Annotated in this window: 44 protein-coding genes and 13 pseudogenes (1 of these 57 running past the window's edge); 27 read left to right on the top strand and 30 right to left on the bottom strand. The window is 68.9% G+C overall.

Annotated elements, in window-relative coordinates:
- The 5 genes and pseudogenes from OG819_RS46115 to OG819_RS46095 form a co-directional block, all read left to right on the top strand.
- On the top strand, nt 1-1,632 hold the 3' portion of the coding sequence (locus OG819_RS46115; protein ID WP_266655393.1) for a hypothetical protein. The gene continues 846 nt to the left of window position 1, outside the view; 1,632 of the gene's 2,478 nt are visible here — the last part of the coding sequence; the start codon falls outside the window, past its left edge; its stop codon occupies nt 1,630-1,632.
- Nucleotides 1,633-1,819: 187 nt separating this feature from the next.
- Nucleotides 1,820-3,019 (top strand): beta-galactosidase, encoded by a 1,200-nt coding sequence (locus OG819_RS46110; protein ID WP_323139443.1) that lies wholly within the window; start codon nt 1,820-1,822, stop codon nt 3,017-3,019.
- Nucleotides 3,020-3,166: 147 nt separating this feature from the next.
- A pseudogene (locus OG819_RS46105) lies at nt 3,167-3,400 on the top strand (beta-galactosidase trimerization domain-containing protein); the annotation flags it as partial.
- A pseudogene (locus tag OG819_RS46100) lies at nt 3,288-3,524 on the top strand (hypothetical protein); the annotation flags it as partial. The pseudogenes OG819_RS46105 and OG819_RS46100, both read left to right, overlap by 113 nt.
- A 29-nt stretch (nt 3,525-3,553) precedes the next feature.
- Nucleotides 3,554-3,838 (top strand): annotated as a pseudogene (locus tag OG819_RS46095) (Beta-galactosidase C-terminal domain); the annotation flags it as partial.
- Nucleotides 3,839-3,913: 75 nt separating this feature from the next.
- Here the strand turns inward: OG819_RS46095 and OG819_RS46090 are convergent.
- A pseudogene (locus OG819_RS46090) lies at nt 3,914-4,260 on the bottom strand (transposase); the annotation flags it as partial.
- A gap of 65 nt (nt 4,261-4,325) precedes the next feature.
- On the opposite strand from OG819_RS46090, the gene OG819_RS46085 reads away from it, so the two are divergent.
- Both OG819_RS46085 and OG819_RS46080 read left to right on the top strand, forming a co-directional pair.
- Nucleotides 4,326-4,451: a hypothetical protein gene (locus tag OG819_RS46085; protein WP_266655391.1), complete on the top strand. Its 126-nt coding sequence runs from the start codon at nt 4,326-4,328 to the stop codon at nt 4,449-4,451.
- 56 nt (nt 4,452-4,507) lie between these two features.
- A pseudogene (locus OG819_RS46080) lies at nt 4,508-4,621 on the top strand (transposase); the annotation flags it as partial.
- A 259-nt stretch (nt 4,622-4,880) separates the two neighbouring features.
- On the opposite strand, the gene OG819_RS46075 reads toward OG819_RS46080, so the two are convergent.
- Nucleotides 4,881-5,354, bottom strand: a complete 474-nt coding sequence (locus OG819_RS46075) for a nuclear transport factor 2 family protein (RefSeq protein WP_266655389.1) — start codon at nt 5,352-5,354, stop codon at nt 4,881-4,883.
- Between the two features lie 534 nt (nt 5,355-5,888).
- Here OG819_RS46075 and OG819_RS46070 point away from each other — a divergent pair.
- Nucleotides 5,889-6,143, top strand: a pseudogene (locus tag OG819_RS46070) (transposase); the annotation flags it as partial.
- On the opposite strand, the gene OG819_RS46065 reads toward OG819_RS46070, so the two are convergent.
- Nucleotides 6,117-6,437, bottom strand: a complete 321-nt coding sequence (locus OG819_RS46065) for a DUF5959 family protein (protein ID WP_266655387.1) — start codon at nt 6,435-6,437, stop codon at nt 6,117-6,119. The pseudogene OG819_RS46070 and the gene OG819_RS46065 overlap by 27 nt on opposite strands.
- A 142-nt stretch (nt 6,438-6,579) precedes the next feature.
- Between OG819_RS46065 and OG819_RS46060 the strand changes: the two genes are divergently transcribed.
- Nucleotides 6,580-7,941, top strand: coding sequence for an IS256 family transposase (locus OG819_RS46060; protein ID WP_266647762.1), 1,362 nt, complete (start codon nt 6,580-6,582; stop codon nt 7,939-7,941).
- Nucleotides 7,942-8,033: 92 nt separating this feature from the next.
- Here the strand turns inward: OG819_RS46060 and OG819_RS46055 are convergent.
- The 4 genes and pseudogenes from OG819_RS46055 to OG819_RS46040 form a co-directional block, all read right to left on the bottom strand.
- Nucleotides 8,034-9,499, bottom strand: a pseudogene (locus OG819_RS46055) (ISL3 family transposase).
- A 2-nt stretch (nt 9,500-9,501) separates the two neighbouring features.
- Nucleotides 9,502-9,804 (bottom strand): annotated as a pseudogene (locus tag OG819_RS46050) (transposase family protein); the annotation flags it as partial.
- Nucleotides 9,805-9,841: 37 nt separating this feature from the next.
- Nucleotides 9,842-11,209, bottom strand: a complete 1,368-nt coding sequence (locus tag OG819_RS46045) for an IS701 family transposase (protein ID WP_266647750.1) — start codon at nt 11,207-11,209, stop codon at nt 9,842-9,844.
- A 99-nt stretch (nt 11,210-11,308) separates the two neighbouring features.
- A pseudogene (locus tag OG819_RS46040) lies at nt 11,309-11,760 on the bottom strand (transposase family protein); the annotation flags it as partial.
- Between the two features lie 372 nt (nt 11,761-12,132).
- Here OG819_RS46040 and OG819_RS46035 point away from each other — a divergent pair.
- The 4 genes and pseudogenes from OG819_RS46035 to OG819_RS46020 form a co-directional block, all read left to right on the top strand.
- Nucleotides 12,133-12,354, top strand: a pseudogene (locus tag OG819_RS46035) (IS5/IS1182 family transposase); the annotation flags it as partial.
- A gap of 233 nt (nt 12,355-12,587) precedes the next feature.
- Nucleotides 12,588-13,241 (top strand): NAD(P)H-dependent oxidoreductase, encoded by a 654-nt coding sequence (locus OG819_RS46030; RefSeq protein ID WP_266655385.1) that lies wholly within the window; start codon nt 12,588-12,590, stop codon nt 13,239-13,241.
- Between the two features lie 200 nt (nt 13,242-13,441).
- Entirely contained in the window at nt 13,442-14,041 is a 600-nt protein-coding gene (locus OG819_RS46025) for an NAD(P)-binding domain-containing protein (RefSeq protein WP_266655383.1), read from the top strand.
- A gap of 166 nt (nt 14,042-14,207) precedes the next feature.
- The gene (locus OG819_RS46020; RefSeq protein WP_266655381.1) at nt 14,208-14,579 is read left to right on the top strand and encodes a DoxX family protein; all 372 of its coding nucleotides are present in this window, start codon (nt 14,208-14,210) and stop codon (nt 14,577-14,579) included.
- Between the two features lie 67 nt (nt 14,580-14,646).
- On the opposite strand, the pseudogene OG819_RS46015 reads toward OG819_RS46020, so the two are convergent.
- Nucleotides 14,647-14,817, bottom strand: a pseudogene (locus tag OG819_RS46015) (IS5/IS1182 family transposase); the annotation flags it as partial.
- A 248-nt stretch (nt 14,818-15,065) separates the two neighbouring features.
- Nucleotides 15,066-15,749 (bottom strand): GntR family transcriptional regulator, encoded by a 684-nt coding sequence (locus OG819_RS46010; RefSeq protein ID WP_266426679.1) that lies wholly within the window; start codon nt 15,747-15,749, stop codon nt 15,066-15,068.
- Nucleotides 15,750-15,866: 117 nt separating this feature from the next.
- Here OG819_RS46010 and OG819_RS46005 point away from each other — a divergent pair, with 117 nt between their 5' ends.
- From OG819_RS46005 to OG819_RS45985, 5 genes and pseudogenes are all read left to right on the top strand, one after another.
- Complete coding sequence (locus OG819_RS46005) at nt 15,867-16,730, top strand: fumarylacetoacetate hydrolase family protein (RefSeq protein ID WP_266426676.1); 864 nt, start codon at nt 15,867-15,869, stop codon at nt 16,728-16,730.
- A 43-nt stretch (nt 16,731-16,773) separates the two neighbouring features.
- Complete coding sequence (locus OG819_RS46000) at nt 16,774-17,736, top strand: VOC family protein (protein WP_266655378.1); 963 nt, start codon at nt 16,774-16,776, stop codon at nt 17,734-17,736.
- 197 nt (nt 17,737-17,933) lie between these two features.
- On the top strand, nt 17,934-19,463 hold the full coding sequence (locus tag OG819_RS45995) for an amidohydrolase family protein (RefSeq protein WP_266655376.1): 1,530 nt from the start codon (nt 17,934-17,936) through the stop codon (nt 19,461-19,463).
- Nucleotides 19,464-19,596: 133 nt separating this feature from the next.
- Nucleotides 19,597-20,302: pseudogene (locus tag OG819_RS45990) on the top strand (transposase).
- A gap of 302 nt (nt 20,303-20,604) precedes the next feature.
- Nucleotides 20,605-21,051 (top strand): lipocalin-like domain-containing protein, encoded by a 447-nt coding sequence (locus tag OG819_RS45985; RefSeq protein WP_266655374.1) that lies wholly within the window; start codon nt 20,605-20,607, stop codon nt 21,049-21,051.
- Nucleotides 21,052-21,718: 667 nt separating this feature from the next.
- Here OG819_RS45985 and OG819_RS45980 read toward each other — a convergent pair.
- Both OG819_RS45980 and OG819_RS45975 read right to left on the bottom strand, forming a co-directional pair.
- Nucleotides 21,719-22,132 (bottom strand): YciI family protein, encoded by a 414-nt coding sequence (locus tag OG819_RS45980; protein WP_266655372.1) that lies wholly within the window; start codon nt 22,130-22,132, stop codon nt 21,719-21,721.
- Between the two features lie 325 nt (nt 22,133-22,457).
- Nucleotides 22,458-23,264 carry a GntR family transcriptional regulator gene (locus tag OG819_RS45975; RefSeq protein WP_266655370.1) on the bottom strand — a complete coding sequence of 269 codons (807 nt, stop codon included), beginning with the start codon at nt 23,262-23,264 and terminating at the stop codon, nt 22,458-22,460.
- A 183-nt stretch (nt 23,265-23,447) separates the two neighbouring features.
- Here OG819_RS45975 and OG819_RS45970 point away from each other — a divergent pair, with 183 nt between their 5' ends.
- A complete protein-coding gene (locus OG819_RS45970) occupies nt 23,448-23,939 on the top strand; it encodes a MaoC family dehydratase (RefSeq protein ID WP_266655366.1) in 492 nt (163 codons plus the stop codon).
- Between the two features lie 99 nt (nt 23,940-24,038).
- A complete protein-coding gene (locus tag OG819_RS45965) occupies nt 24,039-25,025 on the top strand; it encodes an FCD domain-containing protein (RefSeq protein ID WP_266655364.1) in 987 nt (328 codons plus the stop codon).
- A 51-nt stretch (nt 25,026-25,076) separates the two neighbouring features.
- Here the strand turns inward: OG819_RS45965 and eno are convergent, their stop codons facing one another.
- The 8 genes and pseudogenes from eno to OG819_RS45925 all read right to left on the bottom strand — a co-directional run.
- On the bottom strand, nt 25,077-26,381 hold the full coding sequence (eno, locus tag OG819_RS45960; RefSeq protein ID WP_266655362.1) for a phosphopyruvate hydratase: 1,305 nt from the start codon (nt 26,379-26,381) through the stop codon (nt 25,077-25,079).
- A complete protein-coding gene (locus OG819_RS45955) occupies nt 26,378-27,427 on the bottom strand; it encodes a phosphotransferase (protein ID WP_266655360.1) in 1,050 nt (349 codons plus the stop codon). Before OG819_RS45955 ends, eno begins: the two co-directional genes overlap by 4 nt.
- Nucleotides 27,424-28,434, bottom strand: a complete 1,011-nt coding sequence (locus OG819_RS45950) for a C-terminal binding protein (protein WP_266655358.1) — start codon at nt 28,432-28,434, stop codon at nt 27,424-27,426. Before OG819_RS45950 ends, OG819_RS45955 begins: the two co-directional genes overlap by 4 nt.
- Nucleotides 28,431-29,288, bottom strand: coding sequence for a fumarylacetoacetate hydrolase family protein (locus OG819_RS45945; protein ID WP_266655356.1), 858 nt, complete (start codon nt 29,286-29,288; stop codon nt 28,431-28,433). Before OG819_RS45945 ends, OG819_RS45950 begins: the two co-directional genes overlap by 4 nt.
- Before the next feature lie 83 nt (nt 29,289-29,371).
- On the bottom strand, nt 29,372-29,902 hold the full coding sequence (locus tag OG819_RS45940) for a VOC family protein (protein WP_266655354.1): 531 nt from the start codon (nt 29,900-29,902) through the stop codon (nt 29,372-29,374).
- A 310-nt stretch (nt 29,903-30,212) separates the two neighbouring features.
- Entirely contained in the window at nt 30,213-31,238 is a 1,026-nt protein-coding gene (locus tag OG819_RS45935) for a homogentisate 1,2-dioxygenase (protein WP_266655352.1), read from the bottom strand.
- Nucleotides 31,239-31,254: 16 nt separating this feature from the next.
- Nucleotides 31,255-32,091: a polysaccharide deacetylase family protein gene (locus OG819_RS45930; RefSeq protein WP_266655350.1), complete on the bottom strand. Its 837-nt coding sequence runs from the start codon at nt 32,089-32,091 to the stop codon at nt 31,255-31,257.
- A 1,186-nt stretch (nt 32,092-33,277) separates the two neighbouring features.
- Nucleotides 33,278-33,847 (bottom strand): annotated as a pseudogene (locus OG819_RS45925) (transposase); the annotation flags it as partial.
- Between the two features lie 342 nt (nt 33,848-34,189).
- Here OG819_RS45925 and OG819_RS45920 point away from each other — a divergent pair.
- Nucleotides 34,190-34,543: a hypothetical protein gene (locus OG819_RS45920; protein ID WP_266655348.1), complete on the top strand. Its 354-nt coding sequence runs from the start codon at nt 34,190-34,192 to the stop codon at nt 34,541-34,543.
- A 722-nt stretch (nt 34,544-35,265) separates the two neighbouring features.
- Here OG819_RS45920 and OG819_RS45915 read toward each other — a convergent pair.
- Nucleotides 35,266-35,457 carry a hypothetical protein gene (locus tag OG819_RS45915; RefSeq protein WP_266655346.1) on the bottom strand — a complete coding sequence of 64 codons (192 nt, stop codon included), beginning with the start codon at nt 35,455-35,457 and terminating at the stop codon, nt 35,266-35,268.
- A 779-nt stretch (nt 35,458-36,236) separates the two neighbouring features.
- Entirely contained in the window at nt 36,237-37,478 is a 1,242-nt protein-coding gene (locus OG819_RS45910; protein WP_266655344.1) for an IS701 family transposase, read from the bottom strand.
- Nucleotides 37,479-37,933: 455 nt separating this feature from the next.
- On the opposite strand from OG819_RS45910, the gene OG819_RS45905 reads away from it, so the two are divergent.
- Together OG819_RS45905 and OG819_RS45900 are read left to right on the top strand one after the other, a co-directional pair.
- Nucleotides 37,934-38,224, top strand: coding sequence for a helix-turn-helix domain-containing protein (locus OG819_RS45905; RefSeq protein ID WP_266655342.1), 291 nt, complete (start codon nt 37,934-37,936; stop codon nt 38,222-38,224).
- Nucleotides 38,225-38,268: 44 nt separating this feature from the next.
- Entirely contained in the window at nt 38,269-39,504 is a 1,236-nt protein-coding gene (locus tag OG819_RS45900; protein ID WP_266655340.1) for a site-specific integrase, read from the top strand.
- 285 nt (nt 39,505-39,789) lie between these two features.
- On the opposite strand, the gene OG819_RS45895 is transcribed toward OG819_RS45900, so the two are convergent.
- The gene (locus OG819_RS45895; protein WP_266655338.1) at nt 39,790-40,950 is read right to left on the bottom strand and encodes a CorA family divalent cation transporter; all 1,161 of its coding nucleotides are present in this window, start codon (nt 40,948-40,950) and stop codon (nt 39,790-39,792) included.
- A gap of 166 nt (nt 40,951-41,116) precedes the next feature.
- Here OG819_RS45895 and OG819_RS45890 point away from each other — a divergent pair, with 166 nt between their 5' ends.
- Nucleotides 41,117-42,289, top strand: a complete 1,173-nt coding sequence (locus OG819_RS45890; protein ID WP_266655336.1) for a winged helix DNA-binding domain-containing protein — start codon at nt 41,117-41,119, stop codon at nt 42,287-42,289.
- Nucleotides 42,290-42,307: 18 nt separating this feature from the next.
- On the opposite strand, the gene OG819_RS45885 is transcribed toward OG819_RS45890, so the two are convergent.
- From OG819_RS45885 to OG819_RS45870, 4 genes are all read right to left on the bottom strand, one after another.
- Nucleotides 42,308-42,955: a LysE family translocator gene (locus OG819_RS45885; RefSeq protein ID WP_266655334.1), complete on the bottom strand. Its 648-nt coding sequence runs from the start codon at nt 42,953-42,955 to the stop codon at nt 42,308-42,310.
- A gap of 288 nt (nt 42,956-43,243) precedes the next feature.
- A complete protein-coding gene (locus tag OG819_RS45880; protein ID WP_266655332.1) occupies nt 43,244-44,035 on the bottom strand; it encodes a serine protease in 792 nt (263 codons plus the stop codon).
- Between the two features lie 373 nt (nt 44,036-44,408).
- Complete coding sequence (locus OG819_RS45875) at nt 44,409-47,228, bottom strand: AAA family ATPase (protein WP_266655330.1); 2,820 nt, start codon at nt 47,226-47,228, stop codon at nt 44,409-44,411.
- A 264-nt stretch (nt 47,229-47,492) separates the two neighbouring features.
- Entirely contained in the window at nt 47,493-48,215 is a 723-nt protein-coding gene (locus OG819_RS45870) for a LuxR C-terminal-related transcriptional regulator (RefSeq protein ID WP_266655329.1), read from the bottom strand.
- A gap of 451 nt (nt 48,216-48,666) precedes the next feature.
- On the opposite strand from OG819_RS45870, the gene OG819_RS45865 reads away from it, so the two are divergent.
- Together OG819_RS45865 and OG819_RS45860 are read left to right on the top strand one after the other, a co-directional pair.
- A complete protein-coding gene (locus OG819_RS45865; protein ID WP_266655327.1) occupies nt 48,667-50,346 on the top strand; it encodes an AMP-binding protein in 1,680 nt (559 codons plus the stop codon).
- The gene (locus tag OG819_RS45860; RefSeq protein WP_266655325.1) at nt 50,343-51,950 is read left to right on the top strand and encodes an AMP-binding protein; all 1,608 of its coding nucleotides are present in this window, start codon (nt 50,343-50,345) and stop codon (nt 51,948-51,950) included. Before OG819_RS45865 ends, OG819_RS45860 begins: the two co-directional genes overlap by 4 nt.
- 19 nt (nt 51,951-51,969) lie before the next feature.
- On the opposite strand, the gene OG819_RS45855 is transcribed toward OG819_RS45860, so the two are convergent.
- Nucleotides 51,970-52,794 (bottom strand): hypothetical protein, encoded by an 825-nt coding sequence (locus OG819_RS45855; RefSeq protein WP_266634797.1) that lies wholly within the window; start codon nt 52,792-52,794, stop codon nt 51,970-51,972.
- Between the two features lie 263 nt (nt 52,795-53,057).
- Between OG819_RS45855 and gcl the strand changes: the two genes are divergently transcribed.
- Nucleotides 53,058-54,842: a glyoxylate carboligase gene (gene gcl, locus OG819_RS45850; RefSeq protein ID WP_266630341.1), complete on the top strand. Its 1,785-nt coding sequence runs from the start codon at nt 53,058-53,060 to the stop codon at nt 54,840-54,842.
- A 244-nt stretch (nt 54,843-55,086) separates the two neighbouring features.
- Here gcl and OG819_RS45845 read toward each other — a convergent pair whose 3' ends face one another.
- The 3 genes from OG819_RS45845 to OG819_RS45835 all read right to left on the bottom strand — a co-directional run bounded on the left by OG819_RS45845 (nt 55,087) and on the right by OG819_RS45835 (nt 57,663).
- Nucleotides 55,087-55,323, bottom strand: coding sequence for a hypothetical protein (locus tag OG819_RS45845; protein WP_266429076.1), 237 nt, complete (start codon nt 55,321-55,323; stop codon nt 55,087-55,089).
- A 506-nt stretch (nt 55,324-55,829) separates the two neighbouring features.
- Nucleotides 55,830-56,747: a 2-hydroxy-3-oxopropionate reductase gene (locus tag OG819_RS45840; protein ID WP_266655323.1), complete on the bottom strand. Its 918-nt coding sequence runs from the start codon at nt 56,745-56,747 to the stop codon at nt 55,830-55,832.
- A gap of 58 nt (nt 56,748-56,805) precedes the next feature.
- Nucleotides 56,806-57,663 (bottom strand): TIM barrel protein, encoded by an 858-nt coding sequence (locus tag OG819_RS45835; protein WP_266630346.1) that lies wholly within the window; start codon nt 57,661-57,663, stop codon nt 56,806-56,808.
- Nucleotides 57,664-57,671: the final 8 nt, after the last annotated feature.

The following is a 57,671-nucleotide window of genomic DNA, read 5'->3' as shown; positions in this document are numbered from 1 at the left end:
AATGTGCGGGCCGAACTGGCCCCGCGGTTGCGGACGATGGCCGTCCAGCGGAAACTGGGCGCCCTCAGCCGCGGCGCCGTCGAGACGGTCCTGTTGAAGTCGGTGAACGGTGGCGTCGTCAAACTCGGCGTGCGTATCGACCGGTTGCAGGTGTCGGACGCCCCCGCGACCACCGAGTTCTACAGCGGTGGCCAGCGCGTCCAGGCGTCGTCGGTCGCCCATACCCGGTTCGCCGCCTGGCAGGGCTCCATCCAGGTACAGGGCGACCTCCTGCCCTCGGGCAGTCCGGTGAACGCCTCCGCGGTCGGACGGGTGGAGGGCGGGTTCGGCAAGGAGAGCCTGGACAGCCGTGGCGAGAACGCGGCCACGGGTCTCCTGCACCGCAGGAAGCTGGCACCGACAGCGCACGCGGGCGTGGCAACCGTCACCGTCCGTGTGAACCGGCCCTGGGACGGGGGGCGACCGGGTCAGACGGTGACCGGCACGGGTGAGGCGCGCGTGGAGTTCACCACCCTGCGGGCGCCCGAGGACCGCGCGGCCACGCCGCTCGTTTCGCGCGCGGGCATCGTGACGGCACCCGCGCCCGCAGATGCGGCCGGCGGTGGCGCCGCCGCCCCGGGCACCGCGGACGGCCCGCCCGCGAGGGATGCGGACGGCGAGCCGCTGCCCGCCCGTGGCTTCAGCCGGGATTCGATCGTCCGGTCGGTCTCGGGTAGCGCGGACCTGCGGTCGGAGGTCTCCACCCACCTGCGCGACACCCTCGGCTCGAAGGCGGCAGCCGCCCTGCAGAACCGGGTCGACCGGGCCCTCGACGACGCCCTGTTGGCGCGCACCCTGCCCGCGATGACCCGCGGGGAAACGGTCGAACTGCTCCGCTCCGGCGACCTGCGGGTCACTGCCACGGCCGAAACAGAGGAATTGACGTACCGTCACGTCGAGAGCAAGGGGAGTAACGCCAACGTCCTCAACGAAGTCAACCAGAGCAGGCTGCGGCGTCCTGGAGCGTTCCGTGAACTGGGGGCCCGTTTCTTCGTCGGTCCGGTCTTCAACCTGTCCCCGGTCAGGACGACTCTGCTGTTCGGCGGTGGCGCCGGCGGCAGGGAACGTTTCGGTCTGGGCGTCACGCAGAACGCGAAGGTGTCCGCCAACGCGAAATTCCCGCGGACGTACGCAGCCTTCGACGGCCGGATGCGAGTCACTCTGCACGTGACCCACGACTCCGTTACCCACGAGCTGCCTTCGGCGTCACCCGGCGCGCAGGTCCTCCTGCCGCTCGCGGAGACCCGACCGGGCCCGCCGCACGCGCCCGAGCCGAACACCTCTCTCGCCGAGCAGCCGCCACAGGATGCCTCGGAGGCGCGGAACGAGGACGCCTCGCAGTCGAACGGAGCGGAGACGAACCGGGCGCTGAGCGACGGACCGCGGACCGACGGACCGACGGAGGACGTGCCGGAGACGACCAACCTCCCGCAGACCAAGCCGGAACAGCCTCCGGTCGTTCCGCCTCGGTCCTCGGGGAGTTGGCCGTCTCGGGCGACAGAGACGCACGAGGAAGCCACCGACGACGACGTCACGGCCTGGGGAACCATCACCGACAGCGATCTCCAGGCCTGGCGCACAGGCCCGCTGTAGGAGGAGGACGCTGTGGGTTGATCCGGGGTCTGCTTCGCCCCGCTGGTCGTCGGATCGGCGGGGCGAAGTGCTGCGAAGTGGCTGGTCCGGGTGCGGGCTCGTGGGGCGCCGGTGAGGTGGGCATCGATGCGGGCGAGGTTGATCGCTGCCCGGGTGAGCTGGTGCTGGAGGCTGGTTTCGGCGTGACCTGACTCCACGCCTGGCCTACGGAGCCGACTACAACCCCGAGCAGTGGCCGCGGGAGGTGTGGGACGAGGACATCCGGCTGATGCGCGAGGCCGGCGTCACCGTCGTATCCGTGGCGATCTTCTCCTGGGCGCGCCTTCAGCCAACCGCCGACACCTGGGACTTCAGCTGGCTGGACGAGGTCATGGACCTTCTCCATCGGGCAGGCATCGGTGTCGACTTGGCGACCGCGACCGCCTCCCCGCCGCCGTGGCTGACCACCGCCCACCCCGAGATCCTCCCGGTGACGGCGAACGGCGAAACGGTGTGGCCCGGCGCCCGCCAGCACTGGCGCCCCACCTCGCCCGTCTTCCGCCAGCACGCGCTGCGCCTGGTGCGGGCGATGGCCGACCGCTACAAGGACCACCCGGCACTCGTGGCCTGGCACATCTCCAATGGGCTCGGCTGTCACAACATCTACGAGTTCTCCGACGATGCCGCCCGTGCCTTCCGTATCTGGCTTCGCGCCCGCTACGGCTCCCTTGAGGCGCTCAACCACGCCTGGGGCACGGCGTTCTGGTCGCAGCGCTACAGCGACTGGGAGCAGCTTCTGCCGCTGCGGTTTGCCGCCTCGCACCCCAACCCGACGCAACAGCTCGACTTCAAACGATTCTCCTCGGACATGCTGAAGGACTACCTCCGCGCCGAGCGCGACATCCTCCGGGAGATCACGCCCAACGTGCCGATCACCACCAACTTCATGGTGATGAACGAAACGAAGTGCATGGACTATGTGGACTGGGCCGAGGAGATCGACTTCGTCTCCAACGACCACTACGTGCAACCCGGTCCGCAGGACCGCGACGAGCTGTCTTTCTCCGCGAACCTGGTCAGTGGCATCTCCGGTGGGCACCCCTGGTTCCTGATGGAGCACTCCACCAGCGCCGTCAACTGGCAGCCGGTCAAGGTGGCCAAGAGGCCCGGCGACCTGGCCCGTGACTCACTGCTGCACGTAGCCCACGGCGCCGACGCGGTGTGCTTCTTCCAGTGGCGGCAATCGGCGGCCGGTGCCGAAAAGTACCACTCGGCGATGGTCCCGCACGCTGGTGAGGACAGCGAGCTGTTCCGCGCGGTGGCCGCCCTCGGTGCCATCCTGCGCACCCTCGCGCCGGTCGCCGGCAGCGACCGGGAGACCGCGAGCGTCGCCATCGTCTACGATTGAGCGTCCAGGTGGGGGAGCGAGCAAGGCTCCCACCCCACGGCCCTGCTGAAGTACCGCCAGGAGGCTCTCGACTGGTATTCGGTGCTTCTCGCCCTCGGAGTACGCGCCAACCTCGTCACCACTCGCGCTGAACTCGCCGGCTAGCAGGTGGTCGTGGCCCCGGTGCTGCACGTCGTACCGGCCGAGCTGGCCAAGGAGCTGAACCGCTACGCCCAGCAGGGCCACCTCATCACCACCTACTTCTCGGGTGTGGTCGACGAGAACGACCATGTCTGGCTGGGCGGTTACCCCAGCGCGCTGCGCGAGCTGCTCGGCATCCGTGTCGAGGAGTTCGGGCCGCTGTTGGCCGACCACAGTGTCCGCCTGGACGACGGCACCACAGGCGCCCTCTGGACCGACCGGGATCACCGTCACGGACGCCGACACACAGGTCCTGGCCCACTACGAGACCGGCGACCAGGTCGGCCGCCCCGCCATCACCCGCCTTACAACCGGCGCCGGTTCGGCCTCGTACGTCTCCACGCGACTCGGCGTCGACGGCCTGATCTCGCTGCTGCCCCGCTGCTGGAGCTGGCCGGAGTGCACAGCGAGCTGCCCGAGGCGCTGCGCGGGCGCGTCGAGCTCGTGGTGCGCCGCGGCGAGGGCGGCCGGTTCATCTTCCTGTTCAACCGCACCGACGAGCCGGTGCCGGTTCCCGCGGCGGGCGGTCAACTCCTGGTGCGCACCGGCGACGCCCATGGCACCGACGGCGCGGTCGTACTCGGACCGCGGGAGGTCGCCGTCCTACGGCAGCCCGTCGGCCGAGAGCCTGCCGGGTGAATTTCGACCGGAAAGCGCCCCAGCCAGGGCGCGACCGCCCGGACCTGGTCCAAGGTCACCCAAGCGCATGGTTCACCTCTTGGGGCCTTGGCCGGTCGAATCGAGGCTTATCAGCTCCATGCAGATGCACTTGAGGGCGGCGGCCTCGTCGGGGAAGTTTCCGCGGGCGCGGACGGCCCTGCGTGTTCGCGCGTTGACGCTCTCGATCAGGTTCGTGCTGCGGATGATTTTGCGGATCTCGACGTCGAAGGAAAGGAAGGGACGATCTCAGCCCAGGCCTCGGACCACAGCTTGACGATCGCCGGATACTTCCGGCCCCATGTCTCCTGGAACTCCAGGAACAGCTCCGTCGCCGCGTCCTCGCTGGGAGCCGTGTAGACGGGCTTGAGGGCTTTGGCAACCTTGTCCTAGTCCTGGCGGCTGCGTAACGGAAGCTGCTCCACCTGACCAGGGCCTCGCTCGGGCCGTCTTTGGTGCGCGACTACTCTTGAAGCTGGTCCCGGCGCTGAAGGCGATCTACACGGCTCCGACAGAAGCAGCCGCCGAGCAGGCCATCGACCTGCTCGCGGCATCTGACCTGGGCGAACGCTACCCGGCGATCGTGCGGACCTAGCGGTCGGCCCGGCCTGAATTCACGCCCTGTCCCTGGCGTTCCCGCCAGGGACAGGGAGGGTGGTCTACTCCACGAACATGCTCTAGTCGATCAACTCGCGGCTCCGCAAGGCCACCCGTAGCCGCGGCCACTTCCCTTCGGAGCAGGCCGCGTTGAAGGTTCTCTACCTCGCCATCCGCGAGCAGATCAGCCGCAAAGCGTGCGACGCCAAGCACGTTGCCGCACACTGGAATGAGGCATTAAACGCGTTTTCACTCTTCTGCGAGGACCGGCTCAGCATCCAATGAAAACCCCCGACTTGCACAAGATCCCTGCCGCGCCCGAATCCTCAGAATTCCTGGCCGGTCGTCCGCGGATTCCGAATGCGGCCCGAGTGACGTCAATCGCAGCTCTGTGGTCCTCGGAGTGGAGCGGCAGCGCTGAGAGATCTCAGTGCTGTGCCGCAGTTTGCTTCAGGTGTCGACTTGCGTCTCCCACGTGAGTTATGCGTACTCGGCGCTCCACGAAACGCCACCGCCCGTCACGGCGTTGGAAGCTGTCCTCGTACCGACCACACCCGATGGGTTGCAGCGGCAGGTCGGGCAACGCCTGAAACACGGTCACGTACGAACGTGAACTGGCCGTTCCCGTCTCTTCGGTGACTTCAATGGCGACGTTAGTCGTGACATGGTGGGTGTGCGGCGTGCCATCCGCGTAAACGATCACGGTGTCTTCGAAAAACTTCTTGATCGCGTCACGACCGCTCACTGGCCCGCGACTGCCTATGAAAGTGGCGTCGGCGAGAAGGTTCCCCAATCCTGAGAAATCGCCGTCGTCAACGAGTTGAGCGTACTGCGCAATAAGGTTCTCGACAGCACGATAACTTGTGGCCGGATCGGGGAGTATAAGGTTGCGTGCAGACACATTTTCCTCCAAGTGAGACGGTCGCCTTTGAGCACGCTGCGCTCGTTGGCATCGAGGACGCGGGCGCAGAAGCTGCGACTGACAGCTTGCCTTGTTCATGAACGCTGAAGCACCTGAGCTGGAAATAATGGCCACATCCAGCCGCCCCGGCTCGGACAGAGAGCCCGCCGTCCTAGACCGCCCTGCCGCGGCAGTTCTTGCCAACTCCATGGCGAGTGACAGTTCTTTGACCGCAGCTAATGCTCCGAAGTGTCCATGACTGGCCTCTTCGCGACCAATTCGGCCGAGCGAGCAGCGGATCATCCCACAACCGGAACACAAACGGCTGCCTTGACTGCACCATCTCACGGGACATGATCCATGGGCGCCCGTTCAGGCCTCTCAACGGGCCCAGAAGGGCCCGCTCCGCGGATGCATGCTGAGGCCGCCAACCGGAGCCCGTTAAATGGGGTCGGGGCCTGAGAGGCCCGGCGTCCGAGTTTCTGCGCCAGGGCGTCTTGGCCCGGTAGTGCGTTCCCCCGCCGCTACCGGGCCGACAGAGACAAATACCGCCGCCTTGCCTGGGACCTGGGAGTCAAGCCGGTCATCGCCCGACGTGGCACCGAGCACGGCTCCGGACTCGGTGCCGAACGCTGGGCGGTGGAGCGGGCCTTTGCGCACCTGCACTGGTTCCGCCGCCTGCGGATCCGCTGGGAGGTCCGCGACGACCTCCACGCAGCCTTCCTTGTCCTGGCCTGCGCACTCATCTGCTGGCGCCGGCTCTCAACGGCTCAGCGTCGCCACTCGTAGGCGCCGGGGGAGGTCTGCATAACTCCGGATCTCGGGGTTGCGCCCGTCATCCATCCAGACAGCATCCCGCCCGGCTGCAAGCTCTCCCAAGACCTGTGACCAGCTGTTCAAGTCCTCCGGAGCCAGACACACATCGAGACGTCCCTGGGCGAATCCGCTGGTGACGACGATCTCCGCATCGAGGTGGTCGTGCAAGGTCAACACCCCAGGCAGCGTCCGGCCCAGAACGCGAACCTCAAGACTGCTCTCCCCGTCGGCCAGACGGATGAGATCCACACTGCTGTCCTCGGCCATGCTCGCTCCCTGTCTCGCATCGACTCTCGTCATCATGCCCGCGCATCAGCACTCGGTCGCGGGCCTGTAAATCGTTCGGGTCTCTTCCGTAGTCGGGGGAGTGTCATGAATTAGGTGGGAACTTCACCGGAAGGGACACCTGATGACGATCCAGAAGACTCACTCTCTCGAGACGGTGGGCGGCGTGTCGCTTGCCACTGACGGGGCGGCCGCGGACGGTGCGGGCATGAGGAGAACGCAGGAGTCCGTGGACGGGCTGGGCCTGGACCTGCTGGACGCGCTGACGCTGCTGGCCCAGGACAGGGTCCGCGGTGGTGGGCTGAGGCTGGTCGGTGAGGACGGTCTGCTGCCCGCGATCACGCAGCACCTGATGCAGGCCGCCCTGGAGGCCGAGCTGGATGAGCATCTGGCCGCCGAGGCCGAGCGCGGCGGCGGGCGGGGCTCGCGTTCGGGCGGCAACGGCCGTAACGGGTATCGCACGAAGAAGGTGATGAGTGAGGTCGGGCCGATCACGCTGCAGATCCCCCGTGACCGGCTGGGCACTTTCCGGCCCCGCATCCTGCCCAAGGGTGCCCGTCGCACCGGTGCTCTGGACGAGATGGTGCTCTCGCTGACCGCCCGCGGCATGACCTCCGGGGAGATCGTCGCGCACCTTGAGGAGGTGTACGGGATGAAGACGTCCAAGGAGACGATCTCCACGATCACCGACAAGGCCCTGGACTCGATGAACGAGTGGCGCACCCGCCCGCTCGACGCGGTCTACCCGGTCGTCTTCGTCGACGCCATCCACGTCAAGATCAGGGACGGGCAGGTCGCCAACAGGCCGATCTACGTGGCCATCGCGGTCACCGCCGACGGCTACCGCGATATCCTCGGCCTGTGGGCCGGCGACGGTGGCGAGGGCGCCAAGTTCTGGCAGCAAGTCCTCACCGACCTGCGTAATCGCGGGGTCAGAGACGTCCTCATGCTCGTCTGTGACGGGCTGTCCGCTCTGCCGGACGCGGTCGCGAACGTGTGGCCCCAAACCGTTGTGCAGCGCTGCGTCGTTCACCTGATCCGGCAGAGCCTGCGCTACGCCTCCCGGCGGGACTGGCCCGAGGTCGCCGCCGACCTCAAGCCCGTCTACACCGCCGTCAACGAGGCCCAGGCCCGCGAGCGGCTCGACGAGTTCGACGCCAAGTGGGGCCACAAATACGGCTCGATCGCCACCGTCTGGCAGCGCGCCTGGAGCGAGTTCGTACCCTTCCTGGCCTTCCCCGACTCCATCCGCGAGGTCGTCTACACGACCAACAGCATCGAGTCCCTCAACGCCCGCTACCGCCGCGCGGCCACCGCCTGCGGACACTTCCCCAACGAACAGGCAGCACTCAAGAGGATCTACCTGGCCACCCTCGCCCTCGACCCCTCCGGCCGGGGACGCAAACGCTGGAACAACAAGTGGAAGGCAGCATTGAACGAGTTCGACCAGCTCTTCGACGGCCGCCTTACCGCCGGACGGGTATAAGCCAGTCGGACCAACCAAAAACCACTAGGCCAAAGGGCCTAAAAACACCTAAATCATGATAGACCCGTAGTCGGTGGTGACGGTGAGTGTGCTCAGCCCAGGAGGATGCGGTGACAGAGGAGGCGGAAGCTTGCCCGGCCGTACATCTGGCGCTTGATCAGCTTGGTTTTGTTGTTCACGCCTTCCGTGCCGCCGTTGTGGTGCGGCAGGGTGAAGGCGGCGTCGACTGCGGCGTGGTCTTTCTCGAGTCCCCGGGTGAATGCATGCAGGTGGGGCACACCTCGGCGTGGGCCGAGGCGATCCAGGTGCTCGGCAGGGCGGCATTGCCGCCGACGGGATCCAGCAGCACGGCGAAGTGGTGGATGAGGTCGGCCAGAGCAGTCATCTCGTGGCAGGCAGCGCGGGCGGCCTCGATACGTTCTCGCTGGTGGACCTTGCGGCGGTCGGGGCGGGTGAGCAGGTAGCGGGCCAGGCGCCGGGGCGAGAGGGCGGGCCGGTCGGCCTCGACGCGACCCTGGTTGATGTAGCGGACCAGCAGGTTCGAGCTGCCGCTGTGGCGCAGTTCCCTGATCGCCTGAAGGAGATGGGTGACGGGGACGGCCGGGTTCTCCAGCCGGCGTCGGCGCAGGTGATCGCGGTAGGGATCCACGAGGGCGGGCCGGTACTTGGGTGCGCGGATGAGGCGCTCGGGCTCGGCGACGCGGTCGTAGCGCTTGACGGGGTTGAGAGCCAGGTTGAGGCGGCACGCGCACTCCAGGAGTCCGACTCCGCGCTCGCGCAGGGCGTGGACCTGCTGCCGGCGCTTGCGGGTGGTGGCGGCCTGTCTCCCCTCGGCCGGGGGCGGCCCTGCTTTCGCCCAGCAGGTGCTGTGCGCGGCGACCTCCTTGCGGCCGGCCTCGGCGAGGTCGTGCCACAGGTGCCAGCGGTCGCTGATCTGGACCGCGTCGGGCAGGGCTCGGCGGACCGCCTCGGCGTAGGTGGCCGATCCGTCCCGGCATACGGCCTCGATGCCCGGATGTTCGCGCAGCCAGGCTTCCAGAGTGACGGCCTCGCGACCGGGCAGTACCTCGATTCGTTCACCGGTCTCAGCGTTGATGATGATCGTGGCGTAGCTCTGCCGGCGCCGCAGGGCGAAGTCGTCGACCCCGGTCACCCGCGGGATCTGCACTGCCGGCACGGGCACCCGCCGCAGCAGGCGCAGGGCGGAGGCGTACGACACGGGCATGGCCAGCGATCGGGCGAGTCGGGCGGACGCCCGGCCGCATAACTCCTTGGCCAGCCCGCGGAGCTGACTGGTCAGACGTGTGGTGCGGCGCTGATGGCGCTTCAAAAGCCCGGGGACCTGCTCTCGGAGTGTCTGCCGCCTGCAGCCCAGGACCGGACAGACCAGCCGTCGTCTCCTCACCCGGACCACGACCTGCCGGCCGTCGACCGGCACATCCCGCACCGGCCGGCCGTGATACTGGTGGACCCTCCCCGTCACCACCTTGCACACCGGACAGGGGACGGGAACATCCCGCGTCCTAGCCGAAACCCGGACTATCTCGCCACTGAGCATTTTCAGCGTTGCTTCTCCAGGGTGAGGACGGCTTTGGTGATGACGCTCATGCGGTTGGGGCTGACGCGGGATCTGCGGAAGATCTGCCAGGACTTCAGCCGTGCCATGCCTCGTTCGACGGGTGCCCGGGCCGCGGACAGGGCCCGGTTCACGGTCCGCTCGGTGAGGGTGAGTTCGCCGCCTGGCGGGCGGCGCTTGGCGGTGGTGACCCAGTCGCCCGCACCGATGGAGGCGATGTCGGCGAGGATCGGGACGCCTTGGCGCGCGCATATCCGGAGGATCTTGTGGGTGCGGGCGGCCGTCAGACACGGCAGCTGTAGTTCGTGACTCGTGAGGTTCCTGTCATGCGATGGCCACTGCTGTGACGTTGTTCCAGCGGCGGTGGCAGGCCGTCGCGCGATGCTGGTGTCGGCGACGCCAGTTCGACCAGCGCAGGGCGTGTGCCGGATCGGTGTCCTGGCGGGGCCTTGGCAGGGCGAAGACCCGCAATAGCGCGAGGAGTTCGCGCGGGCTGACGGGCACCATGGCCAACTCGTCGTCGGAGTTGGCGGGGTGGGCGCGTTGCCGCTCGTGGAGGGCGCCGACGGCCAGAAGTGCGTAGGCGATCATTGACATGAGGCTCCAGCGGTGCCAGGACGTCCAGCAGGTGACCTGGCCGGTGTCGAGGTGGGCCAGGCCCTTGGCTCCCTGGAAGTCCTCCTCGACCCGCCACCTGCGGCAGACCGCGCTGACCAGCACCGATATCGGCTGCGGGTCGGGGTGCCAGGTCCGGTAGAAGGAAAGGGTGCCGGTGCGGCGGTGGCGTCGGACCAGGACCTGGCTGTGCCCGGCGGCCTGTCCGGGCGGCGCATCGTCGGGGTTCACGTCGATCATCGCCCAGTCGTAGAGCCGCTCGGCCTTGGTGCCATGGCCGGTCCTCAGCCGCATCCAGGCCCGCTTCGGCACCCGCTCCAGCAGCGCGGTGACCTTCTTCTTCCCGGCGCCCGGGGTGGTGACCCGGTGGCTGGTGGGTACCGCGATCGCGTAGCCGTAGCCCAGCGCACGGATCCGCGCACGCAACTCCCGTCCACCGTAGACCTCGTCGGCGGCCACCCACGCGGTGTGCACCCCCGAGGCGTGGGCGTCCTCCAGCATGTCGCCGGCCAGTTGCGGCTTGGTGGCGAACACCCTCTCGTCGGGCACCCCGACCAGCTCACGGCGCTCGTCGTCCGCCGCCCATGCCTCGCCCAGGTACAGCCGACGGTCGACCAGCGCGTGCCCCTCGGCACTCACGTAGGAGAGGTGTACCGCGACCTGGCACAGCCCGATCCCGCCCAGCGCCCCGGAGTACTGCCGGGCCGCGCCGACCGCGTCGAGGGACGACTTCTCATCGCCCGTCTCGTCCACCACCAACATCACCTCCCTCTCGCCGAGTTGCTCCACCGTCCAGGCCGCGACCGACCGGCGGACTGCCTCGGTGTCGAAGCGGGCCCTCGACAAGAAGTGCTGCAGGACATGCGGACCGCTGTGGCCGATCGCCTCGGCCAACGACCAGCAGTTCGCCGATTCCTTGACCATCAGCAGCCCAGAGACCATGTTCCGGCAGGTCAGCCGGGTCTCCCGGCGCGGGAAGCAGCTCGCGAACCGGCCCATCAACCCCTCGAACAACCCGTCCCACCCGGCGTGTACTACCGTGGCCTGCGCGGCCACCGCTTCTTGATTCTTCGTCACACAAGATCACGATGCCGGTGGCCGTACCCCTGCCGCAGGCACCCCACCCACCACGCTGGCCAGCGGCGATGCCTCACGCCTCACGAACTACAGCTGCCGTGTCAGATCGTGGGTCCGGCCCGGAGTGCCGGCGACAGCCACAGAATCTCGCCGGCCGGGTCCGTGACGACCTGCACGTTCACCGCGTGCCGCTTGTGTTTCGAGGAGTAGTCGGCCCTGCCGTCGCCGACGCGGTCGCGCTCTGTGAGTGTGCCGTCCAGAAGGACGAAGTCCGGGTCGTGCGCGCGCAGCGTCGTCAGAAGGCCGGGCGCCTGTTCGGCGAGCAGACCGGTGACCGCGGTGACGTAGGCGTGGGCGGTGCCGACGGATATCCCGAAGGCCGCGGCGATACGGGCGAGGGTGTCGTGGCGACGCAGGTACACGAGTACGACGAGCGCACGGCGGTGCGGCGGGAGTTTGCACCGCCGGTCACCCTCACGGGTGACGATGAGCATCGTGACCCACTCGACCAGGGCGTGAGGCAGATCGAGTGCGGCAGGATACGGAACCAACAGGGCTCCTGTGCTGCTGAGTTGAGACGTCGAACACCTCCCTCAACGGCACGGGAGCCCTGTCCGTTGCCCATCCCGACCTCGCACCGCCCCGTCACCCCATCAATGGCCCCGCTGAAAACGCTCAGTGGGATCTGTCCCGACTGGTGGACACCTCGTCTCAGGCGCGCCGGTAGGGCGGGTAGGTCCTGGGGGGATCTCTATATGGTGCTCGCCCACCTTCAAGGCGGACGCCGCTGCCTGAGAGGCTCTGTGCGACTGGGTGCAGGGCGACCGGGCCGCCGTGGTGGTGGGGGGAGAGGCCCGCTGGGCCCCACCTCCCGCGACCGCGCGGGCGGGGGCCGTATCCCGGCCAAATGAGGCCCGTCCGCTGGAGCCGGCTCCCGGGTGACCACTCCGATCAGACGACTCCCGCACCAAGACCTCAACCCAACACAGCGGACGATCAACCGGGCTCTGTCAGCGGCACGAGCACCGGTCGGACGAAGCGTCGCGAGACTGAAGTCCCGGCGAATCTTCCGCCGGGCCCGCTGCAGCCTCAACCGCATGAGCGTCATCGCCGCCGTCGTCCTCACCCTGGAGCGTCAACGCTGAAGAAGCTCACGGAATCGAGTCTCTGCCTGGCACGGGGCGGTTCCGTCACGTACCGCGCCGGGTTCGGTGTGGTCACAGCCACCTTGGTTGACGCGTTAACCATTTTTCCTCTAGGGTTTGGTTCAAGCCTCAACCAATGAGGCGGCCGACCGTGTACTGCAGGCGCATGGCGCCGCGTACCGCAAGCGCATGACCAGATCACCGGTCGGCTTTCGAACCGCTTGGAGACATCAATGGCCACCCTTCTGCACATCGACGCGTCCGTGTTCCCCAGCGGAGCCTCCTCTTCCCGTGCCGTGACGGGGACCTTCCGCACGGTCTGGGAGGAGCAGCACCCGCAGGGCACCGTGATCTACCGCGATCTGGCCGTGAACCCCGTCCCGCACATCAGCGCTGCCGCGCACACCGCCGCTTTCGCCGACCCGGCGGCGCACACCCCGGACCAGGCGGCCGCCTTCGCCGATCGCGTCAAGCTGATCGAGGAACTCGAGCAGGCGGATGCCGTGCTGATCGGCGCTCCGATGTACAACTACTCGATTCCCTCGACGCTCAAGGCCTGGCTCGACAATGTCATTCTGATCGGCCGTACCGCCGCGGTGGAAGACTCGAAGCTCAAGGGCACTCCGGTCACCGTCGTCGCGAGCCGCGGCGGCTCCTACGCGCCGGGCACCCCCCGCGAGGGCTATGAGTACGTGCAGAACTACCTCGCGGCGATCTTCACCGACACCTTCGGCATGGACCTCGGGTTCGTCGTCCCCGAGCTCACCATGGCCCCGCACAACCCGGCCATGAGCACGCTCGTCCCCCTCTACGAGGCCTCCCACGAGCGCGCACTCCAGGACGCGGCCGCCAGGGCCAAGGAAGTGGCGCGGCGCTTCGCGGCCTGACCGCGGCCCAGGCCGTCAGCGGAACGCCCACAACCGCGGTGGACCACTCTCAGGCCGCTTGAACCGACAGCGGGGCCGCACAGCCTTCCCTGCCCTTTCGCAGCCAGGACTGTGCGGCCTTCGTCCGATCGACTGGGTTCAGCCGGTCCGATCGAAGCCGACCCATTTCACCGCCGACACCATACGACTGGAACAGGACCATGGCCACACGCACGCGATACGCAATCATCGGCACCGGTAACATCGGTTCCGCCCTGGCGATCCTCTTTGACAGGGCCGGCATCAGTGTCTCCATCGCCAACACCCGCGGACCGGATTCCATCCCCGAATTCGGAGCCACGGTGCACGCCGTGACACTCGAGGAAGCGCTCGAATCGGACATCATTTTCGTAGCCATTCCCTTCCTTGCGGTGGAAGACCTCGGCAAGAAGCTGCCGAACTGGGATGGCAAGATCGTCATTGATACCACGAACGCCTTCTACGCACCGAACGCCGAGGCAGTCCTCAAGGGCCGCCTGTCGTCGGACTTCGTCGGCGAAGTGCTGCCAGGCGCGGTCATCGTGAAGGCGTTCAACCAGCTTCCGTCGAAGACCCTCGCCGCCGAAGTCCCCAGCGGTCAGGGCAAGCGGGTGATCTTCGTCTCCAGCAATTCCGACGACGCCGGCAACGAGGTCGCACGGCTGGTCGCGGAGCTCGGTCTCGCGGCTGTCGAGCTGGGGAGGATCGACGAAGGCGGTCGCCTGATCCAGGCGCCGAACGCACTTGTCCTCAGGAACCTGGTCGAGCAGCCCTTCGCGTGACCGGCCGAACCGGCCGACTCGCACTCCGCACGCAGACGATCCGTGCTCGCGGTGAAAAAACCCCGCACCGCATAGTTTTCCCGCCACAGCAGAACCCAGCCCGAGGGGGGCACGCTCGTCCCGTACGAGCCTGCCCCCTCAAGGCGATCACTGAAAGGTCATACTCATGTACATCTCCGCCGCTGTTCTCAGCGTGATTCTCGCCTTCGTGGCACTGGCCGCTGGAATGCCCAAGACGCTGCTGAAGGGCAGCGTACCCGCACAGCTGCAGTCGCCCGGTGGGCTGAGTGCCTCGCTGGTCCGTTTCATCGGACTGGCTGAGGTGGCTGCCGCCGTCGGCCTGGTGGTCGGGCTCTTCTGGCAGCCTCTCGGCATTGCCGCAGCGGCCGGGTTCGCTGTTCTGCTCGTGGGAGCCGTGCGTTTCCACGCCAGGGCCGGTGACTACGCCAACCCCGAAACCCGCGGCAACGCCATGGCTCCGATCATCCTCACCGTCGTTGCCATCGCTGCTGCCGTGACCCTGACCCTCGCCATGTGACGCCCTCCGAATGCGCCCTGCCGTATCTGGCCCCCACAGGAAACGGCACGGGCACCCCGCCGCGCGCTCACCGGCCTTGACAGGCGCGTTGGACGTTCCTGCAGGTCACGGGAGAGGAGGCGAGGCCGAGGAAGGCTTCATCGATGTCGTCGCGTCGTTCCCAGCGGATGCGCAGGTGGCGAAAGCCGTGCATCCAGGCGCTCGTACTCTGGACGACATGACGGAAGATGCCCAGGCCCGGCCGTGAGGCTGACCGGTAGGACCTTTCACGCATCTACGCCGGGGTCGCCTGGCCCTCACCCCTGACGACCACACCCGCCCCCGAGGACGACATCGGAACACGGGCGGGCTCGGCGCCGGGAAACGGACGCGAGCCGGCGTCGTGGGCCATGGGGCGGTCGGCCGGACCAGAGGTCACCGCGCGTCCAGCCGCCACGGCCACCTGCCCGGCGCGCCCGCGGTCACGGCACCAGCGGCCCAGGCGGCTCAGCCGCCGGGATTGAGCGCCGTGCCCGTGATGACCGATCGCAACGCCGCCGACGTGCGGTCTATGTGCTGGGTCAGCAATCCCGCCGCTCTGTCGGCGTCCCGGCTCAGCACGGCGTCCAGAAGTTGCTGGTGCTCCCCGGCTATGTCCCGGTCGAGGTCGCGCCCGACAGGACGCGACCACCGACGGTACAGGGTTGCCGCATCCCGGAGGGAGACGGCGGAGCCCAGCAGTCGGTCGTTCCCGCATGCCTCCAGCAGTGACAGGTGGAACTGCTCGTGGAGGGTGAACCATTGGCTGTTCATCTCGCCCCCGGGCAGCACGGCAGGGGTGCCCACCATGTGGTGGTGGGCGGCGACGGCCACGGCTTCCCATTCCACGCCGCCACGTTCGATCGCCCGCCGCAGCACCATCGTCTCGATCTCGATCCGTGCCTCGGTGAGGTCGTTGAGATCGTCCAGCGACACCGTGACCACGCTGAAGCCCTGCTGAGGGGCCGCCAGGACCAAGCCCTGTTCGGACAGGCGTGTGAGTGCTTCGCGTACGACGGACTGACTCACATCGAAACGTTGAGCCAGTTCCACAAGCCGCAGTCGCTGGCCCGGCTGCCACTCCCCTTGGAAGATCTCCTCCCGGACCCTCGCGTACACGATTGCCGCCCGTGTCGGCTTCTCACCCGCCATGACAATGCACTCTACACGAAAACGACAGTGTGGCGGATTATCGATATTCTCTTGCTTTAACGCTAAACCATGGGAAGACTGGCAGCGAGACACCCACGCGACTCCAGGAGAAGCCTCATGCGCATGGCGAACATCAACGGGCGACTGACGATCAAGGCCCCCGACGGACATGTCGACGTCGCGATCGCCAGTGAAGGGCGATTCGGCCCCGACCCGCAGACCGCGCTCGCCGAATGGGACGAGTTCGCCGCCTGGGCCGACGCGTTCCTCGGTGCGGGCGTGGTACCGGAAGCCGCCCGGATCGGGACCGAGACCAACGTCGTGTGGGGGCCGCCGGTCCCGCGTCCTCAGCAGATCTTCGCGATCGGGCTGAACTACCGCGACCACGTGGCCGAGGGCGGTCTGCAGGTGCCGACCGAGCCGGCCGTCTTCACCAAGTTCTCGAGCAGCCTCACCGGGCACGAATGCGTGGTGACGCTGCCGGACGGCCAGGTGGACTGGGAAGCCGAGCTCGTCGTCGTCATCGGCCGGCCCTGCCACCAGGTGGGCCGGGAGGCGGCTTGGTCGTACGTCGCCGGGCTGACCGTCGGACAGGACCTGTCGGAGCGTCAGCTGCAGCTGACCGGCCCCATGCCGCAGTTCTCCCTGGGCAAGTCCTACCCCGGCTTTTCCCCGGTGGGGCCCGAGCTTGTCAGTATCGACGAGTTCGCCGACCCCGGCGACCTGGAACTCTTTTGCATGCTCGAGGGTGGCGAGGTCCTGCAGAAGAGCCGCACCTCCAGCATGGTCTTCGACGTACCCGAGCTCATCGCGCGCCTGTCCGCGGTCTGTCCGCTGCAGCCCGGAGACCTGATCTTCACGGGCACCCCTGCCGGTGTCGGCTGGGCCCGCACCCCCCAGCAGTTCCTCAGGCCTGGTGATGTTCTCGTGACCGGAATCGAAGGCATCGGCACCCTGCGCACACCGGTGTCCACCGTCTGACCCACATCGAAGGACGTTCGTAGAGCCGAAAGGATCCGCGCTGATGCCGCTGCACCGCCTGACCCAGATCGTCATGGGCGTGCCCAACGTCGAGCAGACCGCCGCCTACTACACCGACTTCGGGCTCACCCCCAGGCAGGACCACAGTCCCACTCCGCGGGAACCGCACCCCTCGCAGCACATCCTGTCGACCGTGGACGGCGGAGAGCAACTGCGCATCGTCCACTCCGCCCGCCGCCGACTCGTCGAGCTCGGCGTCGGCGCCGACCACCCTGACGACCTCGACCGTGTGGCGGTCGCCCTGGCCGGGCTGGACGTCCCGGTCCACCGCACGCCCGACAGCGTCGTCGCCACCGACCCGGGCACCGAAGTGCGGGTAAGGGTGGAACTCGCGCCGCGTTGCAAGCAAGTACCCACCCCGCCTCCCGCCTACAACACCCCTGGGGCAGACGCCCGCCTGCACGAGCGAGCCCCGGCCATTTTGCGCGAAAATAAGGTCAGGCCGCGCAAACTTGGGCATGTCCTACTCGGCTCCACCGACCAGGAGAGCTCGCAGAGGTTTTTCCAGCAGGGCATCGGCTTCAAGGTCAGCGACCTTGTCGCCGGACAGGCCGCGTTCATGCGCTGCTCCACCGACCATCACAACCTTCTGGTGCACCAGGCGCCGATCTCCTTCCTGCACCACACCTCATGGCAGGTTGACGACGTCGACGAGATCGGCCGCGGGGCCGCCGCCATGCTCGAAGCCGATCCCAGCAGGCACATCTGGGGCCTGGGCCGGCACTACGTGGGTTCGAACTTCTTCTGGTATCTGAAGGATCCGGCAGGGAACTTCTCCGAGTACTACTCCGATCTGGACTGCATCGTCGATGACGCCCTGTGGAAGCCGGGGGTCTTCGAAGCCGCCAGGTCGCTGTACGCGTGGGGTCCTACCGCACCGCCGTCTTTCCTCGCCCCCGAGGATCTGGCCGCCCTGATGACCGGCGCACACGCCCCGTCCCAGTAACAGCGGCCCCGTGCATCAGCCGGATACGCACGAAGCCCTGCGGCCGACCGCCGCTGAGCGGAACAACACCAACCGGGGCGTGAGCCAAAGCGCCGCCCCGATCCGGCACAGCCCAACAGCGCCACGGGAGACGAGTTCGACGCGCCCCGTGGCGAGGCCGGCTCATGCCCGGCACCCCGTACCGTCCGGAGGAAAACATGGACAACAACCCTACGAGTGAGCCCTCTGCCGACCAGCCGCGGCGGATCGGACGCAGGTCGGTGATCGCCGGCGCGACAGCCGCCGGCGCCATGACCGTTGTGAGCCGGACCCCGGCGCTCGCGGCTGAGCACAGCGCTGCCCGCACCACGGTCACAGATGCCCCCACCTTCTCCAAGGACCGCCCGGTACTGTTCCGGGGAGCGACGGTCATCACCATGGACAAACACCTCGGCGTGTTGCACAACGCCGACGTCCTGGTCAAGAAGAACAAGATCCGGGCCGTCGGTCACCGCCTCTCCGCGCCGGACGACGCGGCCGTCATCGAGGCCCATGGCGCCATCCTGATACCCGGGTTCGTCGACACCCACCGCCACATGTGGCAGTCCACCCTGCGAGGTGTCGGAGCCGACTGGACACTCACCGAATACATCAACTGGATCTACGGCTGGTTCAAGCACTACAGGGCACAGGACGTCTACACGGGCAACTACCTCGGCCAGGTCGAGGCCATCAGTGACGGCGTGACCACTGTCATGGACTGGTGTCACGGCGCTCAGACCCCCGAGTACGCCGACGCCGCGGTCGACGCCCACTTCGACCTTCCCGGCCGCACCCGCTTCGGCTACGGCAACCTCTTCACCAACGATCCTTCCTGGGTGTACGGCGGCGACGTGGACCGCATGCTGAACGCCAGATTCAGCTCACCCGACCAGCTCGTCACCATGCAGCTGGCCCTCGACGCCGTCAACCTGGTACCGAACCTGGCGGCCGCGTTCCGGTACGCCAAGGAGCGCAACCTGGCAGTCAGCAGCCACGTCGGCATCTTCGGCGTCACCGGGGACGACAGCATCCGCTTCCTCGCCGACAACGCCTTCCTCTCCCCCACCTCCACTCTGGTCCACGCGGCCACGCTCTCGGACGACTCCTACCGTCGTATCGCCGACAGCGGCGCTCATCTGTCCGTCTCCGCGGAGAGCGAACTCAACGCGGGTCAGGGCTATCCCCCCACCGGAGCCGCACGCCGCTTCGGTGTCCCCGTCTCGCTCTCCATGGACACGGTGGTGTGGTGGAGCGGCGACATGTTCTCCGCCATGCGCGCCACACTCGACGCCGACCGGGGACTTGCCTTCCTCCGGGCCCATGAGGCCGGCAACGGGATCGAGCGCAACGAACTGCGCGCCGCCGACGTCCTGCGCTACGCCACCCTCGGCGGCGCCGAGGCTCTCGGCATGGCTGACCTCATCGGTTCCATCACTCCCGGGAAGCTGGCGGACCTGGTCCTGCTCCGCACTGACACTCCCGCCATGACTCCGGTCAGCAATCCGATCGGCCACGTGGTCTTCCAAGCCGGCCGCGGCGACGTCGACACCGTCATGGTCAACGGCAAGGTGCTCAAGCACCAAGGCGTGCTGCTCGGCCACTACCTCGATCGGGCCCGACGCCTGGCCCATGAGTCCCTGGCCCACCTCAAGTCCGAGATCGGTGACGCCGAATGGGACAAGGCGATCGGCACCGCTGAATACTAGGGCCTGCGTGATGATGTGATCCGCCTTGCCGATCCCGGTGCCTCGGGAAGGGGAATCCGGTAGGAGGGCGGTCGTGACGCGCGGGCAACTCGCTGACGAACAGTGCAAGTTGTGCAAGTTGATCTAGCCGTTCCTGCCGGTGGGCGGGTACGGGCCGTACCGCGGGCGGCTGCGGGATCACTTCGAGGAGATGGTCCGGCGGTTCGGCACCAGCAGCCGGTGGCGGGAGACGCCCGGCGAGTTCGGCCCGTGGCCGACACGGTTGTGACCGACCCCGGTCGGTAAGAACGGCGGCACATCAGGCGACGGTGCAAGCTCCGCTTGAGCCAGGCCCTGCTCGGCGGATCTCGCGGCCTGCGCGACGCTGGGCTGACGAGCAGGATTCCTCTCGCCGCGGACGCACGTGCCGTCCCTCAGGCCTTGTCCTGACCGCAGGGCAGGCCGCCGACAGCCCGCGGTTCGTCCCGGCGCTGCGGAAGGCGCATCCGTCCACCCGTCGGGCCGGGTCCGTACCCGGCCCGACGCTGTCGCCGCGGACAAGGCCTCCTCCTCCCGCGCCAACCGCTCCTACCTGTGCGAACGCCACATCAAGGCAGTCATCCCGGAGAAGAAGGACCAGGCCGCCAACCGGAAGAAGAAGGGCACCGGGGCGGCCGCCCCACCTTTACGACGCCGATCTGTGCAGAGAATCGAACAGCGTCGAGCGTCTGATCAACACGTTGAAGGCCTGGCGGGGCATCACGACCCCATACGACAAGAAACCCGAGAGCTACCCTGCCGCCCTCCACCTCCGTGCCTCGATGATCTGGACCAACGACGTCCTGAAGGCAGCTGGTTGATCACGACATCACACAGGCCCTGGTACGTGACCGCAGGCAGTGTCCAGCCACGCCTCCCGCGTGCGGGGCCGCTTGTCACCACTGGGGCCACCCCCGTCACCACCGGAGGTGGGGGCCCTGTACGGCATCGCCCGCAACACGTCCTCGCCGCCAACAGGAATCCGGCGCAAAGGACCCACTGTGGTGATCACGGACTGTGCACGTCCGGCACGCTCCTGGGCGCCCGGGATCCCCATCCGTCACCAATCACCCCGGAACACGACCTGCTGCACACCGCAGCCTCGAAAGGAAAGCACAACCTCATGAACGCGGCACACCTGCGCGAGCGACTCATCGGTGCCTGGAGGCTCGTCTCCTACGAGACCCGCAGAGTCTCCGACGGATCGGTCGACCACCCCTTCGGAAAAGACGCCCTTGGGCTGATCCTCTATACTCCAGACGGTTACATGTCCGCGCAGCTCATGGCGCGTGGTGCTCAGCCCTTCGACCAGGCCGATCTGCACCGAGCCGGCAACGCGGAACTGGCCCAGGCCGCCCGCCACTATCTCGCCTACTCAGGACCGTTCGAGGTGAGTGAGGACGGCCGCCTGACCCACCACATGTCCGTGAGTCTCTTCCCGAACTGGCTCGGCCAGACCCAGGAGCGCGTCGTCACACTGACGGAAGGTCTTCTGCGACTGACCACCGCAGCCCCCGTCCTGAGCGAAGGCCACCTGTGCGAGCCCTGCCTCACCTGGGAGCGCGTCTGACGGCGTGACACCGTGCGGCGGCGGCGCGCGGACCTTGTCGCCGCGAGCGAGATCTACGGTCCGGCCGGCCGGACCTGCGGGGCTGCACCTGGCCGTCGACGGCCACGGTCCGTACCGCTCGACATCGCTGGCCACTTCGGCGACGCCACTCTGAAGAGTACCGACAGACAACCGAATCGGTGTGCCGCCGGCAGCCGCATCCACCAACTCGGCCCCGACCTTCGTGGTTGGTATACCGGAACTGCGGCTCCCGGTCAGGGTGTTGAGCCGCCGACCCTCGGACCTGATCGGTCGCCGGCGGTCAGGTGGGCCGGACGGATGAGGACACGGGGTCAGCGGGAGAAACACGTCGCGGATGCCGGTCGGCATTCACCGCGGTCGAGGAGGTGCCTTGAGGGGTGGGGTAGAGCGAAGGTCCGCTCGACGGAGTAGCAGACTGTGTCCAGGTCCTTGACGGGACCGGTCATCGCCGGCCGCGTCGAGTGCGACGGGCGGGACAGGTGCGGTCGGCCTGAATGCCCCAAAACGCCGTCGGTAGGGTACTTCCGAGCCCTACCGACGGTCACCAGGACCGGATCTGACAGCCCTTGGCGGTGCGACGACGTACGGGAAGCCCCGCGGGCACCGGCGGTCACATGCTCATTCCCGGCCCAGCGCGGGGAGCGGTTCAGCTCAGTTCGTACTGGTCCGAGAACAGTTGGAAGGACAAGCGCAGGTGGCCCTCGTTGAGTTCCCAGCCATGCACGCTGTTCCGGCGCACTCCCGCACGGTGGAAGGGCTCGGTCTGCGCGATCGCGATCGCTTCCTGTCTTGACCTGGCCCGCAGGATGGCGGTGCCGCTGCCGTCCCACCCCACCTCGTCCCTGTGGGCGCCTGACAGGAAGAGGGCCCCCGAACGCTCGTGATCGCGCAGCCACAGGAGATGCTCACGCAGATGCGGGGTCAATGCCGGGATGGGATCTGTGGTCTGCTCCACCATCTCCATGCGGACCATGTAGAGCTGCAGGCCCCTCAGACGTTTCATCAGGTCTTCGAGGGTGGGCTCGTCGTCGCTTGCCAATGAATTCGTCGACTCGGTCATCGCAGAACTCCCGGAGTGCTTGCCGATGAAAGGGATTGCCAAGGCGACCCAGAGCATCCGCACAGCGGACGCGGGGTGCTGAACTCCACCTCGGCGGTCGCCGCTACCGGCTTCCCGGTCGGCGTGGAACTAGAAGTGAACCCTGACTGCTTGTTCAAGAGGCATTGGCCCGGTCACAGCGCCCCCGTCGCCTGGCAGGGGAGGGGGGCCGGCGACAGGGGCGCGGTGGCCGGTGAGCCGAGAGACTCGGTCCCGCCAAGGCCGTTCTCGAATATTTTCACCCAAGTTAGCGACAGTGTCAAAGGAAATCGATTTTATTTCACGACTATGCCCTGCGGCGTTTCTTCGGCGGGCCGGCCGGGGACGGGTGCCGTCCGCTCCGCGTGTCGGCGGAGGAGGGTGCGTCTCCGACGCTTTCGGAGGCGTCCGGTCTCGCAGACTCCTCGTCGGCGATGAGGAAATCGCTGGTCAGCAGGATCTCGGTCGTCTGGCGCAGATGCTGTTCGAGCAGTTCGGCGGCGAGATCGGCGTCCCGGGACATCGCGGCGTTCACTATCGCCGTGTGCTCTCCGTGGATGTCGCGCTTCCCTCGCTGCGCGGGCATGGTCCAACGGCGGTATACCTCGGCCGCGTCGTATGGGCCCTGGCGGAGCTCCATCAGCAACGGGCTGCCACATCCCGACGCCAGTGCCTCGTGGAGCTCGGCGTGGGCGGTCGACCATGCCTCGGACACCTGGGAAGCCGCGCCCGGAACGCGGAACTCCGTCCGGCCCAGTTTGTGCAAAGCGCCGACTACCCGCGACTCCCACTCCAGATCGCCCTTCTCGATGGCCCAGCGCAACGCCAGGGTCTCAAGCTCGACCCGGACGTTCGTCAGGTCGACCAGGCCGGGGCGATCCAATGGGATCACCGAGAAGCCGAGCTGGGGCTCGGACCGGACCAGGCCCTCGGCTGACAGTCGGGTCAGCGCCTCGCGTACCACCGACAGGCTCACGGAGAAGCGATCGCACAGCGGGCTCACCTTCAGTCGCTGCCCGGGGCGGAGACGAGCCGAGAGAATGTCGGAGCGGATCTGCCTGTAGACCTCCACGACTCGGCTCGACCCCTGCTGCCGGGAGCTCATATCAACCATGCGGCCAGATCCTAGTCCGTCGGGTCATGTGTGCAGCCGTCGTCGGAGGTACAGGCTCTGCCGAACGCCGTGCTCGCGCACCTGCCCGGGCACAGACTGTGGACCTTGACGTGTGACGGCGCACCACAGACGATGGTAGCAAAATCGATCCTACAGAGGAAAAACGACAAGGGTGAAGGTTCCATGAACCAGCGTCTCGAAGCGGACGGCTTTGACGTCCCCGTCGGCGACCGCTACTTCGAGGACTACGTGGCGGGAACGATCCACGAGTACGGCGGCGTCACGGTCTCCGAACGGGAGATCGTCGACTTCGCGTCCAGGTTCGATCCCCAGTCGTTTCACGTCGACCCCGTCGCGGCAGCACACGGGCCGTTCGGTGGTCTGATCGCGAGCGGCTGGCACACCGTCGCTCTGATGATGCGGCTGTTCGCCACGCGCTACCTGTCCACGGTCGCCAGCCTCGGCAGTCCAGGAGTCGACGAGCTGCGCTGGCTGAAGCCCGTACGTCCCGGTGATCACCTGCGTCTGCGGGTGACGATCCTGGACGCTCGGCGCTCGCGGTCCGATCCACGGCGCGGGATCGTACGGACCCTCGCCGAGCTCGTCGACCTGGAGGATCGGCCCGTGCTGCGGGTGACGGTGGTCAACCTGCTAAGAACCCGTGACGGTTGCTGACCCCGCGCGCGGTGGTCGTGACCGGAGTATCCGCCAGGCCGGCCCGGAGGCCGGACGGTGATGCCGAGCAGGCGGACACGCTCAGCTATGCTGACCACCGTGTCGAGCCGTCAGCGCCCCAACGATTTCGCACCGCGAGACCTGGACGCGGCGACGCTGGCCGCCTGGCGGAATGTGCGCGACGCGGGCGAGGTGGTCGTCACCCGCGTCTCCGCCGAGATGGAGAGCCAGTCCGGGCTGTCTTTGGACTGGTACGGGATCCTCCTGCACATCTACGAAGGCGGCGAGGACGATCGCCTCCCCCAGCGTGAGCTTGAGCGTCACCTGTATCTGAGCCAGAGCGGGATCAGCCGGATGGTGTCCAAGATGCAGGACGCCGGATTGGTGCGGCGTGAACCCATCCCGCACGACCGTCGTAACGTGTACGTCGTTCTGACCGATCTCGGCCGGGACGTGTTCCTGCGGGCCACTCCCGTGCACCACGCCGCCGTGCAGAGGCACTTCGGCAGCTGGTTGTCCGACGACGAGATCACCTCGATCGGCCGCGGCCTGCAGAAGGTCCTCACCGACGGGAGCGGCCCCGAGGTCCAGTGCGGCGAAAAACTCGACCGTCTGGTCACCTTTGGTCAGAGTGTGCTGGCGATGACCTCCGACACCGTCGCCGTCAGCGACGCGATCCTCGTGCGTGACGCTCTGGAGCCGCTGCTGCTGGCTGACGCCGCCCGCCATGTCACGTCGTCGGCCGTGCAGGACATGCGGGCCGTCGTGGCCCGCATGTCGACACTGATCGACTCACCGGAGGAGTTCTTCCGCTGCGACTGGGAGCTGCACCGCCTCCTGGCCGGGTACTGCCACAACGAGCTTCTCCGCTCGATGTACCTGACCCTCCTCGACATCCTCTCCTCGCGTCTGGACAGCGTGGTGCCGACGACCAACCTCACCCCTTACCTCTACGATCGGCTGTCCGTCCATGCTCGGCTTGTGGAGGCGGTCGCGTCCGGTGACGAGGACCAGGTGGCCGAGGCCGCGCGTGCACACCACTTCACCATGGCCCGCACCCGGCTCGTCGACCCGCCCGGTGAGTGACTGCTCGGGACCGGAACGCTCCCGCCCTTGATCGAGGTGCTCCTCGGCAGGTCACACGGCGGGAGCCGGAGCCAGTGCGGCGGCGCCCGCGAAGGTGGCCGCGGAGCCCAGCCGGGCCTCGATCTCCAGCAGCCTGTTCCATTTGGCCGTGCGCTCCGAACGCATCGTGGAGCCGACCTTGATCTGCCCGGTTCGCCAGCCGACCGCGAGATCCGCCAGCCACGAGTCCTCGGTTTCGCCGGAGCGGGCGGACAGCACGGTCGCCATGGCCGCGCCGTGCGCCAGGTTTACGACCTCGTGGGCCGCGGTCAGGGTGCCGATCTGGTTCGGCTTGACCAGGACGGCGTTGGCCGCCGAGCACGCGATACCCCGGCGCAGCCGCTTCGGGTCGGTGACGAAGAGGTCGTCGCCGAGGACCTGCATCCCGGCGAGGGCCGCCGCGGCACCCGGCCAGTGCTCCCAGTCGTCCTCGGCCAGTGGGTCCTCGATGGACACGATGGGGAAGTCGGCCGCCCAGGACCGTAGTTCCTCCGTCAGCTCCACCGCGGTCAGGGCGCGCTGTTCAGCCGCGAGATCGTAGGTCCGGCCGGCCGGATCGTAGAACTCGCTCGCGGCGACGTCGATGGCGATCGCCGCGTCGGTGCCGAGGCGGAACCCGGCTTTCTCGATTCCGGCGGCCAGCAGTTCCAGAGCCGCGCGGTTGGACGGCAGTACGGGCCCGAGACCGCCCTCGTCCGCGATCAGGGCGACGTTGTGCCCTCGCGAGGCCACCACCGCGGCGGTACTTCGGCGGACCTCCCATGCGGTTTCGATCGCCTCGGCGAAGCTGCCGGCGCCGATCGGCACCACCAGGAAGTCCTGGATGTCGACGGCACGTCCGGCATGCGCACCCCCGGAGATGATGTTGACCATCGGCATCGGCAGCAGCGGGGCCGCCGATCCTTCCGCCACATAACGGTAAAGGGGTTCACCGGCCGCGTCGGCGGCAGCGCGCGCGGTGGCCACCGAGACGGCGAGCACGGCGTTGGCTCCCACCACAGAGAGGTCCGCGGTGCCGTCGGCGGCGCGCAGCGCGGTGTCGACGTCCGCCTGCGCGGTGGCGTCCAGGCCGCGCACGGCTGTGGCGAGCACACTGTTGACCTGGGCGGTCGCGGTACGCACGCCGTCGCCCCCGTAGCGTTGCCCACCGTCGCGCAGGGCCTTGGCCTCGTGGGTTCCGACCGAGGCACCGGATGGCACCATGGCGGTTCCTCTGGTACCACCGGTCAGACCGACCTCGCAGGCGACGGTCGGTGTGCCCCGGGAGTCGAGCGCCTCCCAGGCGAACACCTCGATGATGTCGGTCCGGTTCTTCACAGGACATGCCTCCACAGGTCGGTCAAGGACGGTGCGCTGCCCGCCAGCAGACCGCGCGCGAGAAGGCGGGCGTGGATCCGCTCGTTCTCACCGAGATAGGCGGCCGGCGACTTGCCGTCCACGCGGGCGAGCAGCAGACAGGCGACCTGCTCGACGAGATAGCTCTCGTCCACGGCACCGAAGTCCGCGGCGGTCTTGCCGGCGTAGCAGACCAGGAAGATGTCGGCGGCTCGCTGGAGCACCGCCGCGTCACCGGGGCGGTGCAGGGCCTTGCACACCAGGTGCGTCAACAGGAAAGCCAGGTCGAAGACCGGGTCGCCGACGTGGGCGACCTCCCAGTCGATGACCCACAGGCCGCTGTCGCCGACGAGTACGTTCTTCGGGGAGAAGTCGCCGTGCACCAGGCAGCGGTTGGTCTCCAGGAGCCTGTCGCCCAGCGAGGAGATACGGCCCGCCAGGTCCGGATGACGGGTGCCGACCCACCGGTAGAAAGGGTCCACGCGCAGCTGGCGGAATGTCTCGAGGTCGTGGAAGTCGGCCAGGACGTCCGGATCCGCCGCGGTGGCCAGGTGCCAGCCGGCGAGGATGTTGCCCAGCATCATGGGGATGCGGAGGTCCACCGTCCCGGCCAGAAGCTCGCCGCGCCATTCGCGGTGGCCGCGCGGTGCCCGGCCGATGACGGCGAGATGATGGCCGGGGTCGAGCGCGACGACCGGCGGCACCGTGCCTGGTTGCAGCCGTCCGGCCAGCCGTAGCGCTTGGGCTTCGGTGACCACCCGTTCCGGCGAGGCCAGCCATTCCTCGGTGACCCGCAACTGTGGAAGCGCGCGTTTGACCACGACGTCGATCCCGGGGGCGGTGAGGGCGAGGACGTCGTTGGAGACCCCGCCCGAGAGCACCTCGACGCCGGGGACGGGTGTGCCGTCGTCGGGGAGCACCCCGAGCCGGCGGAGACGACCCACGAGCACATCGAGGTCGGCGGGCGGCGGATCGGCGAACGTCAGGTCGTCGCCGACGGCGACGGCGGCATCATGGAGACCGCTCATCGGTCAACCGCCTTTCCGGTGCCCAGGCGTAGCCGAGGTGAGCCGAGCACATCGGGGTTGACCAGAGCGGCGGGAAGGCTTTTCCTGAGCACGGCCGCGACGTTGCGGGCGGCCGTGCGCTGCAGATCGGCGACCGCTTCATCGGATACGAACGCGGCGTGGGGGGTCAGGATCGCTGTCGGCCGGGCGCGCAGCGGATGGTCCGGCGGCGGGGGCTCGGTGCCGAGCACATCCAGTGCCGCGCCGGACAGCCGCGCGTCCCTCAGGGCGCGGACCAGAGCGGCTTCGTCGACGAGTGCGCCACGGGCGGTGTTGATCAGTACGGCTGTGGGTTTGACGAGCGCGAGTTCGCGCTCTCCGATGATGCCGCGGGTGGTGTCGGTGGACGGCAGGTGCAGAGAGATCACGTCGGCCTGGGCGAGCACATCGTCAAGCGTGGCCGCGAATGCCGCCACACCATCGGTCGCGGCACGGGTGCGCGACGGGCTGTAGGCCATGATCCGCATACCGAAGGCCACGGCGCGCACAGCTACCGCCTGGGCGATGGTGCCATAGCCGACCAGCCCGAGGACTCTGCCACGGAGCCTGTGCATGGCACCGAACTCCCGGTTGTCCCAGCCCCCGTCGGCGGTCTGGCTGTCGAACCGGGTGATGTTGCGGGCCTGGGCGAGGATCAGAGCCATGGTGTGGTCGGCGACCTCGTCGGTGCAGAAGTCCGGCACGTTGCTGACCAGGATGCCCAGTTCCGTGGCCACGTCGACGGCGATGTTGTCGATTCCAACGCCATAGCGGGCCACGGTCCTGCACTTGGGTGCGGCCCGCAGGACGGCTGGGGTCACGGGAGCCCAGCAGGTCATGACCGCATCGACGTCTGCCGCCAGTGCGCACAGTTCGTCCTCGGTTCCGGTGTCGGCGACGACGAGTTCCGCACCGGCTTCGGAGAGGATCGCGCGTTCGATGTCCAGAGACGGCCACGAGTAGTCCGTCACCAGCACCGTGGTGCTCATCCCCGGACCTCCGGGCCGGCGGTGAATGTGTGGCTCATCGTTCCGATGCGGGTGGCCCAGCTGGTGATCTCGTCGGAGGAGGTGAGGTACCGGGGCGGATCCATCAACGTGCCCACACCGGACGGAGTGCCGGTGAAGATCAGGTCGCCGGGCAGTAGCGTGAGGATGCCCGAGAGGTATTCGATCAACTGCGGAACCGAGAAGATGAGATCGCTGGTGCTGCTCTTCTGTACCTTTTGCCCGTTGAGCAGGCAGCCGAGTTCGATGTCGTCCGGGTCGTCGAACTCGTCCGGGGTTACCAGGACCGGGCCTATGGGACTGTACCCGGGATGCGATTTGCCCAGGCCGAACTGCGGATAGGTCTCCGGGCGGTTCTGGGTGTCCCGGTCGGAGATGTCCTGACCGACGGTGAGTCCGGCTACGTGTGACCAGGCGTCGGCGGCGGAGACTCGCCGAGCGGCACGCCCGATCACCACGACGACCTCGACCTCCCAGTCCACGCGCGGGCCGGACAGTTCGACGACGGCACCCGGTCCGGTGACGGAGCTGGGCCACTTGGTGAAGACCAGCGGAACCTCGGGCACCGGCCAGCCGACCTCTTCCACATGCCGCCGGTAGTTGGTGCCGATGCCGAAGGTCTGCACCGGGCGCGGGCTGGGTGCCCCCAGCTTCGACGGATCCAGGTCGGCGGCCCCTGCGAAGCTCTGTGAACCGGCCCATTCGGTGAACTCGGTCCAGGTGCTGTAGATGGCGGCGGTGTCGCTGCTGAAGCGACCCGCGCTGGCCTTCTCGACGTCGATGAACCTCTCCTCCTGTGTCAGGACCAGGCGGCCGTCGTGGTTGGCGATGCGCATGGAGACGATCTCCTCTGAGACGGGTGTTGTCGGCTCGCCCGTGCCCGGTGAGCACGGGGCGGCTGAGGTGACGGCTCTGCCTGTCAGCGGGCGGGCGCGTCCGGTCTGCGGAGCAGTTCCGCGTCGGGAACGCCCTCCCTGTGCAGACGCGCCACGTCCTCCATCTCGAACTCGATGCCGATCGGATTGGCGGCGAACTCGGGGCTGTGCATGAATGCGTTGGCCTCTTCGACGGTGTCGTAGACATCGACTTGCAGTTCGGCCTGGTTGCCATCGGGGTCGCGGTAGTACACCGACAGGGTCGGTCCGTGCCGGATCTGCCACCAGGGAAGGATGCCCTGGTCACGCAGCCGCTCGTAGGTGTGTATGAGCGCGCCCAGGTCGGCGTAGGTGAAGGCGGCGTGATGCATGCCCATGGTGTTCGGCTGGTGCGGCTGGTGGTCGCCGAACTTGGCCATGGCGATGCGGTGGTGTTCCTGGTCGAACGCCAGGAACGCGACGTTCTCGTTGCCGTACTGCACCTTGGCTTCCAGCAGGTTGCACCACCAGGCGCGCAACCGTGCCACGTCGTTGGTCTGAAAGACCACATGCGCAAGCTTCGTCGGTGACGGCATGTCATCACCTTCTGTGGAAGGGGCTCGTCGTCGTGGGGGCCGGCCCGGCTGGACCGTGTGGTACAGCCGGCCCGCATGGCGGCGTGGCCGGGCGCCACGCTCCGCCGGTTGGTGCTTGTCGCGCCGGTGCCCCGTCTCAGGGGGCCGGCGCGGGGTGAGTGGTCAGCCGTTGTCCGTCGGCGCGTCGGCAGCCGAACGGTTCTCTCGGCCCGCTGAGCACGCCGGCTGTCCGGGCCGGGGTGAGGCGTGCCCGTCCGCCGTGTTCCTGGTCCGCGAGCCCTGGGAGGGGGACGTGCCGACCCTGCGCCCGTCAGACGCTCTGAGCGGCGGAAGGGTGGACGGCGAACTCGTCGACGTCGGCGAGCCTGCCTATCTCGTGCCCGGCAGCGGTAGGCGTGAGGGTCGCCCGGGTCTCGATCAGCAGGCCGCGGAATCCTTCCGGTACGTTCTCCACCGGCCCTCGGTGCGGGAAGCCCTTGGGGGTGTGGGTCATGACGCTGTTCTGGGTGATTCCGCCGAACTGGCCCGGGCCTTCGAGGTAGACGAAGACTTCGTCGTAGTCCGCGTTGTAGTGGATCGGCGGGCGGTCGCCGGTTCGCGCGCTGAGGTCGAAAATCTGCGTGCGGGCGGTGGCGTCGTCGATGATCAGTGGCGGGACCAGCAGACCGCTGCCCATATTGATCGACCGGATGTCGTGGATGTTGACCTTGGCCAGGAGCCTGTTGCCGTCGACGCTGATCGTGGGGATCGGGTCGTAGTCCGTGAACACCGAGGTGAGCTGGTCACCGTGACGGATGAGTGTCTCGTACTCACCTGTCCGCGTGGACGGGTCGGGGAAGGGGGCCGCGGCATCCATCCTGGTGAGGGGGCCCAGGCCCGGCGACATGGCGAAGTTGAGCTCGTTCTCGGTGACGATCAGGAACTCGCGCAGCTCACCGACGATGTCGACGAACCGGTAGCTGATGGCTCGTGGGATCAGGACGATGTCGTCCTTGGCCACGGAGAGCACGCCGAACTCCGTCTCCAAGGTCGCGGAGCCGGCGAGGACCACGTGTACCTCGTCGGCGAGCACGTTGCGAGTGGCGAACGGAGCGGCCTCACGCCGGTAGGCGATCTCAAGGCTCACCGTGCCGTCGTTCATGATCGACACCGGCATCGCCCGCCGGTCGTTGAACGCCGCTTCGTCCAGGTCGTTGAGGTTGTAGATGCGGGGCGCGTAGGAACCCTTCACCCGCGTGTAGTCCGCCGAGTACTGCGACCGGAGAAGTGTCGCTGTGCGCCCCGCGAATCCGTTGCGGGTGTAGAGGACCGGGTTCGGTCCGTCGGTGCGTGTCATCATCCATCCTCGCTTTCTACTGTGCGGCTGTTCCGGCGGTCACGCCGTGTTCCCTGGTCAGGGAGCGAGCGGCGAGCTGCCCGGCGCTGACGACGTCGACGTCCGGCGCGGCCACCGCGCGGGACAGGAAGTCGCGGACGGCGGTGTATCGGTCACCGCCGTCGGTGAAGGAGACAAAAGGGTGCACGATCAGCGTGACCAGCCCGCCGGTGCGGATCGCTTCGTCGAGCCTGCTGTTGTAGTGCTCGAGCAGTTGGGCGGGGGAGCGCTCGCCGTCGGGGTGCATGTGGTACTGGTAGTAGTCGATCATGTCCCAGTGCCACGGGATCGTCACCAGGCCCTCGAGCAGGGGCCGGACCTCCAGCGGGGCGTTCTCGGTCTCTGGTTCGACGCTGCTGTCGAAGGTGTAGCCGAGTTCGCGGAGCACCTGCGCGGTGCGGCTTCCGCGGTAGCCGCCAGGGGCACGGAAACCCTTGGGCTCGATGCCGACGTTGCGCAGGGCGGCGGTGCCGTCATACAGCAGGACTTCACGTCGATCGTCGGTCAGGGTCGCCCATTTCTCGTGGACCCAGCCGTGCAGCCCGACCTCGTGCCCACGGGATGCGATCGACCGCAGGGCGTCCGGATGGTGCAGCCCGTTCCATCCCTCGACGAAGAACGTGGCGGTGATCCCGACCTCGTCGAGCAGGTTCAGCAGCCGGGGAAGGGCCTTGAGGCCGGGCTCCTCGAGGTCGGGACGAACCGCCTCGCCGGTGCCGATCTGCGCTGCCCGGCCCAGGTTGTCGACAGTCACGCACAACGTGCCGACGTAAGGCATGTCGATCACTTCCTTGTGTCGACGGACGGCGCTCATGTAAGCGCCACTCATGTAGTCAAGCACTCAACCTATGCTTGCGCAAGGATTGATTCTCGGGCCGTGTGCGTCCGAGTGCCGCACGAAGCCCTGAAGGGCGGCGTGTTCACACGGAACGGCAGGAACCAACGGGTGGGGGCTTGACCGGCGGTCGGTCGACCGGGGGACAGCGTGCGATCGGACGGCTCAAGTGCGCGGTGCCACGCACCATGTCTCTTGCGCATGTGGGTGAGCAGGGCCTTGCGGCCGAATCGCACATCGGCGAAGAGGGATGGCGTCGCGCCGGTGGCGCGGCCGAGCAGGGCACCGGAATCTCCGGGTCGGCGATGGCGGTCCGGGGGGCACCGACGAAACCCTCCTGACCAGCGGCGACGTTCCTGTCCGGGAGATCGGTTCCCACGCTGTCAAAGATCGTTTCCCGTCGGATCGCGGGTGCCGGGCCGCCTGCCTGGGCGCCCGGCCGGCGACTCACCGACGGCGGAGGACAGTTTCGTCGGTGCCCCGTCCGGCCGGACCGGGGACTCAAGTCGGCTCAGCGGGGTGCCTCGTGGCTATTGCTTCGCGCAGATCGTCACGGGCTCGCACCGGGACGGCCCAGTCCTTGATCCCCCGCCACCCGACGCGGGACACGATCCGAAGACGCCCGGCCGCCCCTGGGTCGCGCCGGCGACGGGCCGTCACACGCGGTCGGCCAGGCCGAGCCGAGAAAGCGTGCTCCGGAACGAGTACGACTGGGGCGGTGCCGGGTTGGCATCCGATCCGGCGGACGGACGACCTCGCCGTGACTCCGGAGACCGGCTGGAGCAGGACCCTCAGCAGCGGCCGACGTGCCCCGAGGCACCGGTGGCAAGGCGATGCCCTGCCTCCGGTGCCTTCTTCCACGGACGATCCGACGGCTCCGCCGGGGCCTGTCTGACAATTCGCGTCGTCGCCCGAAGGGCGGCCTCGCGGCGTCAGGTGCGTGCTCTCGGCGTGCCGGGCGTGGACCCTCGTACTGGACGTACTCGGGTCTGGGCCCGGTGCGGCGAGAGTGCGTGCATGGTGTCGCGAGGCAGACGAGAATATGGCCCTAGTAGTGCTCTTGGTCAGGTTGATATCGGTTCTGGCATGTCGCGGTGACAGGTGGGGCAGGCGCCGGTCCAGACCGCGAGGAGTAACTGCAGTTCGCGGGCGACCCGGTAGAGGCTCAGGCCGACGCCGTCTCTTTTGGGGACCGGGTGATGCGCTGGAGGGTGCAGAAGGCGTGTGCGACGGAGACGAGGGTGACGTGGTGGTGCCAGCCGCGCCAGGTGCGGCCTTCGAAGTGGGCCAGGCCCAGGGTCTGCTTCATCTCGCGGTAGTCGTGCTCGATGCGCCGGCGCAGTTTCGCGGTGCGCACGAGGGTGGCCGGCGCCGTGTCGGCGGGCAGGTTGGAGAGCCAGAACTGGACGGGGTCGGGTTCGGTGGCGGGCCATTCGGCCAGCAGCCAGCGCACGGGCAGTTCCGGGCCGTCGCAGGCTTTGCGGATCTCGCGTCCGGCGGGACGGACCCGCAGGGCCACGAAACGGGAGTACATGCGCTTGACGCCGCTGTGGCCGCTGCCGGGCCGGGAGCCTTCCCGCCACTGCACCGGCCGGGCGGCCTGCTTGCCGGCCTCGATGACCAGCTTCTTCACCGTCCTGGCCGCCTCGGGATAGACCGGCTGGGGCCTCGGGCCGCGGCCGCCGTAGGGCGGGGTGTGCGGCCGTGCCGTTTCCGGGTGGGCGGTGGTCGTGGTGGGCGGGGCGATCGGTGAGCTGATCGCCCGGGCGCCCTGTGTCGACGTCGTCGTCCGCCCCAGTATACTCCGTTGATCCCGCCGCCGGACTGATGTACGGGGCGGGTTCGCTTCTGTCAGCTCGGCGCCCCGGTCGAACGTCAGCCGCGTGTGAGCTGCTCAGGACAATGCCGCAGCTTGGTCACCGTCTCCGGTCCATCAGATTCTGCCCGTACGTTGCTGAACTGGCCCGCAGACTGGCTACCCACGCAGTACACGCAGCTTCTCACCGAAGCACCGCTTCCACCCGCCGCGCCCCACGGCGAACCGCCCCGGGAACGGCGCTCCGCCGCCCAACTCCACATGGCCGCCAACGCGACCGTCGACGGCTGCATGGTCGCCCTCACCCTTCGGGCGGCAACCAGCGGCTACCCCACCGTCGCCCTCGCTCACGTCAGCCGCCTCGACGACGCCGACCCCGATGCGAAAGCCGACGCCGCACTCCAGGCACTCAGCGAGTGGCTCACCGACAACGAGGCCGCCGACGCCGACATCCACACCACCGTAGAGAAGGTGCGCGCCGAGCGCCCTGAGGAGATCGTCTTATCTCCCGATCGGTGGAGACCCTCGCCGAAGAACTCCGACACACCCAGGGAGTCATCACCCAACGCGTCGCCGGAGCCCTCGACAACATCACCACGGCACTGGACCAACTGAACCGCGACGCCGGCCTCTTCGGCGCAAACCTGCACTACCAGATCGACCCGCCAACGGACACCGACCACAGCTGGCGCTGCTCCGTCACGCCACGGTGGCGATGCAACCCCAACGGCCCGATGCTCGCCTACGACACCGTCACCAACACCGCCCAGGAAAGGCTCTTCTCCATCCACCTCGTTCTCGCAGCCCTCCTGGCAGCCCCTCACGCCCAAGGCCGAGTGCTCGTCCTGGACGAACTAGGCGACTCCCTGGGCCAAGAACACCGACGCGAAGTGCTCGGCGCAATCACCAAAGTCGCCACCGGCCACGGCAACACCGTCCTGGGCACGTGCCAAGACACACTCATGCGAGACGCAGCCCCGGTATCGGGCAGATCCTCTAGTTCCAGTACCCGTCAAAATCCGAATACCTCAACTGGCCCACACGCATGTTCGGATACGACCCCCAGGCCGGGCGAGTGGAGCTCACCGCCGAACAACTGACCCGGCGACTCACACGCTGAGACCGACCCGGCAGCAGCACGACCCTGCTGCCGGGCACAGCGAAGACCTGGGCGGGGCGGCCTGTTCTGCGCCGTACTGCTCGGGGGGTGAGTTCGGCGGCTGGGGTAGGGGGCGGCGGGGTCGCCTTCTTGGCCCCGCCGCCGAGGGTGCGACCCGTGTGGCGGGCCGGGGGGTTCATGCGTTCGGTCATGCGGTGAGCTCCTTCATCAGCTCGTGTTACTCGCTCAGCTCGGTCGGAATCTCGCCGAGGGACTCCATGTAGTGCACCCAGGAGTGGATGGTCGTCTCGGCGAGCGGGAACGGCTCGTAACGGTCCGGGCCGATGCCCTCGCCCGGGGTGGGCTGCAGCAGTATGTCCTTCGCGGTGTGGGACAGGCTGGTGCGGTCGTCGGCCTTGACGAGGACCACGTGGGCGGTGACGTCGCGCGCGGCAGACTATGACGTGGGGCAAGACCCAGACTGCTGAACAGCTGGACGTCCCAGGACGTCTCGATGACGTCCCACAGGAACTTGGCTCCATTCGCTCACGGCAGACGAGAAAGATCCTCGAAGGACTGGAACTCGATCTGGGGCTATGTCAACGTACAACACCCCAGGTAGACAGGGCCTATCGGCGGCTCGACGGGCTCCAAGGAGGTACTCGTTTCGTTGCGACTGGCCCATTCAACTTCGACTCTCGACCCTAGTTGCCGGGCGTAGGTGGCCGCCGACCTTCGGGCCAGGTGCGAGGCGCATGTTTGTCAGGCTGAGTGTGAGCCTCGATGAGTTGTTGTCAAGGAGATGACACCGAGCCGACCCTGGGGCAGGCGATGGCGCAACATAGCTGACGATCGCCGGTTAGCCAAACCGGCGATCGCGAAGACCATTGAGGGTGTTCGCAGCGGCTGCGCTTGGCGGTGGAGCCGTGGCGGCGCAGTTGACCGTGGCGCAAAGACGCGAGTACTACAGCCGGAGATCTTGAGGGTCGGTGATCGGCGGGATCGGTCGGTGGTGCGCCCAGGGCTGTAGGCGGAGCGGAAGTGGGTCGCCGCGGCGTCGGTAGTGGCTGACCTGGGCTCGGGTCTGGTGCAGGCGGCGCCATAACTCGCAGGTCAGGATGGTTTCGACGGGGTGGTGCGGGTTGAGGCGGGTGGCGGCCAGGCAGTGCCGGATGGTGTGGACGGAGGGCCGCAGCAGCGGTCCAGGGATCAGCCAGCGGCCTCGCTCACGCCGGGGCTGTGGTCTTTTCCCAGGTCGGCCCCCTCTCCCGGCGCTGGATCGGGTTCGGGTATCTGGGCGCGTTGGACGGCCAGGAAGGCGCTGGCCAGCATGCAGGCAGTGACGTGCCGGTGCCAGGGCGTCCACTTGCGGACCTGGTACTGGGCGAGGCCGACGAGCTGCTTGTTGATCTCGTTGTCCTCCTCGATCTGCCAGCGTCCGCCGGCCCGCGCAATGATCTGCGAGACCGTGATCCCGGCCGGGGCGTGGACGAGGAAGTAGGCGACCTCGCGGTGCAGTTCGCCGTCCTTGGCGCGCCGGTTGGGGTGCAGTGAACGCCGCAGCACCAGCCAGTGGGTGAAGGTGTCGGCGGGGTCCTCGTCCTTGACGTGCACGGCGAAGGCGGTCCAGTCGTAGAGCCGTTCGCCCTTGGCGCCGTCCCCGCAGGAGCGGCGTTCCCACTGGTCACGGGTCTTTGCGTAGTGCAGCAGGTCATCGGCTCGCTTGACGGCCGGCTGACGCGGCTTGCCCGGCGGGCCGTCCAGCGGCAGGTCGACCGGGACGCCGAAGACGTACGGCGCGCTCTGCCGGTGACACCAGGTGCGCAGTTGCGGGTCCCGCCCGTAGCCGGCGTCCGCCAGGATCCAGGCGAACGGCACCTGCGCGGACCGGGCCTGCTCGAGCATGGCGATGGCCAGCTCGGGCTTGGTGGCGAAGGCGACCTTGTCGGGAATGCCGGCCTCCCGGCAGCGGTCCCGGTCGGTGGTCCAGTCCTCGGGCAGGTACAGGCGCCGGTCGATGAAGGCGTGCCCGGCGGCGGTGGCGTAGCTGAGCATCACCATGACCTGGCAGTTGCGGACGTCGCCGGTCAGTCCGCAGTGCTGGAAGGCCACGCCGACCGACTTACTGCCCTTCTTCTGGGCCTGCGTATCGTCGATGACCAGCGACGCATCCGCATCGCCCAGGTGATCCACCACATAGTCGCGGACCGCGTCGCGCAGCCGGTCCGCATCCCACACCGAGCCGTTGAGCAGCCACTGCATCCGGTCCGCAGTCACATGCCCAGCCCGCTCGGCGAGCGTCCAGCCGTTCTTCGCCGGCAGCTCCGCCAGCAGCCCCTCGATGAACTGCGCGAACACCACCCGCGGCTCCGGCCGGTTGAACAAGTACCCCAACGAACCGGTCAACACGGACAGTTCGGCATCCCACTCGGCTATCTGCTTAGCCGTCACATCCAGCAGCATGCCCGGTCAACGACGCCACCGGGAGTCCGTCACAAGATCTCCGGCTGTAGTACGAGGAGGAAATGCGCGGCTATTGGCTACTGCTGTCCTGACACACAGCACCTGCTCGCTGAAAGACAGCGATGCCCCCGCCAAGATGGCGGAGAACCAGGGCTGCTGATTCTGCCCCGTCGCCCTGCGCGCCCTTTCGCTAGGAACCCGTACCGGATGTGCCGATGCGCGATACCCCCTGCCCTTTTCGTTCCGATATGGCATCCCCCGCCGTCGGACCTTCCTGGCCTGCTGAGTGAGCCGACGGGCGCTGCACTCAGCTCGTAGCGCGGGGCCCGCCTACGACTCGTTCGGACTACCTCCTCCGGGCTCCCTGCAAGCAAGGGGTGGGCGCAGAGCCGCGCCCCATCCACCCCAGCCCGTTCCCGTTCCCACTTCACGGAAGACCGCCGATGTCTGCGCGATCCTTGCCCGTCCCCGCCGCCACACGCACTGCCTTCCTGACCGTGCGAGACGCCGCCGAGTATCTCGGCCTCTCGCCCCACACCCTCTATGTCTGGCGCCATCGCCGGCAAGGACCGCCGAGCTTCCGCATGGGTCCCCGCGGCCGCGTCATGTACCGGGTGGAAGCCCTCGACGCCTGGGTTCGCGAACAGGAACAGGCTGATTCGCGCTCCAACACGTCCCTGAGCCCGCTCAACACAGCACCACGGATGCGCTCGGACTACGACGCGAGCGCCTGAGGGGCGTCTGCCCCACCTCCCTATCACCTACTGGAAGGAGCCGCTTGGCCGGCTACATCGAAGACCGCTGGCTCACGAAGAAGAAAGACCCTGCCACCGGCAAGCGGGCACGCACGGCCCGCTACGGCAAGGGCTCCCGATACCGGGTCGCTGGTATCCCCGGGGTGCGGGACAAGTCGTTCGATGTGCTCGAAGACGCCAAGGCGTGGCTACGCAGGGCCGGTACTGACAGCGAACGGGGTGAGTTCGTCGACCCGCGCGACGGATCGATCACGCTGGACGACTACGTGACACGCTTCTGGCAGACGGGAGTCCGTGGCGCGCCAGGTACGGTCAAGCGCATCGACGAGCGGGTCCGCCTGCACATCCGGCCGCATCTTGGCACGGTTCCCCTGCGCGACATCACGCCGGCGGTCTTGCGGGGGTATATCGCCGCGCTGGAGGGCGAATGCGCGCCGCGCTACGCACGGCAGATCCTCACGTCGCTCTCGAACATCTTCGAGACGGCTATCGATGACAAGCGGCTCGTGCGTAATCCGATGCGGGCCAAGTCGGTGCGCTGGCCGAAGGCGCCGGAGGACCAGCGGGAAGCCTGGCCGTTGGAGACAGCGTTGCGGGTTCGGGACGCGATCGGCCCGCGTTACCGCATCGCTGCGGTGGTCGCGCTGGGCTGTGGGCTGCGGCAGGGGGAGGTCTTCGGGTTGTCACCTGAGGATGTCGACTTCGCCCGAGGGGCGCTGCGTATCCGCCGGCAGGTGCAGCTCCTGCATGGGCGCTTGTACTTCACACTGCCGAAGGGCGGCAAGACGCGCGTCGTCGACATGCCTCCCTCGGTTGCCTCGGCGCTGGCCGAGTATCTCCTTGAGTACCCTGCCGTCGAGGTGGAGCTGCCCTGGGGCGGTCCGGAGGGTGACCGGGAGAGGAAGAAGTTCCCGCTCATTCTCACCACGACGTACGGCAACGCCATCCGGGCGAACATCTTCAATGTCGAGGTGTGGAAGCCCGCTCTGGCCGCGGCCGGCGTCATCCCGGTGCGGAATGCGGGGGAACGCTGGACGGCGTCTCGCAAGGACGGCTTCCACGTGCTGCGGCACACCTACGCTTCGGTCATCCTGGAAGCAGGCGAGTCCGTGGTCACGCTCGCTCGGTGGCTTGGCCACTCGACCCCCACCATCACCCTCGACTTCTACGCCCACTTCATGCCCGAGGCCGGCGGGAAGGGGCGCGGTGCCATCGACGCACTCCTCAACCGAAGCGCCCGGGCCATCCAGGCCGGGTAGTGGGCACACTATTTGGACGCCTGCCAGAAGAGGGGCGCAGCACTTGCTGCGCCCCTCTTCGGCGTTCCGGTCCGGAAGCGCGGTTACCCTCCGTGATGTTCGGCGTCCGCCGTCGGTGCTGACGCCCCAAGGTTCAGCAAGACCGTTGGCCCGCGGCGGGGAGAACCGGCCGACGCGGAGCACATCTCATTCTCCCCAGATTCTCCCCAGCGGCCTTGGACGGGCCTTTTGGCGACTGCCTCGGCTCCCGCGAGGCCCTGGCGCAGGCCCCCGTCGACCGGTTACTCAGAGCCAGTCCTTCCGCTTGAAGATGAAGTACAAACTGGTGCATACGACTGCCATCAGGACGATAGCGAAGGGGTATCCGAGCACCCAGTGCAACTCCGGCATCTCCCGGAAGTTCATTCCGTAGATCGTTCCGACCAGCGTCGGAGCGAACAGAATGGCCGCCCAGGAAGAGATCTTCTTGATCTCCTCGTTCTGTTCGAAGCCCGCCTCCGCCAGCGCTCGCATCTCGGCGTTCTGTTGCTGGGTGACGAGGGTGGCGTTGACGGTGAGGATGTCGGTGAGGGCCTGGCGGAAGCCGTCGACGCGTTCGCTGGTGTGGGTGACGTGGTCGGCGACGTCGCGGAGGTAGCGCTGGAGTTCCTCGTCGGTGCCGTACTTGGCGAAACCCGCCATCAGGGCGTGCAGCATGCCCACCAAGGGGCGGGTCGCACGCTGGAACTCGACCATTTCTCGGGAGAGTTCGTAGATGCGGCGGGACACCTCGGGGTCGCCGCGGAAGACCTCGGTCTCGATCTCGTCGATGTCGTTCTGGACGCCGGAGACGACGGGGACGTAGCCGTCGACGACCGAGTCGAGGATCGCGTAGAGGACGGCTTCGGGGCCCAGCTTCAGCAGCTCCGGGGAGTCCTCCATGCGGCGACGCACCGCCGACAGGTCCGGCGCCGCGCCGTGCCTGACGGTGATCACGAAGTCGGGGCCCACGAACACGTGCAGCTCGCCGAAGTCGACCTCCTCCGGCGCGTCCAGATAGCGCGCGGCGCGCAGGACGACGAAGAGTGTGTCGCCGTAGCGCTCCAGCTTCGGACGCTGGTGTGCCTCCATCGCGTCCTCGACGGCGAGCGGATGCAGGTCGAACTCGGCGGCAAGGGAGAGGAGTTCGGCCTCCGTGGGACGGGCCAGGCCGATCCATGCCATGCCGGACGGCTGGTCGCGCAGCTCTCGGAAGGTGTCGGCGAGGGAGGCGGGGGTCGAGACCCGTACCCCGTCGCGGTACAGGGCCGCCTGTACGACGCTGTCGGCGTCGGCGGGTTCCGGCTCCGGCGGGTCGGCGCGCGGCGCCGGAGGCGTCGGGCCGGTCGCGGCCGGTGCGTTCAGAGCGCGCCGCCAGACGGACTTCCTGCCGTTTCTGGCGGCCGGACGGGGGCGTCGCTCGGACATTGCGGCTGCCTCCCATGTCGCGGGTACGTCGCTGTGATCACGGAGAAGGATATACGGGTCAAATGTCGCGGGCGGAAGAGGGCGTACCGCCCGGGCGGGCGTCCGCGTGGAGAGTTCCGTGGATCGCGGACGGAAGGTGTCCGCATGGCTCGTTAGCGTGCACACCATGACGACGAAGACGAGCGGCGGCGGCCACCCCGCCGCACCCGCTCCCGGACCTGCACCCGCACCGGGACCGGTACCGGCACTCGCACCCGTGCTCGACCCCCGCGCCCTCAACCGCGCGACCCTCGCCCGTCAGCTCCTCCTGCGCCGGTCCGCCGGTCGCAGTGCCACGGACGCCGTCCGGCACCTCGTAGGTCTTCAGGCGCAGAACGTGAAGCCGCCGTACTACGCTCTCGCCGCCCGGCTGGAGGGCTTTCGGCCCGAGGAGCTGTCGACGGCCATGGAGGACAGGGCCGTTGTCCGCATCGTGACCCTGCGCTCCACCATCCACACCCACACCGCCGACGACGCCCTCACCCTGCGACCGCTGGTGCAGGGAGCCCGCGACCGGGAGTTGAACCACTTCCGCAAGGGGCTCGCGGGGGTCGACCTCGACCGGCTCGCCGCGATCAGCAGGGAGCTGGTGGAGGCCGAGCCGCGCACGATGAAGCAGCTGCGCGAGGAACTGCTCGTCCACTGGCCGGACGCCGACCCGTTCGCGCTCTCGGTCGCCGCCCGCTGCCGGCTGCCGCTCGTGCAGGTCACCCCGCGCGGCCTGTGGGGCCGAAGCGGCCAGGTCGCGCTCACCACCGCCGAACACTGGCTGGGCCGGCCCACCGAGCCGTCCCCCGGCCCCGACGCGGCCGTGCTGCGCTACCTCGCCGCCTTCGGGCCCGCCTCCGTCAAGGACATGCAGACCTGGGCGGGGCTGACCCGGCTGCGCGAGGCCTTCGAACGCCTCCGACCGCGGCTTCTCACCTTCCGCGACGCGAACGGTGTCGAGCTCTTCGACCTGCCCGACGCGCCCCGCCCCGACGCCGACATCCCGGCCCCACCCCGCTTCCTGCCGGAGTTCGACAACCTGCTCCTCTCGCACGCCGACCGCTCCCGAGTGGTGCCCGCCGACCTCAAGGGGCGTACCTGGGCGGGCAATCAGGCGTACTGCACGCTGCTCGTCGACGGATTCCTGGCAGGCCTGTGGCGGCAGGAGGGGGAGGTGCTCACCATCGAGACCTTCGGTCGGCTCACGAAGGCCCAGCGGGACGAGGTGATGGAGGAGGCCGAGAGGCTGCTCCGGACGGTGTCCGGGACGTCGACGTCGTACGACATCCGCTTCGGGACCGTGGCCGCGTAAGTCACGTCACCGCAGGACTCAGTCTGCGCGACCCGTCACCGCCACCGTCACCCCGAGCCCGATCAGGGTGCAGCCGCCCGCACCCCCGATCAGCGACAGCCGACGGTCCGAGCTGGCGAACCAGGAGCGGGCCGCGGACGCCGTCAGCCCCCACAACGTGTCGGTGACCAGCCCGATGGAGATCGGGATCAGACCCAGCGTCAGCATCTGCGCGGGGACCCGCCCCGCCGAGTGGTCCACGAACTGCGGCAGCACGGCCGCGAAGAAGACCAGACCCTTGGGGTTGGTGAGGCCCACGAGGGCGCCGTCCAGGACGGTCCGCAGATCGCCGCGCGCCGCGGTCTCCGGGGCCTGCCGCAGCGCCGAGGCCTTCATCTCCTTGCGGTGCCGGAACGCCCGCACCCCCAGCAGGACCAGATACGCGGCACCCGCCAGCTTCACCACCAGGAAGACGGTCAGCGAACGCTCGACCAGCGAGCCGATCCCGAACGCGACGGCGGCCACCAGCAGATACGAGCCGACGACATTGCCGAGCGCCGTCATCACCGCCGTGCGCCGACCGTGCGCGAGCGCCCGCCCGATCACGAAGAGCACACTCGGCCCAGGAACCACGATCACCAGCAGCGACATCGCGGCGAAGGCCAGGAACCGGTCTGTGGACACCATGTCCATCACCCCCCAACGGTCGCCATTCAAACAGGGGGCCTACGGTCCCGACACGGAACGGCGGCAACTCGTCCACGAGGTGCCGGCGGGCAGTTGGGGCAGTGTGGGGAAGCTGACCGCCGACAAGTAAGGGGGAAGAACGGGGGAGGAAATGGATAGGGGGCGTTGCGGGCCGCTCGTGGAGGCTCGCAACGCCCCCTGGCTTTCACCTGAGGGATGCTCAGGAGACCGAGGGAGCTCGCGACGCCGGTGGCTGACGAACAGTCACTGGAGTCCGGTGAACGATGATTACGAGTTGATCTGCGTCTTCACCAGGTTCGAGAAGGTCGTCAGGCGGGTGTAGACACCCGGGTGGCCGGCCTCCGCGCAGCCCTCGCCCCAGGACGTGATGCCCGCCAGGACGCCGCCGATGAGCAGCGGGCCGCCGCTGTCGCCCTGGCAGGTGTCGACGCCGCCGGAGGTGTATCCGGCGCAGACCATGTCGTTGGCGACGAATTCGGAACCGTAGGAGCCGGCGCAGCTGGTGTTGGACACGATCGGGACGGTCGCGGTGCGCAGCTGGTTGGAGGAGCTGCCGTTCTCCGAGGTGGTGCCCCAGCCGATGATGCGGGCGGTGGCGCCCGTCGCGTACACGCCGGTGTCCGTGGAGGCGACGTACGACGCCGGGGTGTACGACATCGACGTCGACAGAGTCAGTACGGCCACGTCGTCGCCGTTGGTGGCGTCGGTGTAGTCGGGGTTGATCCAGATCTTGCTGACCTTGCTGACGGTGCCGTTCGTGCCGTTGAGGTACGTTCTGCCGCCGACGACGCGGACGCTGCTCGTGGTCTCGCCGACCATGCAGTGGGCAGCGGTGACGACCTTGTTGGCCGCGACCAGGGTGCCACCGCAGAACTGGCTCTGCGAGGCGTCGGTGATCTGCATCATGAACGGGTACGCGGTGGTGGTGGTCGTCGTGCCGCCGACGATCGGCTGGGGGGCGGCGACGGCGCCGGGTGCACACAGGAGAGCGGTCGCGGCGGCGGCAGCGGTCGCCGTACAGAGGGCGGCGGTCTTCTTGGCGCGATTGAGCCCGAACATGGATCTCCTCAGAAGTTGCCGGTGGGGGGACGCGCGGGTGTGGGGGGTGAGGCACGGCGACTGTGGGCTGACGCCGTATGCCCGAGCGAGCGGCACGACGCTCACGCTAGAAGGCGGAACGTTCGGCATCCAAGAGGGGAAGCCCCTAGGCGAGTTGCGGGAGGGAAAACCCTTGCTCGACGTACGCGGGGTTTAGGACCTGTCCGGCCGATCACGGTGGAGGGAAGCAGCGGCACCTCGTCTCCGCCGTGATCGGCCGGACAGGTCCTAGCCGCCGAACCTTCGGCTGCGGGTGAGCGTGGACTGGTCGCGCGGTTCCCCGCGCCTCTTCAGGGGCGCGGGACCCGTCGTCCCCCCGTGTCCGCACCGAAATTCACCCGCTCCGGCGCCCCGCAGCCAGCCGAACGATGTCCACCCGCGAGCGAATCCCCAGCTTCCGGTACACCCGCGTGAGCGTCGCCTCGACGGTCTTCACGCTGATGAACAGCCGCGCGGCGATCTCCCGATTGGTGGCGCCCTCCATGACCAGCGCCGCGACCTGACGCTCCGTCGCGGCGAGGCTGTCGAGCGCGGCGGGGGCCAACGGCGTCGTGGCCGTCGCCGCCGGACCGGTCGCGCTCGCGGACTCCACCTGCCGCAGCCACGGCAGCGCCCGGCAGCGGCGGAACAGCCGAGTCGCCTCGTCGTAGGAGGTCGGCCCCGGCCGGTGGGTACGCAGCCCCGCGAGGGCGTACGCGGCCCGGGCCTCCTCCAGGCCGTAGCCCAGCTTGCCCAGCCGGTCCTGAGCGGCCGTCAGCTGACGTATCGCGGGCCCCTGTTCGCCGCGCGCGGCCCGCACCAGCGCCTCCGCCCGGTCGAGCACGGCGAGCACGCTCTCCCGCCCGAGCCGCAGCGCCCGCGCCCGCGTGGCGTCGATGACGTCCTGCGCCTCGACCGGCTCACCGATCCGCACCAGGGCCTCGGCGAGGTCGCCGTGCCAGCGCCCCCGGGCCGGGTCCGTGACCCCGAGCCGCTCCTCCAGCTCCCGTACCCGGCGCAGGGACTGCACCACCGCGAGCGAGTCCCCCGCCACCAGTTGGGCGTGCCCGAGGGCGCCCAGGGCACGCGAGAGATAGACCAGGTCGCCGTCCTCCTCGGCGCGGTCCACGGCCTCCCGGGCCAGCGCCAGCGCCCGGTCGACATCGCCGCCCGCGGCCTCGGCGAGCGAGGTGAACATGGCGGTGGCCGCCTCGCCGATCCCCGTGTCGCGGGCCAGCCGCAGGCTCTCCCGGGCCAGGTCGAGCGCCCGCCCGCAGTGCCCGGAGCGCAGTTCGGTCTCGGCGAGCCCGCGCAGGAAGTGCACCTCGCTCTCGACCATCCCGCGCCGCCGCACCTCACGCAGCAGCGCGGTGATCGTGGTGCGGGCCTCGGCGAGCTGGTCGCCCATGATCAGCCAGCGGAAGCGGGCGGCGCCGGCGCCGTTGTGGTCGCAGGCCACCCGGGGGTCCTGCGGCTCGCGCATCGCCCGCTGGATGGTGGCGGGCGCGTCCGCGTGGCCCATCAGGGTCTCCATCTGGGCCTGGAAGCCCAGCGCGAGGAGTTCGGTGGGCCGGTCCCCGGCGCGGGCGGCGAGCTGCGCGGCGATCGCGGCCTCCTCGCGGGCCTTGGCCATCTCGCCCTCCATCAGCAGGGCCCGCCAGGCGAGTTGGTAGCGCACGAGCGCGAGCAGCCGAGGGTCCTCGCCCGCGTCCGCGAGGGCCTGCGGGAAGACCGCGTCTATCTCGGCCATGGCATGTCCCGCCGCGTCGATCACGACCATCCAGGCGCGGACGCGCTCCGCGGGCGCGGTCACCCGGCGGAGTACCTCGCGGGCGATGTCCCGCGCGAGGTCCGACTCCCCGGCGGTCAGCGCGTCCTCGGCGGCCTGCAAGCGCCGCTCGTCCGGGCCGGGCACGGTCTCCGGGGGAGTGTGCCGGGCCGCCAGCAGTCCGAGCCCGGCGGCGACCGAGGGCGCACCCCGGTCCCTGGCCGCGGCGGCGGCCTCGCCGAGCCGGGCGGCGACTTGCGGATCGGTACCGGTGGTAGCCAGGGCGAGATGCCGGGCCCGTTCGATGGGGTCGGAGGCCGCGGTGGAGAGCGCGGCATGGGCGGCGCGCCGATCCTGGGCGCTCGCCTCCGCGTACAGGGCGGCCGAGATCATCGGATGCGCGAACCGGATGCCCGGTGTCTCGCGCTCGGTAGCCAGCAGCCCGAGCGAGGCGGCGTGCGCGGTCTCCGCCTCGGCGTTCTCGCGCCCGGCGGCGTGCAGCAGCGCCAGCGTGGGGCGGGCGCCCGCGCTCGCGACGAGCAGGGTGCGCCGGGCCTCGGCGGAGAGCATCTCCAGACGGCTGAGGACGAGCGCGCGCAACGAGGTCGGCACGGGCAGCGGTTCGCCGGGGCTCGGCCGGGCGGGATTCTCGGCGAGCGCGCGGCCGAGCTCCAGCGCGAAGAGCGGGTTGCCGCCGCTGGTGCGGTGGATGTCGCGGACGGTCGTGCGGGGCAGGCCGGTGTAGCCGCGGTGGCCGAGGAGTTCGGCGACCTGCGCGCGGGAGAGCGGGTTGAGCCGCACGGCGAGGGTGTCCGGCGGGGACGCGCGTAGATAGCGGTCGTGCTGTTGGTCCCGTGGCTCGGTGTCGGTGCGCACCGCGCACAGCATCCGCACAGGCATCTCGCCGAGCCTGCGGGCGGCGAAGCCGAGCAGTTCGGCGCTGGCCGGATCCAGCCACTGGAGGTCGTCGGCGACGATCAGGACCGGGCCCTGGGCGGCCAGGGCCCGGAGCACGGAGAGGACCGCCAGGCGCAGGGCGAGGCCGTCCCGTTGCAGGGTCGATTCCCCGCGGCCGGTGAGGGCCGATTCCAGGGCGGTGCGCTGCGGGGCGGGCAGCCGGTCGGAGACCTCGTCCACCACCAGGCCGAGGAGGTCGGCCAGGGCGAGGAAGGGCAGATGGGATTCGGACTCGGTCGCCGAGCAACGCAACACGGTGCGTGCCGATTCGGCGCATTCCGCGGCCAACGCACGCAGGACGGTGGACTTTCCTATTCCCGCGGGGCCGTGCACCAGCACACTGCCTCCGCCGGAGAGCTGCTCGCGCGCGCCGGCGAAGAGCTCCTCCCGGCCGATGACCAGGTCGGGGCGGGGTCTCGCAGGCTCCTTGAAGTCCCCTCGCACGGTCACCGCTCCCCTCGCATGTCGTGTCCGAGCCAATATTAGGCAACGACTCTTTGAATTTCGGAGTCTCCGGGTGGTGAGGGAAATAACAGGGCGTTCGCATGGGGTATTTCAGTGCGCCCCCGCTTGAATGAAAAGCGCCAGGTGGGGGCCGCGGAGCGGCCGACATCGGGGGCCGCGAAGCGGTCAAAAGGGGCGGTCGGGTGGGAAATCGTCGCGGGGCGACGGAGAAAAGGCCGCAGAGCGGCCGAAGCCGAGGCAGTCGGAATGCTACGGCAGCAATCCGGCACGCCGCGCGGCGACCACCGCCTCCAGCCGAGTGTGCGCACCGAGCTTCCGCATGGCCGAGCACAGATACCCCTTGACCGTCTCCGGCCGCAGCCCCAATCGCTCGGCGGCACCCCCGTTGGTGGCCCCGGCCGCGACGCAGGCGAGAACGTCCACCTCGCGCGGGGCGAGGCCGACGCGAGGCGACCGGGCGTCGGACGCCGCCGCACCGGCCAGCCGCCCGCACGCTTCGAGCAGTTCGGCCCGCAGCGCCGGGTCGACGATGCGCGGCGCCAGCGCCCGCAGCGCCCCGTGCGCCTCGCGGACCTCTTCCCACGCGGGGCTCCCGGCCGCCGGTTCGGGCTCCCGGGTGACGCTCAGCAGCCCCTGCGCCTCGTCCCGTACGACCAGCGCCTGCTCCACGTCCCGGGCCGCCGCCATCGCCGCGCCGAGTGTGCGGTCACCCAGGGGCTGGGCCGTCCGTAGGGCGCCGTACAACACCCCGCGCACCCGGCGGCGTACGACGACGGGTACGGCGATCACGGAGCACAGGCCCTCCGTGGCGACCGCCACGTCGTACTCGTGGCTGATCTGCCGTGAGGTGGAGTAGTCCGTCACCGCGCAGGGCCGGGCCAGCGCGACCGCCTTGCCGCCCAGGCCGTTGCCGGAGGACACGGCGAGGGCGCTGAGCGCGGGCGTCGCCGTACCGCTGAGTTCGCTGCACACGGGCCGCTTTAACTCGATCGTGTGATGGTCGGCTCGCGGGCTTGTGGCGCCTTGAGCCGATCGGGTTAACGTGATCGTGCGATCTGGGACGCCGGGCGTGGTGTCGGCGTGCGGGGCCCCTGCTCCACCGGAGTGATGGTTCAGGGCCTCTCCGTCGCCTCTGGCCGTGCTCAAATGCCAGGTCGCGCAGGGAACTGGCCTCCCGAGACCGGACCACGCACAGGATGCGTGTCGCCGCCCCGGGGTTGAGTACGCCGGGAACCAGTGCGCCCAAGACCGTTCGGGGTGTGCGGCTGAGTGGGCTCACACCCGCTCAATCCACAGGAACGGTGGTGAGACCTCCATCACGGAGTACACGATGCTAGGGCCTGTGTCGGAGGTGGTGCCCTCCGCCAGGAGGGTGCCACCTCCGACACAGGCCCTAGGTGGTGTGCGGCAACGAGGAGGACACATGACGGTGACGAACGGCGCGACGGACGAGTTCCGCGCCGCGCGGGACTTCCTGCTGGAGCACCGTGCGGACTACGCCACGGCGTACGAGGGCTTCGAGTGGCCCCGCCCGGAGTCCTTCAACTGGGCGCTCGACTGGTTCGACGTCATCGCACAGGGCAACGACCGCACCGCCCTGCACATCGTCGAGGAGGACGGCGAGCGCGCCGAGTTCTCCTTCGCCGCGCTCTCCGAGCGCTCGAACCGGGTCGCCAACTGGCTGCGCGCGCAAGGCGTATGCGCCGAGGACCGTGTCCTGGTCATGCTCGGCAACCAGGTCGAGTTGTGGGAGACGGCCCTCGCCGCGATGAAGCTGCGCGCCGTGGTCATCCCCGCGACCACCCTGCTGGGCCCCGCCGACCTGCGCGACCGTGTCGAGCGCGGCCGCGTCCGGCATGTGGTCGTGCGCGCCGAGGACGCGGAGAAGTTCGACGAGGTGCCCGGTCGCTACACCCGGATCACGGTGGGGGGAGCGCGGCCCGGCTGGCAGTCGTACGAGGAGGCGTACGCCGCCGACGCGAACTTCGAACCCGAGGGTGTCACCCACGCGGACGACCCCCTGATGCTCTACTTCACCTCCGGCACCACCGCCCACCCCAAGCTCGTCGAGCACACCCACACCTCCTACCCGATCGGTCATCTGGCGACGATGTACTGGATCGGGCTCGAGCCCGGCGACGTGCATCTGAACATCTCCTCGCCCGGCTGGGCCAAGCACGCCTGGTCCAACCTCTTCGCGCCCTGGAACGCGGAGGCGACCGTCTTCCTCTACAACTACACGCGCTTCGACGCGGGTCGGCTGATGGCGGAGATGGACCGGGCGGGCGTCACCACCTTCTGCGCCCCGCCCACGGTGTGGCGGATGCTCATCCAGGCCGATCTCACGCAGCTGCGCACCCCGCCGCGCGAGGCCGTCGCCGCCGGTGAGCCGCTGAACCCGGAGGTCATCGAGCAGGTGCGGCGCGCCTGGGGCGTCACCATCCGGGACGGCTTCGGACAGACCGAGACGGCCGTCCAGGTCTCCAACAGCCCCGGCCAGCAGCTCAAGACGGGCTCCATGGGACGGCCCAGCCCCGGCTTCCGCGTCGAACTCCTCGACCCGGTCTCGGGCGCGCCCGGGGCGGCGGAGGGGGAGATCGCGCTCGATCTGTCGGCGCGGCCGGTGGGCGTGATGACCGGCTACCACGGCGACGCCGACCGTACGGCGGAGGCGATGGCGGGCGGCTACTACCGCACCGGTGACATCGGCGCCCGGGACGAGGACGGATACATCACCTACGTCGGCCGCGCCGACGACGTGTTCAAGGCCTCCGACTACAAGATCTCGCCCTTCGAGCTGGAGAGCGCCCTGCTGGAGCACGAGGCGGTGGCGGAGGCGGCCGTCGTCCCGGCCCCCGACGAGCTGCGGCTCGCCGTCCCCAAGGCGTACGTCGTCCTCGCGGCGGGGCACGAACCCGGCCCCGACCTGGCGAAGGTGCTCTTCGAACACTCGCGCACGGTGCTCGCGCCGTACAAGCGCATCCGCCGTCTGGAGTTCGGCACACTTCCCAAGACCATCTCCGGCAAGATCCGCCGGATCGAGCTGCGCGAGGCCACGGCCGCGGGCTCGGACGCCGAGTACCGCGAGGAGGACTTCCGGTGAGCGCACTCTCCTACACGCACGGGACCGGTGCGACGACCCTGCTCGGCGACACCATCGGGGCCAACCTGGACCGGGCGGTCGCGGCCTGGCCGGACCGGGAGGCGCTCGTCGACGTGCCGTCCGGGCGGCGCTGGACGTACGCCCGGTTCTCCGCGGACGTCGACGAGCTGGCGTACGCGCTGCTGGCCACCGGCATCGCCCGGGGCGACCGGGTGGGCATCTGGGCGGTCAACTGCCCGGAGTGGGTGCTCGTCCAGTACGCCACCGCCCGCATCGGCGCGGTCATGGTGAACATCAACCCCGCCTATCGCACCCATGAGGTCGAGTACGTCCTCCAGCAGGCCGGCATCTCGCTGCTCTTCGCCTCCCTGAGCCACAAGACCAGCGACTACCGGGCGATGGTCGAGGAAGTGCGCGGCAGATGCCCGCAGTTGCGGGAGGCCGTCTACATCGGCGACCCGAGCTGGGACGCCCTGATCGGGCGCGGGACTCCCGGCCGGGCCGAGGAACTCCGTTCGCGCGCGGGCGAGTTGTCCTGCGACGACCCCATCAACATCCAGTACACCTCCGGCACGACGGGCTTCCCCAAAGGGGCGACCCTCTCCCACCACAACATTCTCAACAACGGCTATTTCGTGGGTGAGTTGATCGCCTACAGCGAGCAGGACCGGATCTGTCTCCCCGTGCCCTTCTACCACTGCTTCGGCATGGTGATGGGCAACCTCGCGGCGACCTCGCACGGCGCGTGCATGGTCATCCCCGCGCCCTCCTTCGATTCGGCGGCGACGCTGCGCGCGGTCCAGGACGAGCGCTGCACCTCGCTGTACGGCGTACCGACCATGTTCATCGCGGAGTTGAACCTCCCCGGCTTCGCGGCGTACGACCTGTCCTCACTGCGCACCGGCATCATGGCAGGCTCGCCGTGCCCGGTCGAGGTGATGAAACGGGTGGTCGCCGAGATGCACATGGCGGAGGTCTCCATCTGCTACGGCATGACCGAGACCTCCCCCGTGTCCCTGCAGACCCGCATGGACGACGACCTGGAGCACCGCACCGGCACCGTCGGCCGGGTGCTCCCGCACCTGGAGGTGAAGGTCGTCGACCCGGTGGACGGGGTGACGCAGCCGCGCGGCACCGCCGGAGAGCTGTGCACCCGCGGCTACAGCGTGATGCTCGGCTACTGGAACGAGTCCGAGAAGACCGCCGAGGCCATCGACGCGGGGCGCTGGATGCACACGGGCGACCTCGCCGTGATGCGTGAGGACGGGTATGTCGAGATCGTCGGCCGCATCAAGGACATGATCATCCGCGGTGGCGAGAACATCTACCCGCGCGAGATCGAGGAGTTCCTCTACGCCCACCCGAAGATCGCCGACGTCCAGGTGGTCGGGGTGCCCCATGAGCGCTACGGCGAGGAGGTGCTGGCCTGTGTCATCCCGCGCGACCCGGCCGACCCCCTGACGCTGGAGGAACTGCGGGCCTTCTGCGAGGGCCGGTTGGCCCACTACAAGGTACCCAGCCGCCTTCAGGTCCTGGAGTCCTTCCCGATGACGGTGTCGGGGAAGGTCCGCAAGATCGAACTGCGGCAGACGTACGCCGAGTAGGGCCTGTCCGGGCCGGGGTTCAGGCGCCGGTGGCGACCAGTTCGTCGGCGTGGGTGTTCACCGGCTGGGGAGTGCCCGTGAGGTCGAGGACGAAGAGGGGGATCCCGAGGGCGTCGGCGCGGCGGCGGGCGCCCTCCGCGTAGCCGGCCAGGGAGAAGTAGACGCAGCCCGTGGACTCCGACATGGCCGTCAGCCACAGGCACTCCACATCGCGCAGTGAGGCCGGGCGGACGGTGGGGTCCACCTGCGCCAGGATGCCCCGGGCGGTCAGTCCGATGCCCGAAGGGGGGCGCTGGTCCGCCCGGCGGATGTCGCGGTAGCCGAGCCACCGCAGATACAGCGCGGCCGCCGTCACGGCGTCCCGGGCGGTGCGGATCGTGACCGGCTGGAACACCGGGCGCGGTGGCGGGGTGGTGTGGGGCAGCGGGACGTGGTCGGGGATGAGGGGGCTTCCCGGCGTGGCGGGGGCGGGGGCGGTCCCTGCCGTACCGGGGGGCGGCGGCGCGGTCTCGGGTTCCGGGTCCGGCTCCAGGTCTGCGGGGACGCCGGTGCCCGGCGTGATCTCCGCGCGCAGGGGGCGCCGTGCCCCTCGTACCGGAATGCGCAGCATCGCTCCGCAGGGGCAGCCCAGTTCCGGATGGGGCCACTGGTCCGCGCGGCCGCAGGTGTCGCAGGGGACCGTGACCCAGTCCTCGTCCCAGGTGCGGTGGGTGACCGGGGCGGGATCGGCGAGGCGGTCGAGCGGGGGCGTGACGGGAGCGCCGCACACGCACGGGTACGACGGCGCGGCAAAGAGATGCTCGCGACGGCAGGCCGGACACCGCACCGGCACGCTCTCGGCCATGGCCCACTCCAGGACGTCACGTCGGGACAGCCCGTCCATCGTCCTCCAGACAGGGGGCCCGCGGCAGCGAAACGCTCCCACAACCCCCACCCTCCTCCCGGCGGATCCAGCCGGGTGCGCACCCTTGACGCTCTTCGGCACGCCACCTACATTAATTCCAGATAGTAGAAGTTTATTTCCGTAATGCGGAATCACTAGGAATCGCCGGCTCTCCGCGGGGCGCGACGGGAGCACGCATCCGACAGCCGAAGCAGGAGTACTCCATGGCTCGTATGACCGCTGCCCGCGCGGCAGTCGAGATCCTCAAGCGCGAGGGCGTCTGCAACGCGTTCGGCGTTCCGGGCGCGGCGATCAACCCCTTCTACGCGGCCCTCGAGGCCTCCGGGGGGATCAGCCACACCCTCGCCCGCCATGTCGAGGGCGCCTCGCACATGGCGGAGGGCTACACCCGTACCCACCCGGGCAACATCGGCGTCTGCGTCGGTACGTCGGGACCCGCCGGCACCGACATGATCACCGGCCTCTACTCCGCCCTCGGCGACTCGATCCCGATCCTGTGCATCACGGGCCAGGCGCCGACCGCCGTGATCCACAAAGAGGACTTCCAGGCCGTCGACATCGCCTCGATCGCGAAGCCGGTGACCAAGATGGCGGTCACCGTGCTGGAGGCGGCCCAGGTCCCCGGAGTCTTCCAGCAGGCCTTCCACCTCATGCGCTCCGGCCGTCCGGGTCCGGTCCTCATCGACCTGCCCGTCGACGTCCAGCTCACCGAGATCGAGTTCGACCCGGAGACGTACGAGCCGCTCCAGGCGTACAAGCCCGCCGCCACCCGTGCCCAGATCGAGAAGGCGATCGGGTTGCTGAACGGGTCCGAGCGGCCGCTGATCGTCGCCGGTGGCGGCGTCATCAACGCCGACGCATGTGAACTCCTCGTGGAATTCGCCGAGTTGACGGGCGTCCCGGTCGTCCCGACGCTGATGGGCTGGGGCGTCCTGCCCGACGACCACGAGCTGAACGCCGGCATGGTGGGCCTGCAGACCTCGCACCGCTACGGCAACGCGACCTTCCTGGAGTCCGACTTCGTCCTCGGCATCGGCAACCGCTGGGCCAACCGCCACACCGGCAGGCTGGACGTGTACACGGCGGGCCGCACCTTCGTCCACGTCGACATCGAGCCCACCCAGATCGGCAAGATCTTCGCCCCGGACTACGGCATCGCCTCCGACGCGAAGGCCGCGCTCGAACTGTTCGTCCAGGTGGCGAAGGAACTCAGGGCCGAGGGCCGGCTGCCGGACCGTTCCGCGTGGGCCGCCTCCGCCCAGGAGCGCAGGGCGACCCTCCAGCGCCGTACGCACTTCGACGACATCCCGATCAAGCCGCAGCGCGTCTACGAGGAGATGAACAAGGCCTTCGGCCCGGAGACCCGGTACGTCTCCACCATCGGCCTCTCGCAGATCGCGGGCGCCCAGATGCTGCACGTGTACCAGCCCCGGCACTGGATCAACTGCGGCCAGGCGGGTCCGCTCGGCTGGACGATCCCGGCCGCGCTGGGTGTCGCCAAGGCCGACCCGGAGGCCGTTGTCGTCGCACTCTCCGGGGACTACGACTTCCAGTTCATGATCGAGGAACTGGCCGTCGGCGCCCAGCACCGGATCCCGTACGTCCATGTCCTGGTCAACAACTCCTACCTGGGCCTGATCCGCCAGGCGCAGCGGGCCTTCGACATCGACTTCCAGGTCAAGCTGGAGTTCGAGAACATCAACTCGCCCGAGCTCGGCGTCTACGGCGTCGACCACGTCAAGGTCGTCGAGGGCCTCGGTTGCAAGGCGATCCGCGTCACCGACCCGGCCGAGCTGGGCGCCGCCTTCGAACAGGCCAAGAAGCTCGCCGCCGAGTACCGGGTGCCGGTCGTCGTCGAGGCGATCCTGGAGCGCGTCACCAACATCTCGATGTCCACGACGAACGACATCGGCAACGTCGTGGAGTTCGAGGAGATCGCGACCGAGCCGGGCCACGCGCCCACGTCCATCAGGACGCTGAAGGTCTGAGGTACGCATCCATCACGTACCAGGGGCGGTTCACCGTTCGGGTGAGCCGCCCCCGTGTGTTCCCCCGTGATGTTCCCCCGTGTCCCCGTTATGGGGCCCGCCGCCCCCGTGCCGGCGGGCCCCGTGTGCCGAGAATGTTCCCGTCACCGGGGTGAGTTGAAGCCCCTGGGACCGTGTTCAGAGCTGGATTTGAGGATTGCGTAGCCGGCGTACGTCCACTGGAGTACGTGTCCGAGGCGTGTTCTCAGTCCTCCGGGAGCTCGAGCTCCTCGAATCCCGGCCAGTGGTCGGGGCCGCCGCCCTGCCAGTCGATGATGTCGGTCTTGTCGACCTCGATCTCGTCCAGGTCGACCTCGGCCCGTCGCAGGATCTCGACGACGTCGTCGAGGTGGTAGGCGACACCGAGCGTCTCGTCCCCCGTGGTGACTCTTCGCGAGCCGTCCAGAGCCGGGGCGTGCACGACGATGGTGGGATAGTCCATGCCTTCAGGCTGCTGTGCTCGGGCCTACTCCGCACCCTGGGGGGCACGCCGAGGCGCCGGGTACGGAGTCCGTACCCGGCGCCTCGCCCGGTGTGTGACGGGGACCGCGGCGGCCGCGACGGAACCGGGGCCGGCCTTCCCTCAGGTCGAGAAGGGGGTCCCGGGACCTTCACCACCGCACTGGCTCGCATCCGCCGCGGTCCTCGTCGTGCCCGCGGGGCACCGGCGACCACCCTCATCCGGGTCGCTCGGGTTTTCGCGGGCCGAGCGTCACCGGGCCGACCTCCTGTCTGGCCCGGTGACGCCGTCCGGGGGGCGGTCTTCGCGCAGGGCGCGGACCGCTTCCGCGTTGCCCAGGGCGTCAACAGTTCGTTGAAGTGGGTTCCGGGCGGTGCCACCGCTTGGGCGCGACAGGACAGGTGTCAGCGACGACACCGCCCGGAAGTCTCAGAGCTGCGCTGAGCGGGTGGGCTTGCGCCCGATGTGACCGTGCCGCGTTCCCTGTTTCAGAGCTGGGCGCCTGAGAGGCGGTCCACGGAGCGCAGTAGGGCCGAGTGGTCCAGGCCGCCGTCGCCCTGGGCGCGCAGTGAGGCGACGAGTTGGGCGACCAGGGAGCCCACCGGCAGTGCGGCGCCGACCGTGCGGGCGGCGTCCGTGACGATGCCCATGTCCTTGTGGTGCAGGTCGATGCGGAAGCCCGGCTTGAAGTCGCGGTTCAGGAAGTTGTCCTTCTTCCGCGTCAGCACGGTGGAGCCGGCGAGGCCGCCGCCCAGGACGTCGAGCGCGGCCTTCAGGTCCACGCCGGACTTCTCAAGGAAGACGACGGCCTCGGCGCACGCCTGGATGTTCACGGCGACGATCAACTGGTTCGCGGCCTTCACGGTCTGGCCGGAGCCTTGCGGACCGCAGAGGACGATGGTCCTGCCGAGCGCCTCGAAGATCGGCCCGGCCTCGTCGAAGTCGGCCTGCTCGCCGCCGACCATGATCGACAGCACGGCCTCGATCGCCCCGGCCTCACCGCCGGACACGGGGGCGTCCAGAACCCGGATCCCCTTCGCGGCGGCCGCCTTCGCGAGGTCCACGGAGGTCTGGGGGGTGATCGACGACATGTCGATCAGCAGCGCGCCGGACCTCACGTTCTCCAGGATGCCGTCGGGGCCGTACGCGATGGCCTCGACCTGCGGGGAGGCGGGCACCATCGTGATCACCACGTTGGCGTCCCGCACGGCTTCGGCGATCGAACCGGCGGCCGTACCGCCCGCCGCGGCCAGGCGCTCCAGCTTGTCCTGCTCCAGCGTGAAGCCGGTGACGTCGTACCCGGCCTTGACCAGGTTCTCCGACATGGGGGAGCCCATGATGCCGAGGCCGATCCACGCGATCGAGGGGCGGGTCGGGTGGGAGGAGTCTGCGGGGGTGCTGCTCATCAGGGTGCCTCTCTGACTGCTGTGATACGTCTGCTGCGATACGCCGATGAGTTGCCGCTCAGCGAGCGGCTCGGGCCTCGGTGGGCAGCCAGTCGAAGGCCTCCGCGCTCGGACGCTCGCCCGGCTTGTACTCCAGGCCGACCCAGCCCTCGTAACCGGCCTTCCTCAGCCGGCCGAGCAGCTCTTCCAGGGGGAGGGTCCCGGTGCCCGGGGCGCCGCGGCCGGGGTTGTCGGCGATCTGCACGTGGCCGGTCTTCGCGGCGTACCGCTCGATCACCGACGGCAGGTCCTCGCCGTTCATGGACAGGTGGTACAGGTCCATGAGGAACCTGGCATTGCCGAGGCCGGTCGCCTCGTTGACCCTGTCGACGACGGCGATTCCCGCCGGGGCGCTCACCAGGGGATAGAGCGGTGACTCGGGCCTGTTGAGGGTCTCGATCAGGAGGATCGCGCCGATCCGGTCGGCGGCCCGGGCCGCGAGGACCAGGTTCTCCAGCGCGAGCGCGTCCTGCTCGGCCGGGTCCACGCCCTCGACGCGGTTGCCGTACAGGGCGTTGAGGGCCTTGCAGTTCACTGACCGCGCGAAGTCGGCCACCACGTCGATGTTGGCGCGGAACCTCTCCGACTCCGCGCCGGGGATCGACAGTGCGCCCCGGTCGGGTCCGGGCAGTTGTCCGGCGTAGAAGTTCAGCCCCGTGAGCTGGACGCCCGCGTCCTCGATCGCCTTCTTCAGGGCGTCGAGTTCGGACCGCTCGGGGGTGGGGGAGTCGACCCAGGGCCACCACAGCTCGACCGCGGTGAAGCCCGCCGCGGCGGCTGCCGCGGGGCGCTCCAGGAGCGGGAGCTCCGTGAAGAGGATCGACAGGTTGACGTTGAAGCGCTGATCGGAGGCTGTGCCCCATTCAGAACCCGGCATGTGGCTCG

Origin of the sequence: Streptomyces sp. NBC_01549, assembly GCF_026339955.1 — a bacterium.
Classification (GTDB): domain Bacteria; phylum Actinomycetota; class Actinomycetes; order Streptomycetales; family Streptomycetaceae; genus Streptomyces.
The sequence above is the reverse complement of the archived record's forward strand: the minus strand, read 5'-3'. Positions and strand labels throughout refer to the sequence as shown.

Coding starts and splice junctions, on each gene's coding strand:
- OG819_RS46065 (WP_266655387.1), bottom strand. CDS start 6,437: ATGGCCGAGGACAGCAGTGTGGATCTCATCCGTCTGGCCGACGGGGAG.
- OG819_RS46060 (WP_266647762.1), top strand. CDS start 6,580: ATGACGATCCAGAAGACTCACTCTCTCGAGACGGTGGGCGGCGTGTCG.
- OG819_RS46030 (WP_266655385.1), top strand. CDS start 12,588: ATGGCCACCCTTCTGCACATCGACGCGTCCGTGTTCCCCAGCGGAGCC.
- OG819_RS46025 (WP_266655383.1), top strand. CDS start 13,442: ATGGCCACACGCACGCGATACGCAATCATCGGCACCGGTAACATCGGT.
- OG819_RS46020 (WP_266655381.1), top strand. CDS start 14,208: ATGTACATCTCCGCCGCTGTTCTCAGCGTGATTCTCGCCTTCGTGGCA.
- OG819_RS46010 (WP_266426679.1), bottom strand. CDS start 15,749: ATGGCGGGTGAGAAGCCGACACGGGCGGCAATCGTGTACGCGAGGGTC.
- OG819_RS46005 (WP_266426676.1), top strand. CDS start 15,867: ATGCGCATGGCGAACATCAACGGGCGACTGACGATCAAGGCCCCCGAC.
- OG819_RS46000 (WP_266655378.1), top strand. CDS start 16,774: ATGCCGCTGCACCGCCTGACCCAGATCGTCATGGGCGTGCCCAACGTC.
- OG819_RS45995 (WP_266655376.1), top strand. CDS start 17,934: ATGGACAACAACCCTACGAGTGAGCCCTCTGCCGACCAGCCGCGGCGG.
- OG819_RS45985 (WP_266655374.1), top strand. CDS start 20,605: ATGAACGCGGCACACCTGCGCGAGCGACTCATCGGTGCCTGGAGGCTC.
- OG819_RS45980 (WP_266655372.1), bottom strand. CDS start 22,132: ATGACCGAGTCGACGAATTCATTGGCAAGCGACGACGAGCCCACCCTC.
- OG819_RS45975 (WP_266655370.1), bottom strand. CDS start 23,264: ATGGTTGATATGAGCTCCCGGCAGCAGGGGTCGAGCCGAGTCGTGGAG.
- OG819_RS45970 (WP_266655366.1), top strand. CDS start 23,448: ATGAACCAGCGTCTCGAAGCGGACGGCTTTGACGTCCCCGTCGGCGAC.
- OG819_RS45955 (WP_266655360.1), bottom strand. CDS start 27,427: ATGAGCGGTCTCCATGATGCCGCCGTCGCCGTCGGCGACGACCTGACG.
- OG819_RS45950 (WP_266655358.1), bottom strand. CDS start 28,434: ATGAGCACCACGGTGCTGGTGACGGACTACTCGTGGCCGTCTCTGGAC.
- OG819_RS45945 (WP_266655356.1), bottom strand. CDS start 29,288: ATGCGCATCGCCAACCACGACGGCCGCCTGGTCCTGACACAGGAGGAG.
- OG819_RS45940 (WP_266655354.1), bottom strand. CDS start 29,902: ATGCCGTCACCGACGAAGCTTGCGCATGTGGTCTTTCAGACCAACGAC.
- OG819_RS45935 (WP_266655352.1), bottom strand. CDS start 31,238: ATGACACGCACCGACGGACCGAACCCGGTCCTCTACACCCGCAACGGA.
- OG819_RS45930 (WP_266655350.1), bottom strand. CDS start 32,091: ATGAGCGCCGTCCGTCGACACAAGGAAGTGATCGACATGCCTTACGTC.
- OG819_RS45920 (WP_266655348.1), top strand. CDS start 34,190: ATGGCCGCCAACGCGACCGTCGACGGCTGCATGGTCGCCCTCACCCTT.
- OG819_RS45905 (WP_266655342.1), top strand. CDS start 37,934: ATGTCTGCGCGATCCTTGCCCGTCCCCGCCGCCACACGCACTGCCTTC.
- OG819_RS45895 (WP_266655338.1), bottom strand. CDS start 40,950: ATGTCCGAGCGACGCCCCCGTCCGGCCGCCAGAAACGGCAGGAAGTCC.
- OG819_RS45890 (WP_266655336.1), top strand. CDS start 41,117: ATGACGACGAAGACGAGCGGCGGCGGCCACCCCGCCGCACCCGCTCCC.
- OG819_RS45885 (WP_266655334.1), bottom strand. CDS start 42,955: ATGGTGTCCACAGACCGGTTCCTGGCCTTCGCCGCGATGTCGCTGCTG.
- OG819_RS45880 (WP_266655332.1), bottom strand. CDS start 44,035: ATGTTCGGGCTCAATCGCGCCAAGAAGACCGCCGCCCTCTGTACGGCG.
- OG819_RS45865 (WP_266655327.1), top strand. CDS start 48,667: ATGACGGTGACGAACGGCGCGACGGACGAGTTCCGCGCCGCGCGGGAC.
- OG819_RS45855 (WP_266634797.1), bottom strand. CDS start 52,794: ATGGCCGAGAGCGTGCCGGTGCGGTGTCCGGCCTGCCGTCGCGAGCAT.
- gcl (WP_266630341.1), top strand. CDS start 53,058: ATGGCTCGTATGACCGCTGCCCGCGCGGCAGTCGAGATCCTCAAGCGC.
- OG819_RS45845 (WP_266429076.1), bottom strand. CDS start 55,323: ATGGACTATCCCACCATCGTCGTGCACGCCCCGGCTCTGGACGGCTCG.
- OG819_RS45840 (WP_266655323.1), bottom strand. CDS start 56,747: ATGAGCAGCACCCCCGCAGACTCCTCCCACCCGACCCGCCCCTCGATC.
- OG819_RS45835 (WP_266630346.1), bottom strand. CDS start 57,663: ATGCCGGGTTCTGAATGGGGCACAGCCTCCGATCAGCGCTTCAACGTC.